This window comes from Roseococcus sp. SYP-B2431, assembly GCF_004336745.1.
In the GTDB taxonomy this organism is placed as follows: Bacteria; Pseudomonadota; Alphaproteobacteria; order Acetobacterales; family Acetobacteraceae; genus Roseococcus.
The window spans coordinates 502,345-555,696 of the sequence record NZ_SJXD01000022.1; the positions used below are offsets into that span (position 1 = coordinate 502,345).

At 70.5% G+C, this 53,352-nt stretch carries 58 protein-coding genes (2 of these 58 cut by a window edge); 28 read left to right on the forward strand and 30 right to left on the reverse strand.

What is annotated here, in order from left to right:
* On the reverse strand, positions 1-445 hold the 5' portion of the coding sequence (locus EJV46_RS10410) for an FkbM family methyltransferase (protein WP_165585464.1). The gene continues 329 nt to the left of window position 1, outside the view; the window shows 445 of its 774 coding nt (coding positions 1-445); the start codon lies at positions 443-445; its stop codon lies beyond the left edge, outside the window.
* A 16-nt stretch (positions 446-461) separates the two neighbouring features.
* Positions 462-1,679: a DUF563 domain-containing protein gene (locus EJV46_RS10415; RefSeq protein WP_165585465.1), complete on the reverse strand. Its 1,218-nt coding sequence runs from the start codon at positions 1,677-1,679 to the stop codon at positions 462-464.
* A 270-nt stretch (positions 1,680-1,949) separates the two neighbouring features.
* On the opposite strand from EJV46_RS10415, the gene EJV46_RS10420 reads away from it, so the two are divergent.
* The 6 genes from EJV46_RS10420 (at position 1,950) to EJV46_RS10445 (ending at position 5,357) form a co-directional block, all read left to right on the forward strand.
* Positions 1,950-2,474, forward strand: coding sequence for a prolyl-tRNA synthetase associated domain-containing protein (locus EJV46_RS10420; protein WP_131548557.1), 525 nt, complete (start codon positions 1,950-1,952; stop codon positions 2,472-2,474).
* A gap of 76 nt (positions 2,475-2,550) precedes the next feature.
* A complete protein-coding gene (locus EJV46_RS10425; RefSeq protein WP_131548558.1) occupies positions 2,551-3,498 on the forward strand; it encodes a tetratricopeptide repeat protein in 948 nt (315 codons plus the stop codon).
* A 94-nt stretch (positions 3,499-3,592) separates the two neighbouring features.
* Positions 3,593-4,258, forward strand: a complete 666-nt coding sequence (locus tag EJV46_RS10430; RefSeq protein WP_131548559.1) for an LON peptidase substrate-binding domain-containing protein — start codon at positions 3,593-3,595, stop codon at positions 4,256-4,258.
* Positions 4,259-4,267: 9 nt separating this feature from the next.
* The gene (locus EJV46_RS10435; RefSeq protein ID WP_131548560.1) at positions 4,268-4,462 is read left to right on the forward strand and encodes a Trm112 family protein; all 195 of its coding nucleotides are present in this window, start codon (positions 4,268-4,270) and stop codon (positions 4,460-4,462) included.
* Positions 4,463-4,504: 42 nt separating this feature from the next.
* Entirely contained in the window at positions 4,505-4,867 is a 363-nt protein-coding gene (locus tag EJV46_RS10440) for a gamma-butyrobetaine hydroxylase-like domain-containing protein (protein WP_131548561.1), read from the forward strand.
* A 127-nt stretch (positions 4,868-4,994) separates the two neighbouring features.
* Positions 4,995-5,357 carry a hypothetical protein gene (locus EJV46_RS10445; protein WP_131548562.1) on the forward strand — a complete coding sequence of 121 codons (363 nt, stop codon included), beginning with the start codon at positions 4,995-4,997 and terminating at the stop codon, positions 5,355-5,357.
* On the opposite strand, the gene EJV46_RS10450 is transcribed toward EJV46_RS10445, so the two are convergent.
* Positions 5,358-7,154, reverse strand: coding sequence for a glycosyltransferase (locus EJV46_RS10450; RefSeq protein ID WP_131548563.1), 1,797 nt, complete (start codon positions 7,152-7,154; stop codon positions 5,358-5,360).
* Positions 7,155-7,321: 167 nt separating this feature from the next.
* Positions 7,322-8,746, reverse strand: coding sequence for a mannose-1-phosphate guanylyltransferase/mannose-6-phosphate isomerase (locus EJV46_RS10455; protein ID WP_206020762.1), 1,425 nt, complete (start codon positions 8,744-8,746; stop codon positions 7,322-7,324).
* Between the two features lie 104 nt (positions 8,747-8,850).
* Here EJV46_RS10455 and EJV46_RS10460 point away from each other — a divergent pair, with 104 nt between their 5' ends.
* On the forward strand, positions 8,851-10,191 hold the full coding sequence (locus EJV46_RS10460; RefSeq protein ID WP_131548565.1) for a glycosyltransferase family 1 protein: 1,341 nt from the start codon (positions 8,851-8,853) through the stop codon (positions 10,189-10,191).
* On the forward strand, positions 10,188-10,739 hold the full coding sequence (locus tag EJV46_RS10465) for a hypothetical protein (protein WP_131548566.1): 552 nt from the start codon (positions 10,188-10,190) through the stop codon (positions 10,737-10,739). Before EJV46_RS10460 ends, EJV46_RS10465 begins: the two co-directional genes overlap by 4 nt.
* 28 nt (positions 10,740-10,767) lie before the next feature.
* Here the strand turns inward: EJV46_RS10465 and EJV46_RS10470 are convergent, their stop codons facing one another.
* Both EJV46_RS10470 and EJV46_RS10475 read right to left on the reverse strand, forming a co-directional pair.
* The gene (locus EJV46_RS10470) at positions 10,768-11,499 is read right to left on the reverse strand and encodes a 2OG-Fe dioxygenase family protein (RefSeq protein WP_131548567.1); all 732 of its coding nucleotides are present in this window, start codon (positions 11,497-11,499) and stop codon (positions 10,768-10,770) included.
* Complete coding sequence (locus EJV46_RS10475) at positions 11,496-12,260, reverse strand: (Fe-S)-binding protein (protein WP_131548568.1); 765 nt, start codon at positions 12,258-12,260, stop codon at positions 11,496-11,498. The genes EJV46_RS10470 and EJV46_RS10475 overlap by 4 nt, the downstream gene beginning before the upstream one ends.
* Positions 12,261-12,667: 407 nt before the next feature.
* Here EJV46_RS10475 and EJV46_RS10480 point away from each other — a divergent pair, with 407 nt between their 5' ends.
* Positions 12,668-13,327, forward strand: coding sequence for a hypothetical protein (locus EJV46_RS10480; protein ID WP_131548569.1), 660 nt, complete (start codon positions 12,668-12,670; stop codon positions 13,325-13,327).
* 2 nt (positions 13,328-13,329) lie between these two features.
* On the opposite strand, the gene EJV46_RS10485 is transcribed toward EJV46_RS10480, so the two are convergent.
* Positions 13,330-15,138, reverse strand: coding sequence for an ABC-F family ATP-binding cassette domain-containing protein (locus EJV46_RS10485; RefSeq protein WP_131548570.1), 1,809 nt, complete (start codon positions 15,136-15,138; stop codon positions 13,330-13,332).
* A 94-nt stretch (positions 15,139-15,232) separates the two neighbouring features.
* Here EJV46_RS10485 and EJV46_RS10490 point away from each other — a divergent pair, with 94 nt between their 5' ends.
* Together EJV46_RS10490 and EJV46_RS10495 are read left to right on the forward strand one after the other, a co-directional pair.
* A complete protein-coding gene (locus tag EJV46_RS10490) occupies positions 15,233-16,417 on the forward strand; it encodes a TMEM43 family protein (RefSeq protein WP_165585466.1) in 1,185 nt (394 codons plus the stop codon).
* On the forward strand, positions 16,414-17,151 hold the full coding sequence (locus tag EJV46_RS10495; protein ID WP_131548572.1) for an SDR family NAD(P)-dependent oxidoreductase: 738 nt from the start codon (positions 16,414-16,416) through the stop codon (positions 17,149-17,151). The genes EJV46_RS10490 and EJV46_RS10495 overlap by 4 nt, the downstream gene beginning before the upstream one ends.
* Before the next feature lie 129 nt (positions 17,152-17,280).
* On the opposite strand, the gene arfB is transcribed toward EJV46_RS10495, so the two are convergent.
* The 4 genes from arfB to EJV46_RS10515 form a co-directional block, all read right to left on the reverse strand.
* Positions 17,281-17,706 carry an alternative ribosome rescue aminoacyl-tRNA hydrolase ArfB gene (gene arfB / locus EJV46_RS10500; RefSeq protein ID WP_131548573.1) on the reverse strand — a complete coding sequence of 142 codons (426 nt, stop codon included), beginning with the start codon at positions 17,704-17,706 and terminating at the stop codon, positions 17,281-17,283.
* Between the two features lie 101 nt (positions 17,707-17,807).
* Positions 17,808-18,746, reverse strand: coding sequence for a tripartite tricarboxylate transporter substrate binding protein (locus tag EJV46_RS10505; RefSeq protein ID WP_131548574.1), 939 nt, complete (start codon positions 18,744-18,746; stop codon positions 17,808-17,810).
* Between the two features lie 41 nt (positions 18,747-18,787).
* Complete coding sequence (gene eutC / locus EJV46_RS10510; RefSeq protein WP_131548575.1) at positions 18,788-19,657, reverse strand: ethanolamine ammonia-lyase subunit EutC; 870 nt, start codon at positions 19,655-19,657, stop codon at positions 18,788-18,790.
* Positions 19,654-21,015, reverse strand: coding sequence for an ethanolamine ammonia-lyase subunit EutB (locus tag EJV46_RS10515; protein WP_131548576.1), 1,362 nt, complete (start codon positions 21,013-21,015; stop codon positions 19,654-19,656). The genes eutC and EJV46_RS10515 overlap by 4 nt, the downstream gene beginning before the upstream one ends.
* Before the next feature lie 128 nt (positions 21,016-21,143).
* On the opposite strand from EJV46_RS10515, the gene EJV46_RS10520 reads away from it, so the two are divergent.
* From EJV46_RS10520 to EJV46_RS10535, 4 genes are read left to right on the forward strand one after another with little or no spacing between them, the layout of a single operon-like run.
* Positions 21,144-21,695 (forward strand): thiamine pyrophosphate-binding protein, encoded by a 552-nt coding sequence (locus EJV46_RS10520; RefSeq protein ID WP_165585467.1) that lies wholly within the window; start codon positions 21,144-21,146, stop codon positions 21,693-21,695.
* A 4-nt stretch (positions 21,696-21,699) separates the two neighbouring features.
* Entirely contained in the window at positions 21,700-22,305 is a 606-nt protein-coding gene (locus tag EJV46_RS10525; protein WP_131548577.1) for a thiamine pyrophosphate-dependent enzyme, read from the forward strand.
* A gap of 60 nt (positions 22,306-22,365) precedes the next feature.
* Positions 22,366-23,340, forward strand: a complete 975-nt coding sequence (locus tag EJV46_RS10530; RefSeq protein ID WP_131548578.1) for a D-isomer specific 2-hydroxyacid dehydrogenase family protein — start codon at positions 22,366-22,368, stop codon at positions 23,338-23,340.
* Entirely contained in the window at positions 23,337-24,686 is a 1,350-nt protein-coding gene (locus EJV46_RS10535; protein ID WP_131548579.1) for an MmgE/PrpD family protein, read from the forward strand. Before EJV46_RS10530 ends, EJV46_RS10535 begins: the two co-directional genes overlap by 4 nt.
* On the opposite strand, the gene EJV46_RS10540 is transcribed toward EJV46_RS10535, so the two are convergent.
* The 7 genes from EJV46_RS10540 to phnC form a co-directional block, all read right to left on the reverse strand.
* Positions 24,673-25,659, reverse strand: coding sequence for a tripartite tricarboxylate transporter substrate binding protein (locus EJV46_RS10540; RefSeq protein WP_131548580.1), 987 nt, complete (start codon positions 25,657-25,659; stop codon positions 24,673-24,675). The two genes, EJV46_RS10535 and EJV46_RS10540, sit on opposite strands and share 14 nt — an antisense overlap.
* Before the next feature lie 90 nt (positions 25,660-25,749).
* Positions 25,750-26,028 carry a hypothetical protein gene (locus EJV46_RS10545; RefSeq protein WP_131548581.1) on the reverse strand — a complete coding sequence of 93 codons (279 nt, stop codon included), beginning with the start codon at positions 26,026-26,028 and terminating at the stop codon, positions 25,750-25,752.
* Positions 26,029-26,174: 146 nt separating this feature from the next.
* Entirely contained in the window at positions 26,175-27,353 is a 1,179-nt protein-coding gene (hemW, locus tag EJV46_RS10550) for a radical SAM family heme chaperone HemW (RefSeq protein WP_131548582.1), read from the reverse strand.
* Positions 27,354-27,371: 18 nt separating this feature from the next.
* Positions 27,372-28,214, reverse strand: coding sequence for a phosphonate ABC transporter, permease protein PhnE (phnE, locus tag EJV46_RS10555; RefSeq protein ID WP_240782502.1), 843 nt, complete (start codon positions 28,212-28,214; stop codon positions 27,372-27,374).
* Positions 28,215-28,269: 55 nt separating this feature from the next.
* Positions 28,270-29,154, reverse strand: a complete 885-nt coding sequence (gene phnE, locus EJV46_RS10560) for a phosphonate ABC transporter, permease protein PhnE (protein ID WP_131548583.1) — start codon at positions 29,152-29,154, stop codon at positions 28,270-28,272.
* Positions 29,155-29,204: 50 nt separating this feature from the next.
* Positions 29,205-30,212 (reverse strand): phosphate/phosphite/phosphonate ABC transporter substrate-binding protein, encoded by a 1,008-nt coding sequence (gene phnD / locus EJV46_RS10565; RefSeq protein ID WP_131548584.1) that lies wholly within the window; start codon positions 30,210-30,212, stop codon positions 29,205-29,207.
* Positions 30,213-30,232: 20 nt separating this feature from the next.
* Positions 30,233-31,057, reverse strand: coding sequence for a phosphonate ABC transporter ATP-binding protein (gene phnC, locus EJV46_RS10570; protein ID WP_131548585.1), 825 nt, complete (start codon positions 31,055-31,057; stop codon positions 30,233-30,235).
* 116 nt (positions 31,058-31,173) lie between these two features.
* Between phnC and EJV46_RS10575 the strand changes: the two genes are divergently transcribed.
* From EJV46_RS10575 to EJV46_RS10595, 6 genes are all read left to right on the forward strand, one after another.
* Positions 31,174-32,136, forward strand: coding sequence for a tripartite tricarboxylate transporter substrate binding protein (locus tag EJV46_RS10575; protein WP_131548586.1), 963 nt, complete (start codon positions 31,174-31,176; stop codon positions 32,134-32,136).
* Between the two features lie 6 nt (positions 32,137-32,142).
* Positions 32,143-32,322, forward strand: coding sequence for a hypothetical protein (locus EJV46_RS10580; protein WP_131548587.1), 180 nt, complete (start codon positions 32,143-32,145; stop codon positions 32,320-32,322).
* A 162-nt stretch (positions 32,323-32,484) separates the two neighbouring features.
* Entirely contained in the window at positions 32,485-34,110 is a 1,626-nt protein-coding gene (locus tag EJV46_RS10585; RefSeq protein ID WP_131548588.1) for a long-chain-fatty-acid--CoA ligase, read from the forward strand.
* A 23-nt stretch (positions 34,111-34,133) separates the two neighbouring features.
* Entirely contained in the window at positions 34,134-34,289 is a 156-nt protein-coding gene (locus EJV46_RS22790; protein WP_165585468.1) for a hypothetical protein, read from the forward strand.
* A gap of 182 nt (positions 34,290-34,471) precedes the next feature.
* Positions 34,472-36,088: an ABC transporter substrate-binding protein gene (locus tag EJV46_RS10590; protein ID WP_131548589.1), complete on the forward strand. Its 1,617-nt coding sequence runs from the start codon at positions 34,472-34,474 to the stop codon at positions 36,086-36,088.
* 56 nt (positions 36,089-36,144) lie between these two features.
* The gene (locus EJV46_RS10595) at positions 36,145-36,477 is read left to right on the forward strand and encodes an NIPSNAP family protein (RefSeq protein WP_131548590.1); all 333 of its coding nucleotides are present in this window, start codon (positions 36,145-36,147) and stop codon (positions 36,475-36,477) included.
* Positions 36,478-36,520: 43 nt separating this feature from the next.
* On the opposite strand, the gene EJV46_RS10600 is transcribed toward EJV46_RS10595, so the two are convergent.
* Complete coding sequence (locus tag EJV46_RS10600; protein WP_131548591.1) at positions 36,521-37,252, reverse strand: superoxide dismutase; 732 nt, start codon at positions 37,250-37,252, stop codon at positions 36,521-36,523.
* A 165-nt stretch (positions 37,253-37,417) separates the two neighbouring features.
* Here EJV46_RS10600 and EJV46_RS10605 point away from each other — a divergent pair, with 165 nt between their 5' ends.
* On the forward strand, positions 37,418-38,428 hold the full coding sequence (locus EJV46_RS10605; RefSeq protein ID WP_131548592.1) for an enoyl-CoA hydratase/isomerase family protein: 1,011 nt from the start codon (positions 37,418-37,420) through the stop codon (positions 38,426-38,428).
* A 21-nt stretch (positions 38,429-38,449) separates the two neighbouring features.
* Here EJV46_RS10605 and EJV46_RS10610 read toward each other — a convergent pair whose 3' ends face one another.
* The 3 genes from EJV46_RS10610 to EJV46_RS10620 are packed head-to-tail and all read right to left on the reverse strand — an operon-like array spanning position 38,450 to position 41,415.
* Entirely contained in the window at positions 38,450-39,361 is a 912-nt protein-coding gene (locus EJV46_RS10610; RefSeq protein ID WP_131548593.1) for a DMT family transporter, read from the reverse strand.
* A 30-nt stretch (positions 39,362-39,391) separates the two neighbouring features.
* A complete protein-coding gene (locus EJV46_RS10615) occupies positions 39,392-40,807 on the reverse strand; it encodes an amidohydrolase family protein (RefSeq protein WP_131548594.1) in 1,416 nt (471 codons plus the stop codon).
* Positions 40,804-41,415 (reverse strand): histidine phosphatase family protein, encoded by a 612-nt coding sequence (locus EJV46_RS10620; RefSeq protein WP_370323077.1) that lies wholly within the window; start codon positions 41,413-41,415, stop codon positions 40,804-40,806. The genes EJV46_RS10615 and EJV46_RS10620 overlap by 4 nt, the downstream gene beginning before the upstream one ends.
* Before the next feature lie 53 nt (positions 41,416-41,468).
* Between EJV46_RS10620 and EJV46_RS10625 the strand changes: the two genes are divergently transcribed.
* Positions 41,469-42,134, forward strand: a complete 666-nt coding sequence (locus tag EJV46_RS10625; RefSeq protein WP_131548595.1) for a Tim44/TimA family putative adaptor protein — start codon at positions 41,469-41,471, stop codon at positions 42,132-42,134.
* 28 nt (positions 42,135-42,162) lie between these two features.
* On the opposite strand, the gene EJV46_RS10630 is transcribed toward EJV46_RS10625, so the two are convergent.
* The 4 genes from EJV46_RS10630 to EJV46_RS23030 form a co-directional block, all read right to left on the reverse strand.
* Complete coding sequence (locus tag EJV46_RS10630) at positions 42,163-42,669, reverse strand: DUF1003 domain-containing protein (protein WP_131548596.1); 507 nt, start codon at positions 42,667-42,669, stop codon at positions 42,163-42,165.
* Between the two features lie 68 nt (positions 42,670-42,737).
* Entirely contained in the window at positions 42,738-43,625 is an 888-nt protein-coding gene (locus tag EJV46_RS10635) for a prephenate/arogenate dehydrogenase family protein (protein WP_131548597.1), read from the reverse strand.
* Positions 43,618-44,706 carry a histidinol-phosphate transaminase gene (gene hisC, locus EJV46_RS10640; RefSeq protein WP_206020781.1) on the reverse strand — a complete coding sequence of 363 codons (1,089 nt, stop codon included), beginning with the start codon at positions 44,704-44,706 and terminating at the stop codon, positions 43,618-43,620. The genes EJV46_RS10635 and hisC overlap by 8 nt, the downstream gene beginning before the upstream one ends.
* The gene (locus tag EJV46_RS23030) at positions 44,703-45,497 is read right to left on the reverse strand and encodes a chorismate mutase (protein ID WP_206020763.1); all 795 of its coding nucleotides are present in this window, start codon (positions 45,495-45,497) and stop codon (positions 44,703-44,705) included. The genes hisC and EJV46_RS23030 overlap by 4 nt, the downstream gene beginning before the upstream one ends.
* 146 nt (positions 45,498-45,643) lie before the next feature.
* Between EJV46_RS23030 and EJV46_RS10650 the strand changes: the two genes are divergently transcribed.
* The 4 genes from EJV46_RS10650 (at position 45,644) to phbB (ending at position 49,405) form a co-directional block, all read left to right on the forward strand.
* A complete protein-coding gene (locus EJV46_RS10650) occupies positions 45,644-46,792 on the forward strand; it encodes a homoserine O-acetyltransferase (RefSeq protein ID WP_131548599.1) in 1,149 nt (382 codons plus the stop codon).
* Positions 46,789-47,355: a DinB family protein gene (locus tag EJV46_RS10655; RefSeq protein WP_131548600.1), complete on the forward strand. Its 567-nt coding sequence runs from the start codon at positions 46,789-46,791 to the stop codon at positions 47,353-47,355. The genes EJV46_RS10650 and EJV46_RS10655 overlap by 4 nt, the downstream gene beginning before the upstream one ends.
* A gap of 473 nt (positions 47,356-47,828) precedes the next feature.
* Positions 47,829-48,425: a methionine biosynthesis protein MetW gene (gene metW / locus EJV46_RS10660; RefSeq protein ID WP_131548753.1), complete on the forward strand. Its 597-nt coding sequence runs from the start codon at positions 47,829-47,831 to the stop codon at positions 48,423-48,425.
* A 257-nt stretch (positions 48,426-48,682) separates the two neighbouring features.
* On the forward strand, positions 48,683-49,405 hold the full coding sequence (gene phbB / locus EJV46_RS10665; protein ID WP_131548601.1) for an acetoacetyl-CoA reductase: 723 nt from the start codon (positions 48,683-48,685) through the stop codon (positions 49,403-49,405).
* Between the two features lie 90 nt (positions 49,406-49,495).
* Here phbB and EJV46_RS10670 read toward each other — a convergent pair whose 3' ends face one another.
* From EJV46_RS10670 to EJV46_RS10680, 3 genes are all read right to left on the reverse strand, one after another.
* Positions 49,496-49,780 carry a hypothetical protein gene (locus tag EJV46_RS10670; protein WP_131548602.1) on the reverse strand — a complete coding sequence of 95 codons (285 nt, stop codon included), beginning with the start codon at positions 49,778-49,780 and terminating at the stop codon, positions 49,496-49,498.
* A gap of 101 nt (positions 49,781-49,881) precedes the next feature.
* On the reverse strand, positions 49,882-51,261 hold the full coding sequence (locus EJV46_RS10675) for an ammonium transporter (protein WP_131548603.1): 1,380 nt from the start codon (positions 51,259-51,261) through the stop codon (positions 49,882-49,884).
* Positions 51,262-51,335: 74 nt separating this feature from the next.
* Positions 51,336-51,674 (reverse strand): P-II family nitrogen regulator, encoded by a 339-nt coding sequence (locus tag EJV46_RS10680; protein ID WP_131548604.1) that lies wholly within the window; start codon positions 51,672-51,674, stop codon positions 51,336-51,338.
* Between the two features lie 253 nt (positions 51,675-51,927).
* Between EJV46_RS10680 and EJV46_RS10685 the strand changes: the two genes are divergently transcribed.
* On the forward strand, positions 51,928-53,172 hold the full coding sequence (locus tag EJV46_RS10685; RefSeq protein ID WP_131548605.1) for a UbiH/UbiF/VisC/COQ6 family ubiquinone biosynthesis hydroxylase: 1,245 nt from the start codon (positions 51,928-51,930) through the stop codon (positions 53,170-53,172).
* Between the two features lie 43 nt (positions 53,173-53,215).
* Here EJV46_RS10685 and EJV46_RS10690 read toward each other — a convergent pair whose 3' ends face one another.
* Positions 53,216-53,352: the 3' portion of a DUF2939 domain-containing protein gene (locus EJV46_RS10690; protein ID WP_131548606.1), read on the reverse strand. 469 nt of this gene lie beyond the right edge of the window; 137 of the gene's 606 nt are visible here — the last part of the coding sequence; its start codon lies off the right edge, out of view — the gene reads right to left on this strand; the stop codon is at positions 53,216-53,218.

Sequence of the window (53,352 nt, forward strand, 5' to 3'; positions counted from 1 at the left end):
CGGCGACGACCTCCACACCCTGCCGCCGCTCCCTGCGCGGCGCCTCCGGCTCGGGCGGCGGGCCTCCCGGCATCCGGCCCAGCGCCTGTGCCAGGCTGGGCCGCTGCGCAGGGGCCGGCAGGATGAGCCGGTTCGTGACCGAGGTTCCGCCGGCCGTCATGGCCGCGCTCTCCGTCCGGGCGCCGAGGGCGAGGTTCAGCGGCTCGACATTGGGGTGGACCGCGACGGCGGCCTGGAGCCTGGCGAAGCTGCGGGCCGCCGGCTCGAAGGCATAGATCCGTGCCCGCGGCAGCGCCTCGGCCAGAGGCAGGCAGGACTGGCCCAGATTGGCGCCGACATCCAGGATGGTCCGGACGTCGTAGCCGGGCACGCGCGCCGAGATGTCGCGGATCACGCGCGGCGCCCCGGCGAGGTCCGGCGCCGGATGCAGGACGGTCCGCTCCATCAGCTTGGCTCCCCGCTCATGCGGCGATCGCCCCGATGGTCCGCACCAGCTCCCCGACATCGACCTCGATGTCGGAGTTGCAGCGGTTGCCCTTGCGGTCCGGCTTCGCCTCCCGGGCGAAGAGCTGCGCATAGGGCAGGCCGAAGAGGTCCGCGAGGCTGCGGTAGGAGGTCACCCCCTGGTCGTAGCCCTCGGGCACCAGCTCCACCACCGGCGTCCCGGCGTCGCAATAGGCGATGTTGGACAGGCCCGCGCCATGCGGCGAGACGACCATCGCGGCGTCGCGGAAGGCGCGGATCTGCTCCCGCACCGAATGCTCGGCATTGTCGAAGACCTCGAAGCCCAGCTGGCCCAGCGCCTCCTCCACCGCCGCCTCGTTGACCACGCGCCGCATGCGGACGTTGCGGCGCGGGACATAGATCCGGCGCTTCGGGCGCCGCCAGAGTTCCTGCACGCGCGGGTGGCCGCGCAGCGTGTCGGCGATCTGCGGCGAGATCTCGTAGCGGCCGAAGGCCATGGGCGAGACCAGAACCAGCCGGTCGAAGATCATCGGCGCCTCGATGTGGATGACCTCGTGCTGCGGCACGCCGAGGAATTCCAGCGTCTGGGGGACGTAGCTGCGGCGCGGCATCGGCACCGCGAGCTGCACGACATCCGGCATGGCCTGGTACTGGGCCACGCGCGAGGCGTAGCGCAGCGTCCAGTTGAAGTAGTTGTCCGCGAGCCCGTAGCCGAGCAGGAAGCTCCGGCCCGGCACGCGATAGGCGGGCGGGACGGCGCCCCCCTCGACCGGCGTGGTCGAGGAGCCCATGGCCGCCCAGAACCGCTCCTCCTGCCCTTCGGGAAAGACCGACTTCAGCATCTTCGGGTTGCGGACCGTGTCCCGGACGATCCGGTCCCCCACGGCCACGATGCCGAAGGGCGGGAAGACGGTGGCCTGTTCCAGCTCGACGACCCAGAAGCGGGAGAGGCGCGCCTCGTTGCGGTATTGCGCGTCATAGCCCTGCCAGCGCTCGGCCAGCCCCGGCTCGGTGACGCTCGGCCCGATGGGCGGCACGAATTCCCGGCGGAGGTCCGGGACATCGAGCACGGAACGGCCGCCGAAGAAGGCCTGGTGCGGGTCGATGATCTGCCGGGAGAACCGGCTGGTCGGCACCGGGGCGCCCACCACGTCGCTGATGCCGGTGATCCGGTAGGTGCCGCTCATCCGGGCGGCGGTGTCGTCGCGGCGCATTGGCGGGATGGCAGCAAGAAGTCTCTCCGAATGGCTCTGCCGGCGAGATGCCGGCTTTGCCGGCGATGGCGGGCGCGGCATGATACGCGGCAAACCTGCCACGGGAAACTCCATGAAACGCCGCGCTATCCTGGCCCTCCCCGCGGCCGGCCATGCGTCTGCCGCGACGGCCGCCCTCCCGACGACCCCTGGGGGCGGGTGGTGCGGGCCGACGGAGCCAGGCCCGGCCAGGGAATGACGGCTTCGGGCGGATCGCCGGACTCCTTCATCATGCGCTCACATCCAGAGGCTCCAGTGGAGACACCCGAGGGGCTGCTCGCCCGGCTGGCCGCCGCCGGCATCGAGGTCCGCAACGTCGGGCACAAGGCGGTCTTCACCGTGGCGGAAGCCGAATCCGTGCGCGGCGGGATGCCGGGCGCGCATTCGAAGAACCTGTTCCTCGCGCCGGCGAAGGGCGACGGCCCCTATGCCCTTGCCGTGCTGGAGGCGGAACGCAAGGTCTCGGTCAACGCGCTCGCCCGCGCGGCCGGCTGGGGCAAGGTGACCATGGGCTCGGCGGAGGCGCTGGCGGCCACGCTGGGCGTCACGCCGGGCAGCGTCACGCCCTTCGGCCTGGTGAACGCCCCGCCGGGATCGGTCCGGGTCGCGCTCGACGCCGCCCTGGCCGAGGCGCCGGGCCTCGCCTGGTTCCATCCGCTGGTGAACACCGCTTCCACCGGGATCCGCCCGGCCGATCTCCTGCGCTTCCTCGAGGGCCTCGGCCATGAGGTGGCGATTCTGAAGCTGGAGCCCTGACGCCCGAGACAAGCCGCATGGGTTGTCTTATGCCCGCTCCCACAACATCTCTCTGCTTTCGCCAGGACCGAGCCCGATGGACGTGATCTTCGACCCCAACAAGCCCAATCCCTCGCCCCGGGCTGCCGCCGGCGCGGATCCCGTGATCGACGGCGACCAGAAGACCTTCATGCAGGACGTGGTCGAGGCCTCGCGAGAGGTTCCCGTCCTGGTGGACTTCTGGGCGACGTGGTGCGGCCCCTGCAAGACGCTGACGCCCGCGCTGGAGAAGGTCGTCCGCGCCTCGGGCGGCCGGGTGCGCCTCGTGAAGATCGACATCGACAAGAACCGCCAGCTCGTCCAGCAGCTGACGCAGATGGGCCTGCCGCTGCAGTCGGTGCCGACCGTCGCCGCCTTCTGGCAGGGCCAGATCGCCGACCTCTTCCAGGGCGCCCTGCCCGAGAGCGAGGTGAAGAAGTTCATCGAGAACCTGCTCAAGGTCGCCGGCGGCCAGATGCCCTCCGCCGACCTGATCGCCGAGGCCAAGGAGCTGTTCGAGGCGCAGGACTTCTCCGGCGCGCTGGAGATCTACGCGGCCCTCGCGCAGCAGGAGCCGGAGAATGCCGAGGCCCTCGCCGGCCTCGCGCGCTGCCTCGTCGCGCTGGACGAGGAGGGCCAGGCCAAGGAGATGCTCGACAACCTGGACGCCAAGCTGCAGGCCCATCCGGAGATCTCCGCCGTCCGCGCGCAGATCGAGCTGGCCGAGGCCGGCCGTGTCGCGCAGTCCAGCTTCGGCCTCTTCGAGGAGCGGCTGGCCCGCGACCCCGACGACCACGAGGCCCGCATCGAGCTCGCCGTCGCGCTCAACGCCGCCGAGAAGCGCGCCGAGGCCGCGCAGGCCCTGCTGGAGGCCATCAAGCGCGATCGCTCCTGGAACGACGAGGCGGCGCGCAAGCAGCTCCTCAAGTTCTTCGAGGCCTGGGGCTTCGACGATCCCGCGACGCTGAAGGCGCGGCGCGGGCTTTCGGCGCTGCTGTTCCGCTGAGGGCGATCGCGGGCGGCGCCTGCGGCCGCCCGTCCGCTTTCGACACGGTCGAGGACTTCGAAGTGAGCTCTCGCGAACCGAAAAGGCTCTGACGATGAACCCCTTTCAGCCTGCGCCTGAGCAGCTGCCGGCCGAGATCGCGGTGTTTCCGCTCTCGGGCGCACTGCTCCTGCCGGGCGGGAAGCTGCCGCTGAACATCTTCGAGCCCCGCTATCTGGCGATGGTGCTGGACAGCCTCGCCGAGGGCCGGATGTTCGGCATGGTCCAGGGCAATCCCCGGGGGCCGCGAACGGCGCAGGGCGACGGCCTCTATCACGTCGGCTGCCTCGGCCGCCTGACCTCCTTCGCCGAGACCGAGGACGGGCGCCTGCTGATCACGCTGACCGGCTTGCTGCGCTTCCGCATCGCGGAGGAGCTGGCCCCGCGCCGCGGCTACCGGCGCGTGCGGGCCGACTACACGCCCTATCTCGAGGATCTCGATCCGCCCGAGCCCGCCGAGCTGCCGCGCGAGGCCATCCTGGCCGCGCTGAAGCCCTATTTCGTGGCCAAGGGAATCGACGCCAACTGGTCCGCCATCGAGCAGATGAGCTGCCCGACGCTGGTCACCACCCTCTCCATGGTCTGCCCCTTCGCCGTGGCCGAGAAGCAGGCGTTGCTGGAGGCGGCCACCCCGGCCGAGCGCGCCAACGACCTCGTCGCCCTGCTGCGGATGGCCGCGCTCGGGGGTGGGGAGCTTCCGCCGGGCGGGCGGCCGAGCTAGGACTTCGTCATGACCGACACGCCCAAGCCCGCCGGCGCCGTGGACCCGCAGCTCCTGGAAATTCTCGTCTGCCCGGTGACCAAGCAGCCGCTTCGCTACGACCGCGAGGCCGGCGAGCTGGTGAGCGAGGCGGCCGGGCTCGCCTATCCCGTGCGCGACGGCATCCCCATCATGCTGCCGGACCAGGCCCGCAAGCTGGATTGACGGGCATGATCGTCGCAGGCGGAATCGCCGGAGACGTGAATCATGCCCGCAGATAGTCCGGTCACCGTCACCGAGCTGCGCTACCGCTCGGCCGAGAAGACCCTCGACGTTGCCTTCGACGACGGCAGCCGCTTTTCGCTGCCGGCCGAGTACCTGCGCGTGGAAAGCCCCTCGGCCGAGGTGCAGGGGCATGGGCCGGGGCAGCGGAAGCTCGTCACCGGGCGGCGGCATGTCGGCATCATGAAGATCGAGCCGGTGGGGAACTACGCCGTCCGGATCTTCTTCGACGACCTGCACGACACCGGGCTCTACACCTGGGAGACGCTCCACCGGCTGGGGCGGGAGCAGGCCCTGCGCTGGGCGGAATACGAGCGGGCGCTCGCCGAGAAGGGACTGACGCGATAGGCAGGCCCGGCGTCTGTCGCATCCGTCACGCCCGCCCGGTTTCGCGTTTCGCGGCGCCCCGGTCCTGTGGGAAGCCTCCGCCATCCCTGGACCGGCATCATGTCGGCCATGGACGAGGAAAAATCCCATGCCCCAGATCACCCGCCGCACCGCGGCCCTGGCCGCCCTCGCGGCCGGCTCGCTCGGCACGGCCGCCGCCCAGGCGCCGGCCGTGCGGCTCTTCAAGGTCATCGGCCCGCGCGACGAGGTCACGATCGGCCTGACCGAGGCCGAGCTGACCGCCCTCGGCTCCGGCCCGGAGGTCGAGCGCATCGCCCGCGCCTTGGTCGCCAACGGGCAGCTCACGGCCTGGCAGTACATCGTCGGCCGCGCGCCGGACGGATCGACGCGCCTGGCCGCGACGCGCCGCATCGCGGTGCTACGCAGCGAGAGCCTGCGGATCGAGCCCTACACGGCCGCGCTGCCCGTGGCCCCGCCGCCGGCGAACTGATCAGCTCAGCGCGCGCACCCCGAGGCGGCCCGCCATGTAGCTGAGCTGAAGCTCCGTCTCGGTCTCGGCGCAGATCATCAGCCCGCTCAGCAGCAGGGTCAGCGCCCGCTCATCTCCGGGTGGCCGCACCGCGCCCGAGGTGTCGATCTCGATCAGCAGGTCGCCCGCCTCGCAGGGCGGGATGGCCAGCCTCAGGTGCCGCGCCTCGCCGGCACCGAGCGCGGCGCTCATCCAGGGATCGGGCTCCGCGCCCGGACGGAGGGAGCGCAGGCGCGCCGTCGTGGCGAGTTCCGGCACGCCGGTCACCTCCAGCGTCAGCGCCAGCGCGCCGTGGGGCGGCGCCGTCAGCGGGATGCGCAGCCGGGCCGGGCCGGAGGTGGCCCAGATTCCCCAGCGCTCCTGCTCGCCCCAACCCTCGCCCTCGCAGAGCAGCTGGTGCAGCAGCGCGGAGGGATGGGGCAGGCCGGGCAGGTCGGGAACCTCCGGTCGGTCGAAGCCGATGCGTCCGCCGATCGGGAAAGGAAGCCGCGCCAGCGGGTCCGGTAGCGGATCGGCCGGCGCCAGCAGGGTGGCGACCAGCCCCTCGGCCACCTCGCGCCAGCTCCGCAGCGCGACACGGCGGGGAATCGCCGCCTCCAGCGCATGGCGGCGCGCGGGGTCGCGGATGAGGGACCAGGCGGCCTCGGCCAGTTCGGGCTCGCTCTGGGGCGTGAAGTAGATGGCGGCGGCGCCGCCGGCCTCGCGCAGGCTGGTGTGGTCGGGGGCGAGCGCCAGTCGGCCATGGGCCAGCGCCTCGGTGACCGGCAGGCCCCAGCCCTCGTAGAAGCTGTTGAAGACGGTGAAGAGGCAGCGCTCGTAGAGGCGGCCGAGCAGGGCGTCGCCGACATGGCTCAGATGCGTCACCCGCCGCCGCAGCTCCGGCGCGGCCGCCATGAGCTGCAGGACCGGCGCGGCGTTGAAGCCTGGGCGGCCCACCAGCACCAGGTCCGGGATCACGGCATCGCCATGCCGGCGCAGCAGGGTCAGCCAGGCATGCAGCAGCAGCAGGTGATTCTTCCGCGACTCCAGCGTCGCGACGCAGAGCACGAAGGGACGCCCCTCGCGCAGGATCGCGGGCAGTTCCTCCTCCCCGATCGGCGCGGGATCGGCCAGCGCCGGGAAGCGCGCGTCGAGCGGCATGACGCCGCAGGGAATGTCGAGCTGCGGCAGCAACCTGCGCTGCCACTCGCGGAAATCATGGGCGGACCGGGCGCTGATGGCCACCGCGCGGTCGATCTGCAGGCAGGTGGCCAGCAGATGCTCGGCGAAGCTGCGCGACAGCTTCGCCTCGCAATGCTCCGGCGCGGCGAGCGGGATGGCGTCGTAGAAGAGGGTGCAGATCACCGCGCCATGCGCGTGCCGCAGCTCGCGCAGCCGGCGGAGCTGCTGCGGGAAGGCGCCGGTGAGGCCGAGCGCGACCACGCGGTCGCCGGGTGCGAAGGCGAAGGGGGCGGCCGCCTCGCGAGCGGCGCGCATCTCCAGCCGGAGGGCCTTCCAGTCCTCCGCCTCCGGGGAGCCGCCCTGGCGCGCGCCGCGGATCAAGGCGGCCAGCACGGGCTGCGGGAAGGCGACGAAGGCACCCTGCTCGACCGAGAAGGTCGCAAGGCCGAAGAGCGCCGGCCCGCCGGGCTCGAAGCCGGCCTCCAGCAGCGCCATCTGCACCCGCGCGACACCCATGGGCGCGCGGTTGCCCTCGAAGAATTCGAGGAGGTCCGTCAGGTCGACGATGATGCGGGGCGATGCGGCGCCTTCAGCCATCGCATCCAGCCGGACCGCGTGCCCAGATCAGGGGCGGCCCCCCGGCCATCCGGCCGCAAAGCGGCCGGCGCCGCCCACCCGACCTCCCGGCCGGGCGCCCCCGTGGCGCGGCGAAGCCAAGGCCGCGGAGCGGCCGCCCGGCGTCTGAGGGCAAAAAAGAAGCTCCTTCAGCTTCTTCCATAGTTATCCTCGATGCGCACGATGTCGTCCTCGCCGAGATAGGAGCCCACCTGCACCTCGATGAGCGCCAGCGGGATCATGCCCGGATTCTCCAGCCGGTGCGTGCAGCCCAGCGGCAGGTAGACGCTCTGGTTCTCGGTCAGCAGGATGCTCTCCGCGTCGCGCCGCACCCGGGCCGTGCCGCTCACCACGACCCAGTGCTCGGCCCGGTGATGATGCTTCTGCAGCGAGAGCTGGCCGCCCGGGCGGACGACGATCTGCTTCACCTGGAAGCGGTCGCCCATGATCAGCCCCTCGTAATGGCCCCAGGGGCGGTACATCCGGCGATGCTCGGTGGCCAGCTTGTTGCCCTTGCCGCGCAGCCGCTCGACGATCTGCTTCACGTCCTGCGCGCGGTCCCGCGGGAGGGCGAGGACGGCGTCGTCCGTCACGACCAGCACCACGTCCTTCAGGCCGAGCACCGCGGTCATGATCCCCTCGGAGCGGATCAGGCAGCCCTCGGCGTCCAGGGCCTCCACCGGGCCGTGCAGCACGTTCCCCTTTCCGTCCTGGGGCGAGGCCTCCCACAGCGCGTCCCAGCTGCCCACGTCGCTCCAGCCCAGATCGGCCGGCACCACGGCGGCGTGGCGGGTGTGCTCCATCACCGCATAGTCGATCGAGACGGAGGGCGCGTGGCGGAATTCCTCCGCGCCGAGGCGAATGAAGTCCAGGTCGCGCGCGGAGGCCGCCAGCGCCGCCCGGGCCGCCGCCAGCACCGCCGGGGCGTGCTGCGCCAGCTCCTGCAGCAGGGTCGCGGCGGTGGCGACGAACATGCCGCTGTTCCAGACATGCTTCCCGTCGGTGGAGAGGCGCTTCGCGGTCTCCAGGTCCGGCTTCTCCTTGAAGCTGGCCACGACATGGACGCCGGCGACCTCCGCCAGGCCCTCGCCCATCTCGATGTAGCCGAAGCCGGTATGCGGCTGGTCGGGGCGCATGCCGAAGGTGACGATCCGACCGGTCCGCGCGGCCGCGGCCGCCTTCGCCAGGGCGGCATGCAGCGCCGGCACGTCGTTGATCGCGGCGTCGGCCGCCATGATCCAGAGCACCGAATCGGCGTTGTGCTCGGCCACCAGCAGGGCGGCGGTGGCGATGGCCGGGGCGGAGTTGCGCCCCTCCGGCTCCAGGATGATCTGCGGGTCGCGGATCCCGGCGTCGCGCAGCTGCTCGGCGACCAGGAAGCGGTGCCCCTCGCCCACCACGGCGATCGGCGGCGCGAAGCCCGGGCCGGAAGCCCGGAAGGCGGTGTCCTGCACCATCGTGCGCTCGGTGAGCAACGGCCAGAACTGCTTGGGGTTCGACTCGCGGGACAGCGGCCAGAGCCGGCTGCCCGTTCCGCCAGAAAGGATGACGGGAACGATGTCGGTGGGACTCATGGGGCGGAGCATTCCTGTGTCTCAGTGCGACGGGATGTGCCGGCAGATGCGGGTGATTTCATGGCAGCCTTGTCGCCTTGTCGCCGCGAAGGCAAGGTGGGTCCATGCCCGGTGACACTCCTCGTATCTGGATGGACGGCTTCTCGCTCACCCATTCCCATGGCACCGGCATCACCACCTATTCCCGTGGGCATGCGGCCACGCTGCGCGCGCTCGGCGCGAATCTCGGCATCCTCTACGGGCGGCCCATGCCGCGACTCAAGGACGCGACCGAGCGCGAGGTCCGCTTCTTCGACGCCCGTGCCCGGCCCAACCGCTCGTTGCGGCAACGGCTGATCGACATCGCCCTGGAACCGCGCGGCCCGCTGGCCCAGCCGGTGCAGATCTCGCGCATGGTGGACAGCACCGCGGTCTCCGCCATCACCCACAAAGGCTTCAGCACCGCGAGCCTGCCCCCCGTGGACGAGCTGTGGAACGCCAACGACGCCTTCGGCCGCGCGCTGGTGAACTTCACGGTCTCCAAGCGGCTGCTGCCCGTCCGCGTCCAGGGCCGGCCGCCGGAGCTCATGCACTGGACCTACAGCCATGCGATGCGGCTGGTGGGCGCGCGCAACATCTACACCATCCACGACCTGATCCCGCTACGGCTGCCCTGGGCGACGCTCGACATCAAGTCGCGCTGGCTGAACACGCTGCGGATCCTGGTGCGCGACGCCGAGCACATCGTCACGGTGTCGGAGCATGCGCGGCAGGACATCATCGACCAGTTCGGCATCGCCGGGGACCGCATCACCAACACCTACCAGCCCGTCTTCCCGCCGGAGCAGGAGATGGACGAGGCGATGTCGGTGGCCCGCCTGCGCGCCGCCCATGGGCTGGAGCCGCGCGGCTACTTCCTCTTCGTCTCCACCATCGAGCCGCGGAAGAACCTGGCGCGGATGCTGGACGCCTATCTCGCCTCGGGCATCACGACGCCCTTCATCATCGTCGGCAACGTGGCCGAGCACGGCAAGGACGAGATGCGGCTGCTGACGGAGGCGAACGGCACCCGCACCGCCGACGGGCGGATCCGCCATCTCGGCTATGTCCCCCGCCTGGACGTGGACATCCTGCTGCGCCACGCCCGGGCGCTGTGCTTCCCCTCCCTCTACGAGGGCTTCGGCCTGCCCGCCATCGAGGCCATGCAGCTCGGAACCGCGGTGCTGACCTCCAACACCTCCAGCCTGCCCGAAGTGGTGGGCGACGCCGCCCTGGCGGTGACGCCCACCGACACGCGCGAACTGGCCGAAGCCCTGCGCGCCCTGGACGGGGACGAGGGGCTGCGCGGAAGGCTGGAGGAGGCCGGCCCGCGCCGCGCCGCGGCATTCAGCCCGGAGCGCTATGCGGAACGGCTCGGCGCGCTGTACGGGCGGCTCGGCATCCACCTGCCGGGAGCGCGCGGATGATCACGGCCGGCGAGCTGCTGCATGGGTCCGACGCGGATTTCGTGGTGAATGCCTATCTCGCCGCCCTGGGCCGCTGGCCGGAGGAGGGCGGATTCGAGCACCACCTGGCCTCCATCGCCGGCCGGCCCGACCTCAGGCTCGAGACGCTCGGGCGGATCCTCCGCTCCGAGGAAGGCAAGCTGAAGGCGCTCCCCCTCTCGCTCGACGCCACGCCGGTGCCGCCGGATCAAGCCCTGGCCGCGCAGCTCCGCCTCCGCACGGAGGCGCTGCGGGCCGAGATGGCGGCGCTGCGCGAGACGGCGGGCACCACCTCGGCCGCGCCGGCGCTGGCGGGCGAGGTCGCGGCCCTGGGCGCGGACCTGGCGGCCCTCCGCTCCGAGATGCGCGAGCGCCTCGCGGCGCTGGAGGCGCTGATCGCCGGGCGCATCCCGCCGGCGCCGAGCCTCTCGCCCGCGATCTCGGTGGATTACGTGAACGATCTGATCGAGGCCGCGCAGGCGCAGCTCGGGCATCGGCTGCGCGCGATCGAGAAGAAGCTGCTGGATTAGAGCGCGATCCTGTTCGGCGGATCCCGCTTCAGGCGGCCCGCTTCCAGGTCAGGACCAGCACATCCCGGCTGGAGGGGAGCGCATTATTGGCCGGCTGCACCGGCGTCACGCCATGCATCACGCGGCGGTCGTCCAGGATGGTGAGGTCCAGCATCCCCTCCAGCGTGAAGCGCGCGAGCTCCCGGCCATCGTCGTCCGTCACGCGGGTCTCGCCGCCCTTCAGGTTGGTGCGCGCCAGCATGGCGATGAGGACCACGTCCACGCCGTCGTGATGCACGCCCTCGGGCGTCGGATGGCCCGGCGAATTGGGCTGCGCCTGGACGCGGAACTGGTGCATCTCGACGAACCAGCGCGTGGCCGGGTGCAGCCGGTCCGCCACGTCCCGGCCGAGGGCGAGCAGTCCCTGGCAAAAGGGATTGGCGACCGCCGCGTCCTCCACCGGCGCGAACCAGCGGTCCACGCCGCCGTTCAGGGTGTTGTGCACCGTCGCCTGGAAATGCGCGCGATGCAGGCCGCGGCGGTGGCCGGCCTCGCCGGGGATCGCCAGGAAGTTGGCCAGCCGGCGCAGGCGATAGCGACCGCCGTCGCGCATGAAGCCGTCCGTCTCCAGCCGCTGCCAGCTTCCGGCGAAGTCGCGCAGCTCCGCATCCGAGCCGCGGAGCGTCGCGCGGACCTCGGCGGGGCTGCGCCGGGCGTAGCCCCGCTCCGCGACCTCGTCGGCGATGCTGTCCAGGGTCAGGCTCCCCAGGGTCGAGCTCATGGCGCCTCTCCGATCGGCGGGGCCTCGCGCGTCATATCCGCCAGAACTTCGGCGACGTGGCGCACATGCACGTCGCTGCCCTCGCGCCGCAGCCGGCCCGCGAGATTCAGCAGGCAGCCCATATCGCCCGCGAGGAGCGTGCCGGCCCCCGTCGCGGCCACGTCCTTGACCTTGTCGGCGACCATGCGGGTGGAGATCTCGGGGTACTTCACGCAGAAGGTGCCGCCGAAGCCGCAGCAGATCTCGGGCTCCGCGAGCTCGGCGATGTCGAGCCCCTCGACCGTGCCGAGCAGCCGGCGCGGCTGCGCCTTGACGCCGAGCTCGCGCAGGCCGGCACAGCTGTCGTGATAGGTGACGGTGCCGTCGTATTGCGCCTTCACCCGGTCCATCTTCATCACGTCGGTGAGGAAGGAGACGAGCTCGTGGGTCCTGGCCGCCATGGCCTCGGCCTTGCCGCGATACTGCGGATCGGTGTCGCCGAAGAGGCCCGGATAGTGGTGCGCCATCATCCCGCCGCAGGAGCCTGAGGGCGCCACGACATAGTCGTAGGCCGAAAAATGATCGATCACCTGCCGGGCGATCGCCTGGGCCGACGCCCGGTCGCCGCCGTTGAAGGCGGGTTGGCCACAGCAGGTCTGTGCCTCGGGAACGATGACCTCGCAGCCGGCCTCCTCGAGAAGCCGGATCGCCGCGAAGCCGACCGTGGGCCGGTAGAGGTCCACGAGGCAGGTGACGAAGAGGGCAACGCGGGGCTTGGCCATGCGAGGGAGGCTATCGCCCTTTTGCCATCTCCCGAAAGGGAGGAGGCGTTGCATGGTGCGGTCCGCAGGGGTGCGGACGGCGCAGGGGACCGGACCAATTCGACGCCGCACCTCCGGGAGATTGGTCCGCCATGCGCTTCGGATCGTGACACCCACGCGACAAAATGGGGGATGGAATTCCAGGCATAGATCAAAGAGATTCCGCATCGAGAGCAATCACTCTGTCACGACCTGAATACTTCAAGTCGGCAGATCAGGGCATTCTCAATATCGATGGTTCTATCGACCTTATTCCATGCGGATAGGGCCGGTCGGTCCATGCACTCGTCGTGGGGGAGTTCATGTACGACATTTTGGGTATGGCCAAGATTGCCGACGACATTTATTCGGATGCCAGCAACTCTACGATGTTGAAGGATTGGTCCACCGGACAGATCCAGGACCTCTACGAGAACGACAACTTCCGCGCCCGCGTCTATTGGAGGACCGGCCGGGCCCGCATCGCCTGCGTCTGCTTCCGGGGGACCGCCAATTGGAAGGACACCGTCTACGCCGATATCGGCGGGATCGGCCTCGGGCTGAATGCCCTCGCCATGAAGATCAACGACGCCGTCACCTTCACCTCCATGATCGCCCGGAAGGCCGATATCGTCTGGTTGACGGGCCATTCGCTCGGGGGCGCCTTCGTCCAGATCGTGGGCGCCATCTGCCAGCTTCCGGGCGTGACCTGGAACGCGCCGGGCTGCCTCGCCCTGATGAACCAGATGTCGTCCAATCCCGTGCGTGCCTTGGTGGGCGGCGCCGGGTCAGCGGGGGTGAGCATGCTGTCCAGCCTGATCACGGCCGGGATCGGCGGCCAGGTCGTGACCCTGCTCAACAAGGCTGCGGCGGCAGGGGGCGATGACGCCTTCGCGCCCATCGTCAATTTCCGGGGGAACATGGACCCGGTGAGCCTGGTCGGCGCCCATGTCGGCCTGCCGCTCCAGACCATCCAGCTCGCCAGCCAGAGCCCGCACCCGCACAGCATGGTGCCGCTGATCCAGGCGCTGGAGAACCGGACGCGCTGAGTTCAGGCCCCCAGCTCCTCGCGCAGCAGCTCCAGCCTGAGCCACTCCTCCTCGGCCGCCTCCAGCGCGGCCTGGCGCTCGGCCAGGGCCGCGGTGCGCTGCTGGAAGCCCTTCGGATCGCGCGCATACAGGCCGGGATCGGCCAGCCAGTTCTGCAGCACGCCGATCTCCTTCTGCAGCTTCTCCATCGTCGCCGGCAGCGTCGTCAGCGCGTGCTGGTCCTTGAAGCTCAGCCGCTTCGCGGAAGCCGCGGGCTGCGCGCGCGGGACCGCGGCCTCGCGCGCCGGAGCCGCCTTGGCCACGCTCCGCGCCTGCACCCCTTCCCCGCGCTGGCCGAGCATATCGGAATAGCCGCCGGCATAATCCTGCCAGCGGCCGTTCCCCTCCGCCATGATGATCCCGGTGCAGACGCGGTCGAGGAAGTCGCGGTCATGGCTGACCAGCAGCACCGTGCCGGCATAGTCGGCCAGCATGTCCTCCAGCAGGTCGAGCGTCTCGAGGTCGAGGTCGTTGGTCGGCTCGTCGAGCACCAGCAGGTTGGAGGGGGCGGCCAGCGCCTTGGCCAGCAGCACCCGGCCCCGCTCGCCGCCGGAGAGCTTCCCGACGGGCGTCCGCGCCTGCTCGGGGCTGAACAGGAAGTCCTGCATATAGCCGATGACGTGGCGCGGCTTGCCGTCGACCCAGACCTGGTCGCCATTGCCGTCCGTCAGCGTGTCGGCCAGGCTCCGTGCGGGGTCGAGCGTGGCGCGCAGCTGGTCCAGCGCCCGCATGGCGATGTTGGTGCCGAGCTTCACCGTCCCCGCATCCGGCGGCAGCTTGCCGATGAGGATGTTGAGCAGCGTCGTCTTGCCCGCGCCATTGGCGCCGACGATGCCGATCCGGTCGCCCTTGATGATGCGGGTCGAGAAGTTCCGCAGGATCGGCGTCTCGCCCCAGGCCTTCTCCACGCCCTCGGCGGTGATGACCAGCTGGCCCGACGAGGACGCCTCGGCCGCCTGCATGTTCACCGTCCCGGTCGGCTTGATCCGCTCGCGCCGCGCCGCCCGCAGCGCCTGCAGCTCGCCCACGCGGCGCATGTTGCGCTTGCGGCGGCCGGAGACGCCGTGCCGCAGCCAATGCTCCTCGCGCAGGATCTGCCGGCCGAGCTTGTGGGCCGCCTGCTCCTCCAGCTCGAGCTGCTCCTCCCGCCAGGCCTCGAACTCGCCGAAGCCGCGGTCCAGCCGCCGCGTGACGCCGCGGTCAAGCCAGAGCGTGGCGCGCGAGAGGCGGGACAGGAAGCGCCGGTCGTGGCTGATCAGCACCAGCGCCCCGCGCAGCGAGGCCAGCTCGCTTTCCAGCCATTCGATGGCCGGAAGGTCGAGATGGTTGGTCGGCTCGTCCAGCAGCAGGATGTCGGGCTGCGGCGCCAGGGCGCGGGCCAGCGCCGCCCGCCGCGCCTCGCCGCCGGAGAGGCGCGAGGGGTCCTCCTCGCCGGTCAGGCCCAGCCCCTCGAACAGGGCCCGCGCGCGGTGCGGATCGTCCGAGGGGCCGAGCCCCGCCATCACGTAGTCCTCGACGGTGCGATGGCCGGACAGGTCGGGCTCCTGCGGCAGGTAGCGCAGCGTGGCGCCGGGCTGGAGGAAGCGCGTGCCGCCCTCGGGCTCCAGCTCGCCGGCGGCGATGCGCAGCAGGGTGGACTTGCCGCTGCCGTTGCGCCCCACCAGCGCCAGCCGCTCGCCGGGCGAGACGGACAGCCCCGCCCCATGCAGGAGCGGCGAATTGCCGAGGGTGAAGCGGATATTGTCGAGCAGCAGAAGGGGGGGTGCGGCCATGCCCGGGGCGATGGCCCGCCCGTCACGGCGCGTCAAGCTCTGGACAATCCTCACGGCGCCGACTTCCATGGCGCCGAAGGCGGCGGAGGCAAGCATGTCCGACAGCGGAGGCAGTGAGTCTGGCAGCCCCTGGACCAATCCCGGCGGCGCCCCCGGCGGGGCGGACACCTTCACCTCCACCAGCTCGCAATCCTGGTTCTCCCGCATCGGCTCGGCGCTGGTCGGCCTGCTCATTGGGCTGGTCCTGATCCCCGGCTCGGGGTTTCTCCTGTTCTGGAACGAGGGGCGGGCCGTGCAGACGGCGCGCTCGCTCACCGAAGGCGCCGGCCTCGTGCGCGACGTCCCCGCCGACCGGCCGGATGGGGCGAATGAAGGCCGGCTGGTGCATGTCTCCGGCCCGGTGCGGGTCGGCCAGGTGCCGCTCGACGCCGAGCTGGACGCGAGGCCGCCCGACGGCACGCTGCGGCTGGTGCGCAACGTCGAGATGTTCCAGTGGCTCGAGGAGAACCGCAGCGAGACCCGCACGCGGCTCGGTGGCGGGACCGAGACGGTCACCACCAGCACCTATCGCCGCGGCTGGCATGACGGGCGCGTGGATTCCAGCCGCTTCCGCCAGCCGGACGGACACCAGAATCCCGCGCTCCGGTATCAGCCGCGCAGCTTCAACGCCCAGGGCGTAACGCTGGGCGGCTTCCGCCTCTCCGACCAGCAGATCGGCGGCCTGCCGGCGGACCAGACGCTGAGCCTCCCTTCCGGCGACAGCACCCGCTACATCGGCGGGGACCCGAACAACCCGCGCGTCGGCGACCTTCGCATCACCTGGCGCTATGCCCAGCCCAGCGACGTTTCCGTCATCGCCGCGCAGGCCGGCGACGCCTTCGGCCCCTATGCGACCAATGCCGGCGACCGGCTGATGCTCATCCGCGCCGGCACCGTGCCGGCGCCGGCGATGTTCCAGCAGGCGCAGGACGACAATGCGCTGCTGACCTGGATCCTGCGCCTCGTGGGCGTGGTGCTGATGTTCGTCGGCTGGGCGCTGCTCTTCAATCCGCTGAAGGTGCTGGCCGACGTGATCCCGCCGCTGGGCGCCGTCGTCGGCTTCGGGACCGGCGCGCTGGCGGCCGTGCTCACGGCGCTGGTCGCGCCGGTCGTCATCGCGATCGCCTGGCTGTTCTACCGGCCGCTGGTCGGCATCGCGATCCTCGCCGCCGGTCTCGCCCTCGCCTATGGATTCACGCGGCTGCGCCGACGCAGGCCGCAACAGGAGAAATTGGCATGAGCTTCGACTTCACCGGCAAGCGCGTCATCGTCTGCGGCGGCAGCAAGGGCATCGGGCGCAGCGTGGCGCTGGGCTTCGCCAGGGCCGGCGCCGCCGTCTCGATCTGCGCGCGCGGCGCCGAGGCGCTGGCGGCCACCAAGGCGGAGATGGGCGCCAAGGCCCATGCCGCGAGCTGCGACCTGGGCGACAAGGATTCGGTGAACGGCTACATCGCCGGGGCGATCGGCGCGCTCGGCGGCCTCGACATCCTGGTGAACAACGCCAGCGGCTTCGGCATGGTCGACACCGAGGAGGGCTGGAACTCCGCGCTGAACGTGGACGTGCTCGCCACCTTCCGCGCCAGCCGCGCCGGGCTGGACGCGCTGAAGGCCAGCAAGGGCAGCATCGTCAACGTCTCGTCGATCTCCGGCTACCGCGCCTCGACGCGCAGCCCGGTCTACAACGCGGTGAAGGCGCTGCTCATCAACTACACCATGAGCCAGGCCTCGCTCTTCGCGGCGGACGGCATCCGGGTGAACGCGGTGGCGCCGGGCTCCATCGAGTTCCCGGGCGGCAGCTGGGAGAAGCGGAAGACCGAGGCGCCGGCCCTCTACAACGCCACGCTGGGCAGCATCCCCTTCGGCCGCATGGGCACGCCGGAGGAGGTGGCCAATGTGGTGCTGTTCCTGGCCTCGCCGCTGGCGAGCTGGGTCACCGGCCACACGGTGGTGGTGGATGGCGGCCAGCTGCTTTAAGAGCCTTCTTCGTTCGCAAGGGCTCACTGCAAAGTCTCTAGCCGTTTTTTTTCGAGCATCTTTATCCGACCGGACGATTCCGTCTGGTCGGATGATGCTCTAGCCGGCCATCCCGGCCCGAGCGGCGCCTCAGTCGCTGATCGGGCCGGAGCGCAGCTTCTTGGTGGCGCCGTGCTTCGTCTTGCTGTCCATCCGCCGCGTCTGCGAGCCCTTGGTGGGCCTGGTCTTGCGGCGGACGGGCGGCGGCGGGGCGGCCGCCTCGCGGAGGAGCTCGGCCAGCCGCTCCAGCGCATCCTCCCGGTTCCGCAACTGGGACCGGTGCTGCTGGGCGAAGATGACGATCTCGCCGCTGTCGGTCATCCGCTGGCCGGCGATGGCGCGCAGCCGCATCTTGATCCGGTCGGACAGGACGGGCGAGGCGAAGGCGTCGAAGCGCAGCTGAACGGCCGTGGACGCCTTCTGGACATGCTGCCCGCCCGCGCCGCTCGCGCGGACGAAGGTCTCCGAGATCTCCTCGTCCGGGATCGAGAGCTTGGGGGAGATGCGTAGGGGCATGGTCCGGCTTTTGGCGCGGAAAGCCGCGCCGGGGCCAGCCCTAAGATCGGACCGCAGCAGGGCGAAGGCCCCGAAGGCGCGAATCCGATCGCCGGACAATGCTATTGCCGGCTGATGCCCAGCTCCTGCAGCAGCGCCCGGTTGGCCACGCTCTCCGCCACGAAGCGCTCGCGGAAGGTGGCGCCCGGCTGGAAGCTCGGCACGGCGTTCAGGCGCTCGGCGATGGTCCTGAAGCCCTCGCTCGTCACCGCGGTCTGGCAGGCGCGCTCGATGGTCTGGGCCATGGCGTCCGGCAGGTCGGCCGGGGCGATGAGGCCGCCATAGGTGGTGCCGGCCATGGGGTAGCCGAGCTCGGCGGTGCTCGGTACGTTCGGCAGGGCCGCCATCCGCTGCGAGCCGAGCACGGCCAGCACGCCGAGGCCCGTGGAGGCCGGGATCGAGGCGGCCTCGACGAAGACATGCACCTGCCCCGCCAATGCCGCCTGCGAGAGCGGCCCGGCGCCGGTGAAGGGCACGTAGAGCCCGTCCACGCCGGCCGCGCGCAGCAGCTGCACGGTGAGGATGTGCTGCGTGCTGCCCACGCCGGGCGCCCCGTAGATCAGCGCCTCACGCCCGCTGCGCGCATGCGCGATCATGCCCCGGAAGTCGGAGAAGGGCGCGTTGCGGCCGAGGATCAGCACCTGCGGGTTGTCGTAGACCAGGCAGAGATAGCGAAAGCCCTCGGCCGTGTAGTTCACGTTCTGCAGGTAGGGCTGCGTGGTGATGGCGTTGTTGGGCGAGATGCCGATGGTGTAGCCGTCGCCGCGGGTCCGGTGGAGCTCGGCATTGCCGATGGCGCCGGCCGCGCCGCCGCGGTTCACGCCGACCACCGGCTGGCCCAGCGCCTTGGAGAGCTCGGCCTGCAGCGCGCGGGCCATGAGGTCCGTGTTGCCGCCGGGCGGGAAGGGGATGATCATCTGCACGGGGCGATTGGGATAGGCCTCCTGCGCCGCGGCGGGCAGGGACAGCAGCAGGGCGGCCAGGGTCAGGAACCAGCGCATCTTCTTGTGTCTCCTCGTTGGTCCGCAGGCTAGGCAAAGCCTCAGGGGAGCGCCAGCCCGGTTGAGGTCATGTCGTCCTTCAGCCGGACGCCCGTGGCGCCGATCGCCTTCGCGCCCCGCAGCAGCCAGCGGATCTTGGCGGCGGCCTCGGCCGCGCTCAGCCCGCCCGGGCGGATGTTGCTGATGCAGTTGCGCTCGGCATCCGTGCGGCCGCGGCGGGGCGCCCAGGTGAGGTAGGCGCCCATGCTGTCCTGCGCGGAAAGCCCGGGCCGCTCGCCGATGAGGACGACCACGGCCTCGGCGCCCATCGCCTCGCCCACCTCGTCGCCGATGGCGACGCGCCCCTGCTCGACGATGACGATGTGCCAGCGCGCCTCCGGCGCGACCGGGGGTTCGGCGCTCAAGGCGCGGATCAGCGGCACGGCCTGGCGCTGAACGCCGCTGGCGCAGAGGCCGTCGGCGACGACGATCACCGTGCCACCGGTCCGCGGCAGGCCCGCGCGGTCGGCGGCGCGCAGGCGGCGGCCGAGATCCGGGCGCAGGAGATAGGACCGGCGATCCTCCACCTCGCTGCGCAGCACGGGGACGGGTCCCAGCTCCGCGCGCAACGCCTCGACATCGAGCGCCGACCAGACGGCGTCGCGCGCCGCCGCATGCGCCTCCTGGAAGTCGAGATGCGCGGCGGTGGGAACCGCGTTGCCGGCCCGGCCGAGGCCGACGCGGGCCTCGGTGAAGCGGCGCAGGTCGTGCCAGAGGGTCGGCGAGTCGCCTCGTGCCGGATTCAGACCTCCGGTGCTCGGCGCCCGAGGCGCCTCCGCCCTGCGGTCATCCGCTTCGCCTCGCGCCGGATTCAGACCTCCGGTGCTCGGCGCCCGAGGCGCCTCCGCCCTGCGGTCATCCGGCGCGGTCATTCCAGCCCGATCAGCGCCGGCGACATCGCGGCCGGAATCGCCTCGCCTTTTCCGATGCCCATGCGTTCCAGCCACTCGGCAAATTCCGGCGCGGGCGTCTTGCCCAGCGCCGCGCGCGCGTAGAGCCCGTCATGGAAGGAGGTGGACTGATAGGCCAGCATCACGTCGTCCGCCCCGGGTACGCCCATGATGTAGGTAACCCCGGCGACCGCGAGGCAGGTCAGCAGCGTGTCCATGTCGTCCTGGTCCGCCTCGGCGTGGTTCGTGTAGCAGATGTCCACGCCCATCGGGAGGCCGAGCAGCTTGCCGCAGAAATGGTCCTCGAGGCCGGCGCGGAGGATCTGCTTGCCGTCGAAGAGATATTCCGGCCCGATGAAGCCCACCACGCTGTTCACCAGCAGCGGCGAATAGGCGCGCGCGACGCCATAGGCCCGCGCCTCGAGGGTCTGCTGGTCCACGCCGCGATGCGCCTCCGCGGAGAGCGCGCTGCCCTGGCCGGTCTCGAAATACATCACGTCCTGGCCGATCGTGCCGCGCTTCAGCGCCAAAGCGGCGTCCTCCGCCTCGCGCAGCAGCCCCAGCGTGACGCCGAAGCTGTCGTTCACGCCCTGCGTGCCGCCGATGGACTGGAAGACGAGATCCACCGGCGCCCCGCGCTCCATGGCCAGCATTGCGGTGGTGACGTGGCACAGCACGCAGCTCTGCGTCGGGATGTCGAAGCGCGTGCGGACCTCGTCGAGCATGCCGAGCAGGCGCAGCACCGCCTCGATATTGTCGGTGGCCGGGTTGATGCCGATCACCGCATCGCCCGCGCCCAGCAGCAGCCCGTCCAGCACCGAGGCCGCGACGCCGCGCGCATCGTCGGTCGGATGATTGGGCTGGAGGCGGATGGAGAGCGTGCCCGGCAGGCCGATCGTGTTGCGGAAGCGCGTGACCACGCGGCACTTCTGCGCCACCGCGATCAGGTCCGAGACGCGCATGATCTTGGAGACCGCGGCGGCCATCTCAGGTGTCAGGCCGCGCGCCAGTGGCGCGATCTCCTCCGGTGGGGCGGCCAGCAGCCAGTCGCGGAAGCCGCCGACGGTGAGGTGCGCGACCGGCGCGAAACCCGCGCCGTCGTGGCTGTCCAGGATCAGCCGCGTGACGTCGTCGTCCTCATAGGGAATCACGGCTTCGGCCAGAAAGTGCTTCAGCGGCAGGTCGGCCAGGGCCTTCTGGGCCGCCACGCGCTCGGCCGCGCTCGTCGCCGCCACGCCCGCCAGCGCGTCGCCGGAGCGGAAGGGCGTGGCCCGCGCCAGCAGCGCGCGCAGGTCTCCGAACACGTAGGAGGTGCCGCCGATCACATGCCGGAACGCCATGCCGTCCTGCCCCGCTTCAGGCCGGCAGGATCATCCGCGGCGCCGGAAATCGCAATCGGGTCCTGCGTCCGCCCGGCTTGTCAGATCGCTGGCCGGAGCGGAAACTCCGGCCCGACGGAGGGATATCCATGGATCGCAATATGATCGAGAGCGCGCCGAATGCGGCGGCCGACTGGCCGGATCGCATCTACGACCTGCTCAAGCAGTACAATGTCCGCCAGGTGGCCCTGGTGCCCGATGCGGGCCATTCGCGCCTCATCAAGCGCTGCCTCGCCGACAACACGCTCCGCGTCGTGACGCTGACCACCGAGGAGGAGGGCGTCGCCCTCATGCAGGGCGCCTGGCTGGGCGGCGATCGCTCGGTGCTGCTCATGCAGTCCTCCGGCGTGGGCAATTGCATCAACATGCTCTCGCTCTCGAGCATCCATCGCACGCCGATGCCGATGATCATCACGATGCGCGGCGATTTCGGCGAGTTCAACCCGGCGCAGGTGGCCATGGGCCAGGCGACGCAGAGCGTGCTGGAGGCCATGGGCACCCTCGTCCACCGCGCCGACCGCGCCGAGGACGTGGCCGAGACCGTCGAGGCCTCGCTCAAGCTCGCCTACAACACCTTCCGCCCCACCGCGACGCTGATCGGCCAACGGGTGCTGGGCGCCAAGACCTTCGGGAAGGACTGACGCCATGGTGAAGCTCGGAGCCTCCGGCAAGCTCGACCGGCGCGACCTGACGCGCGTCCTTCTCTCCGACCGCGGCGACCTGCTCGTCGTGGCCGGCCTCGGCGCGCCCGCCTGGGACATCTCGGCCGTGGATGACGGCCCGCAGAACCTGCCGCTCTGGGGTGGCATGGGCGGGGCGGCGATGATCGGCCTCGGCCTCGCGCTCGCGCAGCCGGACAAGGACGTGCTGGTGCTGACCGGCGACGGCGAGATGCTGATGGGCATCGGCAGCCTCGCCACCATCGCGCATCAGGCGCCGAAGAACCTCTCGATCGTGGTGCAGGACAACGAGCATTACGGCGAGACGGGCATGCAGGAGACGGCGACGCGCCACGGCACGGACCTCGTGAAGATGGCGGAGGGCGCGGGCATCAAGACCACGATGCTCGTCACGGAGCCGGGGCAGGTGCCGGCGCTGAAGGCGGCGCTCCACGCGAAGAAGGGGCCGTTCTTTGCCGTGGCGAAGATCGATCCGGCCTCGCTGCCGCTGGCCTTGCCGCCGCGCGAGGGCGCCATCCTGCAGGCCCGGATGCGCGAGCATCTGATGGGCCCCGCGGCGCATCTCGCCTAGCTCGGGCCGAGGCTTTCATTGAGGGGGCGAGGCCCCCTCAGGGCAATACAAGGAAGAATGATGCCTCACATCGTCCTGCTGCGCTCGGTCCATCCCGACACGATCGCCGCCATCGAGGCCGCGCCCGGCTTCACCCATGAGCTCGTCGAGGATACGAGCCGCGACAACCTCGCCCGCGCCATGGAGAAGGGCGAGGCCATCATCGTGCGCGGCACGCCGATCGATGCGGACTTCCTCTCCTTCTCGCCGAAGCTGCAGATCGTCGCCCGCCATGGCGTGGGCTACGACGCGGTGAACGTGCCGGAGCTGACCAGGCGCGGCATCCCGCTCACCGTCACGGCCGACGCCAATGCGCTCAGCGTGGCCGAGCATGCGCTGATGCTCATGCTCAACATCGCACGCGGCACCAAGGCCTATGACGCCAATACCCGCGCGCTGAAGTGGAGCACGACCGAGGCTCCCGTCACCTGGGATCTCTCGGGCATGACGGTGCTGGTGGTGGGCTTCGGCCGCATCGGCGGCCGCGTCGCGCGACTCTGCGACGCCTTCGGCATGGACGTGCTGGTCTGCGACCCGAACGTGCCGATGAACACGGTGAAGGGCGCGGGCTTCCGCTATGCCAAGACCCTGCAGGAAGGCCTGGCCCAGGCCGACTGGGTCACGGTGCATTGCCCTTCGAACGCCGAGAATCGTGGCATGGTGAATGCCGAGTTCCTCGCCGCCATGAAGCCGGGCGCGCGCTTCATCAACACGGCGCGCGGCACGCTGGTTCAGGAGGAGGCCCTGGCCGGCGCGCTCAAGAGCGGCCATGTCGCCGCCGCCGGCGTGGACGTCTTCTGGGACGAGCCGACGCGGCAGGACAACCCGCTGCTCTCGGCGCCCAACGTCATCATGACGCCGCACTCCGCCGCCGCGACGGAGCAGAGCATGCGTCGCATGGGCCTCTCCTGCGTCGATTCCATCGTCCGGCATTTCCGCGGTGACATCGACATGGACATGGTGATCAACAAGGAAGTGATCCGGAGCAACCGATGAACCCTCTCCTCGTCCTGGCGGAGCACGCCGCCTCCTGGCGCCATGCGCCGCTGACGGGGGAGGTGGAGCATCACGCCCGCCGCGCGCTGATCGACTGGTTCGCCTCGCTGCTGCCCGGCTGCCATCTGCCGCCGGCGACCCTGATGGCCAGGGCGCTGGTGGAAGGACGCGGCGTGGGCCATGCCGTCTCCTATGTGGACGGCGCGCGGGTCGCGCTGCGGCATGCGGCGCTGATGAACGGCACGGCGAGCCACACGGTCGAGTTCGACGACATCTGGCGCTGGGGCGTCTACCACCCCGGCTGCCCGACCGTCGCCGCCGCGCTCGCGGCCGCGCAGGCGAAGCAGCTCGACATGGCCGCGCTGCTGCGCTCGATGATCGCGGGCTACGAGGTGTCGTGCCGGATCGCGCAGGCGGTGCAGCCCTCGCATTACGATTTCTGGCACACCACCGGCACGGTCGGCACCTTCGGCGCCGCCGCCGCCGTCGCGGTCCTCTACGACTGCGATGCGATGCAGACGGCGCATGCCATCGCGACCTCGGCCACCATGGCCGGCGGCCTCCAGCAGGCCTTCCGCGGGGACGGCATGAGCAAGCCGCTGCACCCCGGCCATGCCGCCGAGGCGGGCGCGCTCGCCGCGATGTCGGCCAGGGAGGGCATGACCGGCGCGCTCGACGTGCTGCACGGCCCGGCCGGCTTCGCGGCGGCGACCAGCGAGGACACGGGCAAGTGGGAGAAGGCCATCGCCGCCATCGGCCAGCCGCTCGCCATTACGCAGATGACGGTGAAGAACCACGGCTGCTGCGGGCATATCTTCGCCGCCCTGGACGCCACGCGCGAGCTCCAGCGCGAGCACGCCTTCGCGGCGGATGACGTGGCGTCGCTGCATGTCGCCGGCTATGCCGCGACCAAGAATGTCTGCGACCGCCCGAACGCCCAGACGGAGCAGGAGGCGCGCTTCTCCACGCAGTTCACCATCGCCTCGCTGATGGAGTATGGCGGCGTGCGCCTGGATGCCTTCGCCCCGGAACGGCTGGCCGACCCCAAGATCCGGGCCGTCATGCCGCGCATCCGCGTGAGCCTGGACGAGGAATGCGAGGCAGGCTTCCCCGGCCGCCGCAGCGCCAAGGTCTCCATCACGCTGAAGGACGGCCGCGAGCTCTTCCGCTACCAGCCGACCCGCAAGGGCGACCCCGACGCGCCGCTTACCGATACCGACCTCGACGAGAAGTTTCTCGAGCTCGTCGGGCCCGTGCTGGGCGCCCAGCCGGCCAGGGATTTTCTCCGCACCCTCTGGACCGGCAGCGCCCTTCCCGGCGAACTCGACCTGCTCACTCGACGGTGATGTTCGCCGTCCGGATCACATTGCCCCAGCGCTCGACCTCCTGACCGAGGAAGGCGCCGGTGGCCGCCGGCGTGAGCCCCTCGGCCACGAAGCCCAGATCCCGGAGCCGCGCCGCCATGGCCGGTTCCCGCACGATCTTGCCGACCTCCGCCGACACGCGGTCCACAATCGGCTGCGGCGTGCGCGCGGGGGCCAGCAGCATGCACCAGGTGCTGGCGGCGAAGGGCGCGATGCCGGCCGCCTCGCCCACCGTCGGCATCTCCGGCACGAAGGGAGAGCGCTGCGCCGAGGCGACGGCCAGCGGCCGGATGGTGCCCGCCTCGAACTGCGGTTTGAACGAGGACAGCGTGTCGAACATGATGCTGATGTTCCCCGCCATCAGGTCCTGCAGCGCGGGCTGCGTGCCGCGATAGGGGATGTGCGTCATGCGGACGCCGGTGAGGATGGCCAGCTGCTCCATCGCCAGATGCGCCGTCGCGCCGATGCCGCTCGATCCGAAATTGACCTGTCCCGGCCGCGCCTTCGCATGGTCCAGATATTCGCGCAGCGTCGTGGCCGGAAGGCGCTTCGTGCCGGCCGCGATCAGCGGCGAGGTCACGACCAGGGAGACCGGCGAGAAGCTGTTCATGACATCGAAGGGCAGCTTGCCGGCTTGCAGCGTGGCATTGGCGGCATGCGCCGGCAGCACCATGACCAGCGTGTAGCCATCGGCCGGGCTCGTGGCCGCGGCGCCCGCGCCGACGATGCTGTTGGCGCCCGGCCGGTTCTCGACGACGACGGGCTGGCCCAGCACCCGGCCCAGCGGCTCGGCGACCAGGCGGGTCGCGATGTCCGTCGTGCCGCCCGGCGTATAGGGCACGATGATGCGCATCGATTTCGACGGAAAATCCTGCGCGCGGGCAAGGGCCGGAGCCGCGAGGCCTGCCATGGCCAGCACGGATCGCCGCGCGAACGGCGCGTTGAAGACAGTCATTCTCGTTTCCCCAATTCTGGTTGACGCGAAGTCTAAGCGCGCCGGCCGCCTCCGCAAGGCGGCGGCCCGGGGATTCGACGCGAAAACCAGTCAGGCCGCGACGCGCAGCCCGGTCCCGCCGCGCGTCTCGCGATGCTCGGTAACGCGATGCACGCCCACCAACTGCCCGAGATTGCCGGCGACGAGATGCACCATCCCGGCCGGCATCTGCTCCATGCCGAGCTCGACGCGCATCCGGCCGCGATGCTGCTGGGACACCATATGGTCGGGCGTCAGGTCGCGCTTGGCGAAGGGCTGGAGCAATCGGGGGAGCAGGCAGGGCGAAGCCTCGGCCTCGACCGTGAAGAGCACGGAAACGGTATGGGACATGGTGGAAAATTCCTGGGAGCGGGTTGCGGCTGCGAGGCCCGGCGCGGTGGCGCGCCACGGCATCGCGGCGCGGGTCAACCGGCCGGGCGCGTAATTCGCAGCGTGGTGCTCTTCAGGAACATGGGCTTGATACTAGGCACGGAGGCTCAGCGAAGCAAGGCCGGCAACAGCGCGTCGAGCCGGACGCGGCCTTCCGCGGTCGCGACCAGGCGCGGGCCCTGCCATTCCAGGTAGCCCTCGTCCAGGCAGGCGCCGAGCATCGCGGGATCGATGGTTTCCAGGAATTTCAGGCCGCTGCGGGCCTCGATGCGCGCCGGTTCCACGCCCTCGGCCAGGCGCAGTCCCATGAGCAGCGCCTCGCGGCCGCGGTCGCGTGGCGAAAGGGTCTCCTCTTCCACGATGGCATGGCCGCTGGCCTGGACGCGCGAGAGCCATTCCTCGGGCGCGCGATGCCGGCGCGTCGCGATCATCGCCCCCCCGAGAAGCAGGCGCTGATGGGCGCCGGCGCCAATGCCGAGATAGTCGCCGTAGCGCCAATAGGCGAGGTTGTGGCGGCTCTCGGCGCCCGGCTTCGCATAGTTGCTGACCTCGTAGGGCGCGAGGCCGAAGCGCGCCGCCTCCTCCGCCGTGGCCTCGTACATCCGGGCCGCGTCCTCCTCCTCCGGGAGCGCGAAGGCGCCGCGCGCATGCTCGGTGAAGAAGCGCGTCCCGGGCTCGATGGTGAGCTGGTAGAGGCTGAGATGATCGGCCGCCAGCGCCAGGGCCTGGCGCAGCTCGGCGCGCCAGGACTCCTCCGATTGGCCGGGGCGCGCATAGATCAGGTCGAAGGACAGCCGCGGAAAGGTGCCGCGCGCCGCTTCCAGCGCGGCGATGGCCTGCCCCGCATCGTGCCGGCGGCCCAGGAAGCGCAGCGCCTCCGCGTCCAGCGACTGCACGCCGAGCGAGGCGCGGTTCACGCCGGCGGCGGCGAATTCGCGCAGCTTGCCGGTCTCCACGCTGGTGGGATTGGCCTCCAGCGTGATCTCGATGTCCTCCGCCGCGTCGAAGAGCTTGCGCGCATCGGCGATGAGGGCCGCGACGGTCTCGGGCTCCATCAGGCTCGGCGTGCCGCCGCCGAAGAAGATGCTGGCCAGCGGGCGCTTCGAGTTCCGGCCGGGCTCTTCCGCCGCGATCCGCTGCGCTTCATGGACGAGCTCCCGCCGCAGCGCCTCGCGGTGCCGCGCATGATCCACGCCGCCTTCGCGCACATGCGAGTTGAAGTCGCAATACGGGCACTTGGAGGCGCAGAAGGGCCAGTGGATGTAGAGGGCGAGGGGCTCGGGCACGGCGCTTATATAGGCGCTTTATCGCGCCCCGATCAGCCTCCGCCGCACCCGGCCCGAGATCCAGTCGATGGCCGCCACGGTGATCACCATCAGGATGATGATGAAGGCCACCTCGTCCCAGTAACGGACGCGGATGCGTTCGGCGATCTGCAGCCCGATGCCGCCCGCGCCCACGACGCCCAGGATGGTCGCGCTGCGCGTGTTGCTCTCGAAGAAGTAGAGCACATGGCCCAGCATGACCGGTGCCACCTGCGGCAGCAAGCCGAAGCGCATCACCATCAGCGAGGAGCCGCCCGAGGCCGCGATGCCCTCAGCCTGCTTCTTCTCGGCATTCTCGGTTGCCTCGGCGAAGAGCTTGGCCAGCACCGCGATATCCGCCGTGGCGATGGCCAGCACGCCGGCCAGCGGGCCGAGGCCCACCGCGCGCACATAGGCCAGCGCCCAGATCAGCGAATCCACGCCGCGCATGCCGTCGAAGAAGCGGCGCAGCGAGAAGCGGAACAGCGTGTTCGTCACCACGTTGCGCGCGCCGAGAAAGCCCAGCGGCAGGGCGATGACCGCGGCGATGCAGGTGCCGAGGAAGGCCATGGCGAGGCTCTCGCCGATGCCGCGCAGGATATCCAGCCAGAGCTCGCCGGGCGAGGGCGGGATCATCAGGCGGACGATCACCATCAGCCCGTTCAGCCCGTTCCAGATCCGCTGCGGCGTGACCTCGAACATCCAGAGCGTGCCGATGAGCCAGGCGAGGAAGGCGACGCCACCCAGCATGCGAAGCGCCTTGCCGCGCGGGCTCGGACCGAAAGCGCGCGGCATGCGCGCGCGCCAGGCGTCGATCTCGGCGGGAATCATATGCGGGCTCACGGCTGGAGCCTCCGATTCAGCTCTCCGCGGCTCGCGCCGCTGCGACCATCGGGGCTCACGTCACCACCTCGATCACGCGGCGCCGCAGCCGCTCGGAGGTCATGTCGATGAGCATCACCGCGAAGATGATCAGCAGGATGATCGCGCTGATCTCCTCGTAGTAGTTGAAGGAGATGACCTTGTAGAGCTCCTCGCCGATGCCGCCCGCGCCCACGAAGCCGATCACGCTGGCCGAGCGCAGGTTCACCTCGAAGCGCAGCATCGCATAGCTCAGCAGATCCGGCAGCGCGGCCGGCAGCACGGCAAAGCGACAGGCCTCGAACCAGGTGCCGCCGGAGGCGCGCACGCCATCCCAGGGGCGTAGCTCCACATTCTCCATCGCATCCGCGAAGAGCTTGCCGAGGGCGCCCGTCGTGTGCAGCGCGATGGCGAGAATGCCGGCCAGCGCCCCCACGCCGAAGGCCCAGACGAAGATGAGCGCGAAGACGATCTCGGGCACGGTGCGCGTGGCTTCGAGCAGGCGCCGCGTCAGTTGGAAGACCCAATTCGGCGCGCCGAGAGTCTTCGCCGCCGGGAAGGCCAGGAGCATCGCCACGGCCGCGCCCATGAGGGTCGCGATGGCGGCCATCTGCGCCGTCTCGAAGAGCAGCAGCAGCCAGGCGTCGAGCCGGTAGAACCAGAAGGCGAGGCTGCCCTCGGTCTCCGGGCCGGCGAGGAGGTTCGCCCATTCGAGCGAGGGCAGGACCTTCGACAGATATTCGCCGATGCGTGGGAAGCCGGCGACGACCGAGGCGGGATGGAACTCGCTCATCCAGGCCGCGGCGGCGAGGAGAACGGCAAGCACGGCGACGCCGACCAGCGTGGTCGCGCGGCGTTGCCGGCGCAGGTCGCGGAAGGCCGCCTCCTGCGCCGAAATGGCGGTCGAGCCGGGTGCATGCATCAGGAGATGGAACTCACAAATTCATCCGTGCTGAAGACGAGGGCACAGGATCAGCTTCTGCGGCGACGCGCGGCCGCTTCCTCGCGGCGAAGGTCGACGATGATCTGGAAGATGTCATGCGTCGCCTCGCGGTAGCCCTGGCCGCCGCCGCGCTCGATCTGCTCGTAGATCGCCGGATGGGTCTTCGGCAGCGCCAGATGGAACAGCTTCATGTCCTCCTGGAAGGAGGCGGGCAGCTCGCTGCGCGAGGCGAGCGGGCCGTTCGGGATCGGATCCGAGGTCCAGAGCACGCGGAGATCGGCCATGTTCACCATGCCCTTCTCGACCATGGCGCGGAGGTTGCCGCGGCTGTAGCCCTGCGCCGGATCGCCCTGGCCCGACACCCAGGTCACGGCGCCGTCGTACTGGCGCTGCAGCACGGCCACGACCGCCTGCTCATGGCCGCCGCCGAAGCCCGTGCGGGAGAAGTACTGGCCCGGCTCGACGCCGATGCCCTGACGGCGCAGCGCGAAGCGGGGGATCAGGTAGCCCGAGGTGGAGTTCGGATCGGCCCAGGCCAAGCTCTTGCCGCGCATCTGCTCGAGGTTCTGGATGCCGCTGTCGGAACGGACGATCAGCACGGAGTGGTAGGCGATGGAGCCGTCATTTTCCTCCGGCACCACCAGCGGCGTGATGCCGCCATGGGTGTCGAGCCAGGCGCCGGCATAGCCGGAGGAGCCGAGCATGGACATCTCGATCTGCTTCGCGCTGAAGGCCTGCAGCACGCCCGCATAGTCGCTGGCCGGGAAGAGCCGGACCGGAACCTTGAAGGTCTCCTGCAGCAGGTTCTGATAGGCGCCGAAGCGACCGAGGCGGTCCGCCTCGTTCTCGCCGCCCAGCAGGCCGATGCGCAGGGTGGGAACCTGGTCGGCCCAGGCCTTGCGGCCGGCGGCCGGCATGGCGACGCCGGCATCGGCCGTGCGGCGCATGACGGGGGCGGCGGCCTGGCCACGCGCGATCTGCGGGAGCAGCGCGGAGGCCCCGAGGGCCAGCGCGCCGAGGCGACGGCGGTTGATCATGTTCCTACTCCGTGCGGTGTTCAGGCCAGCGCCGTCTGGCGCGGCATGTCGAAAGCGGGGGAGGCCTTCACGGCGAGGGCAGCCTCGGCCTGGAACTCGGCCTCGGTGATGCCGTAGATCTGCGTGATGCGGGCCGGGCTGAGCTCGGACGGCGCGCCGTCGAAGACCACGCGGCCCTGCTGCATGGCGACGACGCGGCCGCAATATTCGCGCGCGGTGTCGAGGTGGTGGAGGTTCACCAGCACGGTGATTCCGTCGCGGTTCACCTGGGCCAGCGCGTCCATCACCGTGCGCGCGTTGCGCGGATCGAGGCTCGCGATCGGCTCGTCGGCGAGAATGAGACGCGGCTGCTGCATCAGCGCGCGGCAGATGGCAACGCGCTGCTGCTGCCCGCCCGAGAGCGTGTCGGAGCGCTGGAGCGCCGTCGGCAACAGGTCGAAACGGTCGAGCGCGGCCAGCGCCATCGCGCGCTCCTCGGGCGAGAACTGGCAGAGCAACGAGCCGAGCCTCGCCAGGAACCCGTGGCGGTGGTTCAGCCGGCCGATCAGCACGTTGGTCAGCACGTCGAGGCGCTGCACGAGGTTGAATTGCTGGAAGATCATGGCGCATTCCGTCCGCCAGTCGCGCAAAGCGCGCCCGCGCAGCGCGGTGACATCACGCCCCTCGAAGCGGATCTGGCCCTCGCTGGGCTCGGCCAGCCGGTTCACCAGACGCAGCAGCGTGGACTTGCCCGCGCCGGAACGGCCGATGACGCCCACCATCTGCCCCGCCGGAATCCGCAGGCTCACGCGGTCCACCGCGGCCTTCGCGCCGAAGCGCCGGCTCAGTCCTTCGATCTCGAGCATCACCACCCTCGTTCAACGAGGCGCGGCATAGGCGGCTTGCGTGACAGCCGCGTGACGGTTGCGCGGAGAGCTGATGACAGACAGGTTGTCCCCAAGAACACCTTCGGAGGACTGCCATGAATTCACGTCGCACGCTGCTGGCCGCACCCGCGGTGCTAGCCCTGCCAGCCTCAGCACAGGAGAACTATCCGAGCCGCGCCATCACCGGCGTCACGGGCTATGCGCCGGGCGGCGTCACTGATGTGAGCGGACGCGCGATCGCCGAGCGAATGTCGCGCGAGCTCGGCGTGCCGGTGGTGATCGAGAATCGCGTCGGCGCGGCCACCGCCGTCGCGAACACCCACGTCGCCCAGGCGCGGCCCGACGGCTACACGCTGCTGATGGGCACCTCGACGCTTGCCATCAATCCGGGCCTGCAGCCCAACCTTACCCCGCGCGATCCGATGCGCGAGCTGGTGCCCGTGGGCATGATGTACCGCACCGCCTTCGCGCTGCACGTCCATCCGAGCCTGCCGGTGCGCAGCACGGCCGAGTTCATCGCCTATTGCCGGGCCAATCCCGGCCGCGTGAATTTCGGCAGCTCGGGCACCGGCGCGGTGAACCATCTCGCCCAGGCGCTGCTCGCCCACCGGACCGGGATCGACGTGGTGCACGTTCCTTTCCGCGGCGGCGCACCGGCCCTGATGGAGCTGCGCACCGGCCGCATCCACGCGATGTTCCAGGCCCTGCTGGAGGCGATCCCGACCTTGCGCGAGGGCAGCACGCGCGGCCTGGGCATCTCCTCGGCCGAGCGCAACGCCCTGCTGCCCGACCTGCCGCCCGTGGCCGAGGCCGTGCCGGGCTTCGAGGCGGTGTTCTGGCAGGGCGTCTTCGCGCCCGCCGGGACGCCGGAGGCGGTGGTGCGCAAGCTCGGCGCGGCGCTCGCCGCCGCAACGTCGGACGCCGCGCTGCGTTCCAGGATGGCGGAGCAGGGTGTAGAGCTCATCACCGGCGACGCGGCCTATCTGCGCGACCTGCTCGCGCGCGAAACCGCGATGTGGGGCGAGCTGATTCGCGGCGCCCAGATCCGTGCGGAGTAGATGGCGATGATTCGTGTGCTTTCCCTCACGCTGGCCCTGGCGCTCGGCGCCTGCGGCCAGCTCGACACCTCGCCCGGCGCCTCCGGCGTGCCGGACACGCCCATCGGCCCGATGAACTTCACGCGTGGCCAGATCACCACCGGCGGCCAGGTGATCCTCGACCGCGAGCTGGTTCCGCGGCGCTAGAGCCTTCTCCGTTCGCAAGGGCTCACGGCAAAGCCTCTAGCCGCTTCTTTTTCGAGCATCTTTATCCGGCCAGACGATTCCGTCTGGTCGGATGATGCTCTGGCCTTTGGCCCCTCAGGCCGCCATGATGCTCCCAACAAAGGATTTTCCAGGGAGGTTCTCATGCGCGGCCTGATGCAGGAGTACCAGCTCCTCGTCTCGTCCATCCTGCGGCACGCGGCGAAGCACCACCGGGGTGCGAAGATCGTCTCGGTCGATCCGGAGGGCGTGGCCGGCCGGGCCGGCTGGCCGGAGGTGGCGCAAGGCGCCGCGAAGCTGGCGCAGGCGCTGGCGCGGCTCGGCGTGAAGCCCGGCGATCGGGTCGCGACGCTCGGCTGGAACTCGCGGCAGCACCTGGAGCTCTACTACGCGGTCTCGGGCATGGGCGCGGTGCTGCACACGGTGAACCCTCGCCTCTTCGCCGACCAGATCGCCTATATCCTCGAGGATGCGCAGGACGTCCTGATCTTCGTCGATCCCGTGGTGCTGCCGGCGCTGGCCGCGATCGCCGATCGCCTGCCGGCATCGGTCCGCGCGGTCGTGCTGATGCGTCCCGCGCCGCGACCCGACCTCGCCGTCGAGGTGCTGGAGCAGGGCGCGCTCTGCGCGGCGGAGTCGGACGACTACGCCTGGCCCGTCCTGGACGAGCGCTCCGCCTCCTCGCTCTGCTACACCTCGGGCACGACCGGCATGCCGAAGGGGGTGCTCTACTCGCACCGCTCGACGGTGCTGCACGCCATGGCCGCCATCCAGCCCGACGCCTTCGGGCTCGCCGCGGTGGATGTCGCGATGCCCGTCGTGCCGATGTTCCATGTGAACGCCTGGGGCATCCCCTATGCCGCGCCGATGTCCGGCGCTTCGCTGGTGCTGCCTGGGCCGAAGCTCGATCCCGCGAGCCTGTTCCACCTGTTCGAGACCGAAGGCGTCACCTTCTCGGCCGGCGTGCCGACGATCTGGACGCTGATGCTGCAATGGCTGCGTGAGGATCCGTCGCGCCGCTTCGCGAAGCCGCCGCGGCTGGTGGTGGGCGGCACGGCGCTGCCCGTCGCGATCACCGCGGGCTTCCTGAAGGAATACGGCGTGCCGATCCTGCATGCCTGGGGCATGTCGGAGATGAGTCCGCTGGGCAGCCTCAACGCGCCGAAGCCCGAGAATGCGGATTGGGATCAGGACCGGCTGCTCGACTACGGCCGCAAGCAGGGCCGCGCCCTCTTCGGCGTGGATTTCCGCGTGCTGGACGGCGACGGAAAGCCCATCGCCGAGGACGGCGTCGCCTTCGGCGAGCTGGAGGTGCAGGGCCCCTGGGTGGCCGGCGGCTATTTCAATCGCGAGAGCGATCCCGCCGTCACGCCGGACGGATGGTTCCGCACCGGCGATGTCGTGACGATCGACGCGCTGGGGCAGATCGAGATCGTCGATCGCGCGAAGGACGTCATCAAGTCGGGCGGCGAGTGGATCAGCTCCATCACGCTGGAGAACCTGGCCATGGCGCATCCCGACGTCGCGCTGGCGGCGGCGATCCCGGTGCACCATCCGAAATGGGATGAACGGCCGCTGCTGCTGGTCGTGCCGCGACAGGGCACGGAGCCGACGCCGGAGAGCATCCTCGCGGTGCTGGAGGGGAAGGTCGCGAAGTGGTGGATGCCCGACCGCGTGGAGTTCCTGGAGACGCTGCCGCTCACGGCGACGGGCAAGCTGTGGAAGGCGGAGCTGAAGCGGCGGTTCAAGGACTACTCGCTGCCCGGCTGACCTGGCCTGGGCTACGAGAGCGGATGGCTGACACGGATCAGCACCCGATCTGCGCGCACCGTGTGCTGGAGAGCACCTTCGGTCCGGTCTCGGTCTGGATGGAAGCTCCCGCCCCCGAGGGCGACGACGACGACGACTGCTGCCGCCACCACATCAAAGGCCCGCGCACGGACGCGTGAGCTGTGCCATTCGGTCGCTGGCGAAGGGACGTGATCCGTCCTCCTCTGCCCAGGCCCGAGGCGCGGCTGCGCGCGGATGAGGCAGAACGGTCGGCGCGACATCCGCGCGGGCCATTTGGCTGCTTGCGCGCGTCCTGGCCGGAGCCCTCCAATTCCCTGTCTCGTCAGGGAGAGGCCCACCCATGAAATCCATCCTCCGCCAGCTCGGCCTCGCCGCCGCGCTGCTGGCCGTTCCGCTCGCGGCGATGTCTCCCGCCGGGGCCCAGCAGCCGCGGACCTTGCGCATCGCCATGACCGCCGCGGACGTGCCGACCACCACCGGCATGCCCAACAACGGCTTCGAGGGCATGCGCTTCCTCGGCTATCCGATCTTCGAGGGGCTGGTGCTGTGGGATCTTTCGCGCACCGACCAGCTTGCCCCGCTGCGTCCCGGCCTGGCCGAATCCTGGCGGCAGGATCCCGCCGATCCGCAGACCTGGCTGTTCACCCTGCGCCAGGGCGTGAAGTTCCATGACGGCTCGGACTTCAACGCCGATGCGGTGATCTGGAACCTCGACCGCTACTTCAACAACCAGAGCCCGCAATACGATGCGGCGGGCGCCGGCATCACCCGGGCACGCGCTCCGCTCGTCGAAAGCTTCCGCAAGGTGGACGAGCGCACCGTCGCGATCCGCACCACGCGCGTGGCCAGCTACTTCCCCTATATGGCCGTCTACATGCTCTTCACCTCGCCCCGGAGCTTCGAGGCGGCCGGGCGCGACTGGGGCCGCGTCGCCACGCTCCCCGCCGCCGGCACCGGACCCTTCCGCATCACGCGCTTCGTGCCGCGCACCTCGGTCGAGCTCGGCAAGAACGAGAACTACTGGGACCGCGGCCGCATCCCGCGGCTCGACCGCGTGCTGCTGCTGCCCATGCCCGAGGCAACGACGCGCCTCGCCGCGCTCCGCTCGGGCCAGGTGGACTGGATCGAGGTGCCGCCGCCGGACGCCATCGCCTCGCTGCGCGGCGCCAACTTCGCCATCACCACCGGCTCCTATCCGCATGTCTGGCCCTATATGCTCCAGACGGGCGGCGACGGCCCGCTGCGCGACCCGCGCGTGCGCCAGGCGCTGAACTACTGCGTGGACCGCGCCGGCATGGTCGAGATGCTGAACGGCACGGCGGAGCCCAGCGTCGGCTGGCTCAAATCCTCCGACCCGAACTTCGGCACGCCGGAGAACCGCTACACCTTCGATCCCGCGCGCGGCCGGCGCCTGCTGGCCGAGGCCGGCTACAACGCGCAGCGCCCGCTCGCCTTCAAGGCCATGATCTCGACCTCCGGCTCGGGCCAGATGCTGCCCCTGCCGATGAACGAGTTCCTCCAGCAGAACCTGCGCGAGGCCTGCGGCGTGAACCTCTCCTTCGAGGTGACGGAGTGGAACACGCTGCTGACCGCGACGCGCGCCGCGCCCGGCTCGCCCCAGCTCGCGGGCTCGGTGGCGCTGAACGTCTCCTCGCCTTCGAGCGACCCCGCGGTGGCGGCGCGCTATTTCCTCCAGGCCTTCGTGCCGCCGAACGGCTTCAACTGGCCGCAATGGAACGACCCGGAGTTCGAGGCGGCCTTCGCGCGGCTGGAGCGCGCGACGAGCGAGGCCGAGTTCAACGCGGCCTATGCGGCGGCGCATGCCCGCCTCGTGGACAACCCGCCCTGGCTCTACATCGTGCACGACCTGAACCCGCGCGCGATGACGCGGCGCGTGCGGAACTTCGTCAGCCCGCAATCCTGGTTCGTGGATCTCGTGCCGATCGACCTCCAGTAGATTTACATGCGCGGCAGTCCGGCGATGATGGGGCATTCCACCAAGGGAAGCGCCCCATGATCGTCGACGTCCGCATCTACACCTGCCTGCCGAACCGCATGAACGAGTTCGTGAACCTCTACGAGGAGAAGGCCTGGCCGCTGCAGCTCAAATATCTGGAGAACTGCCTGGGCTGGTACACGACCGTGGAGGGCGAGCTGAACACCGTCGTCCATCTCTGGGCCTACAAGGACCAGGGCGACCGCGAGCAGCGCCGCGCGGCCATGGCCGCCGACCCCGCCTGGGGCGAGTTCCTGGCCGCCGTGGGCAAGGCCGGCTGCCTCGTGAAGATGGAGAACCGCATCACGAAGGAAGCGCCGCACTTCGCGAAGTGGAAGGCGAAGGCCTGATCCCGCCGCCCGGCCGGGGAAGCCCGGCCGGGCGATCGCGACCTCAGACCTTCAGCGTGCCGGCCATCGCCGCCTGGTAGCGCGTGCCGATCTTCGCCCAGTCCAGCACGTCCCACCACTTGCCGACATACTCGGCGCGGCGGTTCTGGTAGCGCAGGTAATAGGCGTGCTCCCACACGTCGTTGCCCATCAGCATGCGATGCCCGTCCATCAGGGGACTGTCCTGGTTGGGCTTGGTCACGATCGCCAGCCGCCCCTCGCGCGTCACCGTCACGAAAGCCCAGCCCGAGCCGAAGACGCTCATCGCCGCCGCGTTGAAGCGGTTCTTGAACTCGCCGAAGCCGCCGAGGTCGCGGTCGATCGCCGCCTTCACAGGGCCCGCGGCCTCGCCGCCCGCGCCGCCCATGATCTCCCAGAACATGGTGTGGTTGGCATGCCCGCCGCCGAAGTTGCGCAGCCGCGTGCGCAGCGCCTCGGGCGCCTGGTTCACCTGCATCACCAGCTCGTCCAGCGGCAGGCGCGCCAGCGCATCCTGCCCGGCCACGGCCGCGTTGAGCCCGGTCACATAGGCCTGGTGGTGGAAGCGCCAGTGGAGCTCCATGGTGCGCGCGTCGATCGCGGCCTCGTTCTTGTCGAAGCCGTAGCCGAGCTGGGGCAGGGTGAAGGGGCCGGTCGGGGCTGCCGCGGGCGCCTGGGCCGCGGCGGGACGCAAGAAGCCGGCGAGACCGAGGCCGGCGGCGCCGAGCACCAGGCCGCGGCGTTGGATGAAGGCCATATGTGGTTCCTCCCTGGGGGCCGTCCGGAGATGGGGCCCCGCCCGGGGAACGTCTATAGCCGCATCCCGGCCGGCCCCGCCCGGAAAATTCGGCGACCGGCCCGCCTGCTTGCCAGCCCCCTCCCCCCGCGCTACCGCCGGGGGAACACGTTCCGAGGACCCGAGATGAGCGAAGCCAGCCTGATCCTGAACCGCGAAGGCGCCGCCGGTACCCTGCTGATGAACCGGCCCAAGGCGCTGAACGCGCTCGACATCGGGATGATCCGGGATTTCGCCGCCGCCATCGCGCAGTGGAAGGACGACGCTTCGGTCAAGCTCGTGATCCTCGAGGGCGCCGGCGGCCGCGCCTTCTGCGCCGGCGGCGACGTGCGCGCCGTCCGCGAGGCGGCCGTCGCCGGCGACCGCGCGCCCGTCGCCGCCTTCTTCACCGAGGAATACGCGGTGAACGAGGGCATCGCGCTCTTCCCCAAGCCCTGGGTCTCGCTGATCGACGGCGTCTGCATGGGCGGCGGCATCGGGCTCGCCATCCACAACGGCCCGCGCGTCGTCAGCGAGCATGCGCTGCTGGCCATGCCCGAGACGGCCATCGCGCTCTTCCCCGATGTCGGCACCAGCTATGTGCTGCCGCGCCTGCCCAATTCGATCGGCACCTGGCTCGCGCTCACCGGCGCGCGGCTGAACGGCGCGGATGCCGTGCATGCCGGCCTCGCCACGCATTTCGTCCCGCGCGAGAAGTTTTCCGCAATGCGCGCCGCGCTGGTCGGAAGCGGCGACGCGCAGGTCGTCGGGGACTTCGCCGTCCCGCCGCCGGAAGCCAGCTTCGCCCCGCATATGGAGGCCATCGGTCGCTGCTTCTCGATGGACAGCATGCTCGGCATCCTCGATGCGCTGGAGGCCGAGGACACCGAATGGTCCGCCGCCCAGATCAAGACGCTGCGCCGGATGTCGCCGACCAGCCTCAGCGTCTCGCTGGAGCTGCTGCGCCGCGGCGCGAAGCTGGACCTGCGCGGCTGCCTGGACGAGGAGCTGAAGCTCACCCGCAGCGTCGTGCACGACCATCCGGATTTCCGCGAGGGCGTGCGCAGCGTGCTCGTGGACAAGGACGGCGCCCCGAACTGGACGCCGAAGACGCTGGAAGAGGTCGAGCCGGCGAAGATCCTGGCGCTGTTCCAGTAGTTCAGCGCAAGGCGCGCTGCCTCAGCGCAGCGCGCCGAGAAGCACGAGGACGACGCCCCCGACCAGCGTCAGCGCGCCCACCACGTCCTTGGTCTTCAGACGCTCGCCCAGGAAGAAGCGGCTGAAGAGCAGGGTGAAGACGATCTCCACCTGCCCCACCGCGCGCACCAGCGCGACCGGCGCCAGCGAGAAGCCGACGAACCAGCAGCTCGACCCGAAGGCCGAGAGCGCGCCCACCTGCATGGAGCTGCGCCAGCTGCGGAAGACGGCGACGAGCTGCTTCGGCTCGGCCAGCAACAGCCAGCCGCCTTGCAGGGCGGTCTGGATCATGTTGGTGACCACGACCGAGAAGAGCGCCTTCAGGATCGCATCCTCGCCCGGCAGTTCGAGATTCGCCTTGCGCACGAAGATCGAGGTGAAGGCGAAGAAGGCCCCGGCGCCGATGCCGCAGAGCGCCGCCGGCTGGAAGGTGGCGCGCCAGATGTCCCGCCCGCTCAGCCCGCGCCCCGCCAGCGTCAGGTACATCACGCCGAAGACGCTGATCGCGATGCCGAGCCAGGAGAGCGCCGGCAGCACCTCGCCGAGCAGGATGATCGACAGCAGGGAGGCCTGCACGGCCTCGGTCTTGGAATAGGCCGTGCCCACGGCGAAGCCGCGCGGCCCGAAGGAGGAGATGAGCAGGTTGGTGCCGAAGATCTGCCCGAGGCCTGCCATCGCGCAAAGCGCGATGAACCACCAGCTCACCGGCCCGAAGCTCCCCCCGAAGATCAGCCAGTAGACCAGCAGGATCATCGCGCCCACGGGCACGCCGTAGAGGTAGCGCACCACCGCGGCGGCATTGAGCGAGAGCTGTCCCCGGAGCCGCTGCTGGAGGGCGGTGCGCCAGCACTGGAACAGCGCGGCGGAGAGGGTGATGAAGACCCAGAGCGGCACTCGGAAAACCCCTTGATCGGGGCAGCTTACCTAACGCCTCGTGCGCCGCCAGCCGGGGTCCTCGACGGCCAGCCATGCCAGGCCGGACCGGCGCAGCATGGTCGCCGCCTCGGCCTCGGCGGCCGCCACGATCTCCGCCTCGTCCAGATGCGGGGTCCGGCGGTCCTCCATCAGCAGCTCGCCGCCGATGACCACGTCGCGCACATCGGCGCCGGTCGCGAAGCACACCACCCGCCAGACCGGCATATTGGCCGGGACCATGTGCGGCGCGGTGAGATCCACCGTGATGAGGTCGGCGCGCTTGCCCGCTTCCAGGCTGCCGATCTCGCGCTCCAGGCCGATGGCGCGCGCCGCGTCGATCGTGATCATCTCCAGCGCGCGGCCGGGCGGGATCAGCGAGGCGTCGCGCTCCGCGCGCTGGGCGTAGCGCATGGCCTCGAAGGCATGGCGGAAGAGGTCGCCGCTGCGGTCGGGCGCCGTGCCGTCGCTGCCCACGGCGACATTCACCCCGGCATCCAGCAGCTTCGCCACCGGGCAGAAGCCGGTGACGGCGGCGATGGCCGTCGGGTTGTGCACCACATGCGCCGCCGATTTCACCAGGGCCGCGATGTCGGCCTCCGTGAGGTCGGTGCAATGGGACAGGAAGGCGTCCGGCCCCAGCAGGCCGAACATGTCCTGCGCCATGGCGATGCTGCCGGCGCGGTGCCCGTCCTGGTGGAAGATCGTGTTGAAGGTCGCTCCCAGCTCGCGGACCTTGCGGCCCTGCGCCTTGATCTCGGCCACGAGGGCCGGGTCGTGCGCGCTCTCGCGGTAGACCGGCATCATGGTGCAGAGGCGCATCCGCCCCTTCCCGTGCAGCCGCTCGAAGAGCAGGCCCATGGTCTCCAACTGGTCCTCGAAGGAGATGGCGCGGGTGCCGCCGTCCTCCATCACGTAGTCGTGCGGGAAGGGCGGGCGCCGGGGGCCCACGGCCATGACCTCGCGGAGGCCAATCTCGGCGATCGCGCGGGCGCGGGCCTCGCCGGCGGCCGGCGTGTCCACCCGCATGATGCAGTCGCCCCCGCCCAGCACGGAGACGCCGGTGGTGACGCCCGCCTTCAGCCGCTCCAGCCCCGCAAGCCGGGCCTCGGCGTACCAGAAGGCGGCGGGCGAGGCGGAGGAGTAGATGACCCGGCAGGCGGCGCTCCACTGCTGGAAATCGCCGTTGCCCAGCGTTTTCACGAGCCCGTGGCCGGCATGGGCATGGGCGTCCACCAGCCCCGGCAGCACGGCCTTGCCGCGCGCGTCCAACACATGTTCCGGCGCGGGGAAGGCTTTCGCGACCTCGTCGCGCGTCCCCACCGCCAGGATCCGGCCGCCCCGCATCGCGATGGCGCCGTCCGGAATGACGCGGCGCTCCTCGTCGAGGGTGATGACGGTTCCGCCGGTGACGAGCAGCTCGCTCATGCGTGCCGCCACGCGAACTCCTGCGGCGGTCCGGCGGTCGGGTCCGCCTCGATCATCTCGCCATTCGTCACCGACTTGCCGGTGAAGGCCAGGATGAACCCCCAATGCGAGACCACGACCGTGTGCGCCCAGTCGTCCAGCGCCGCCATCTCCGCGCGGAACAGGGCCGCGCGGTCCATCACCTGGTCGTGCGGCTCCTCGATGGCGGGCCACCAGACCTCCTCCATCGCGTGGAAGCCCACCTCGGGGAAGCTGGCGCGCAGATGGCTGATGGGCGAGCCGACGTCGCAAACAAAGGCGTAACGTTCCCGCACCGTCGGCGTTACCGTGAGCGGCAGGCCGAGCGCCCGGGCCACCGGCGTCGCGGTCTCGATCGCGCGGGTATAGGGCGAGACGATGATCCGGCGGATGTCGCGCCGGGCCAGCACTCCGGCCGCCTTGGCCGCCTGCTCATGCCCCAGCGGGGTGAGCTTCGGATCGACGATCCCGGGATCGACCCGGGTGGCCGAGAAGTGGAGGTTGAACTCGCTCTGTCCGTGCCGGAGGAAGATCATGCCCGAGGCGTAGCCGGAGGTCTCCGGTGCGGCAAGCGGGCGATTCAGGAACAAGACATTGCGGCGAGGCCATGCCTTGCCTAAGTAGATGAGGCTTGGAGGTCCCAATGTCGGGCGGTTTTCCCATCGATCTGATTCTGTTCGCCATGGTTGCGGCCTTCCTGGTGCTGCGCCTGCGCAGCGTGCTGGGCAAGCGCCAGGGCTTCGAACGGCCGCCGGCCACGCCCGGCTTGCCCGAGGCCCGCACGGCCCGCGTCGAGGCCGTGACGGAGGACATCGCCGCCGCCCGCGCGGACGGTGCGCGGCGGACCCTGCCGCCTTCCTCCAGCGCGGCCGGCCAGGGCCTGGCCCGCATCGCGGCCGTGGACCCCAGCTTCGAGCCCAATGCCTTCCTGGACGGGGCGGAGGGCGCTTTCCGCATGATCGTCGCCGCCTTCGCCCAGGGCGACCGGCAGACGCTGCGCGGCCTGCTCTCCGACGACACCTATGCCGGCTTCGAGCAGGCGGTGACGGCGCGCGAGAATGCCGGCGAGAGCCAGCGTACCGAGATCCGCGCCATGCAGGAGATCGCGGTCGAGGGCGCCGCGCTGAACGGCAACCTGGCCGAGGTGACGGTGCGCTTCGTCTCCGACCAGGTGAACATCACCACGCGGAACCAGGAGATCGTCGCCGGCGCCGATGCGGTGACCGAGGTGGTCGACATCTGGACCTTCCAGCGCGACGTGTCGCAGAAGGACCCGACCTGGAAGCTGACGGCCACGCGCAGCGGCTGAAGGCGTTCCGTCGGAGGCGCGGCCTTAGTTAGCCAGGCGCCTCCTTTCCTGTCTCCGCCATCCGATGCTCCGCCAGATGCGCGGAGAGCTGCTCGATCACATGGATCATCTTGATGATCTCCTGCTCCCGCAGCGAGTCCAGCTTGGCGTGCAGCGCCTCGATCTCCAGCTCCGCCTTCACGTTCACGCGATAGTCGAACTCCGCGTGCCTCCGGTCGATCTCCGACTGCCGGTTCTGGCTCATCATGATGATGGGCGCCGTGTAGGCCGCCTGGAAGGAGAGCGCGAGGTTCAGCAGGATGAACGGGTAGGGGTCCCACCGCAGGACGTAGCCGGTGACGTTCAGCGCGATCCAGATCGCGAGCAGGGCGCTCTGGATGATGATGAAGCGCCAGGAGCCGACGGTCGCCGCCACGAAGTCTGCGACGCGCTGGCCGGTATCCGTGTGGAGCGGCCTCTTGCTGCGCGCCGGCTTCTCCGCCCGCAGACTGAGGAGCTGGGCCTTCTCCTCGGCGGTGAGATGGGTGTGGGGCATGCGGCCTGATCCCGTTCGTTCCGGGTCCAGGCTACGCCTTCGCGGTCTCGGCCGGCCAGGACGCTGGCTCAGGCCTGCTTGTGCTCGATCAGCTCCTTGCGGATCTTCCGGCCGCGCTGGATGCGGTCGACGATGAACTCCTCCTGGCCCCAGCGGATGGCCCGGCCGAAGGCCTGGGCGTCCTCGGTGAAGCGGGCCAGCATCTCCAGCACCGCGGGGCGGTTGTTCAGGAAGACGTCGCGCCACATGGCCACGTCGCTGCCGGCGATCCGCGTGAAGTCGCGGAAGCCGGAGGCGGCGAATTTCAGCACGCTCTCGCGCGTCTCTTCCGAGAGGTCGTCCGCCGTGCCGCAGATGGTGAAGGCGATGAGATGCGGCAGATGCGAGACGATCGCCACGACCTTGTCATGCGTCGCCGCGTCCATGCACTCGATCATGGCCCCGCAGCGCAGCCACATCTCCCGAAGCGCGGCGATGGCGGCCGGATCCGTCCCCTCGGGCGGGGTGAGGATGGTGTACCGGCCCTCGAAGAGGCTGGAAAATCCGGAATCGGGGCCGGAGAACTCCGTGCCCGCCATGGGATGCGCGGGGACCAGATGCACGCCGGCCGGCAGCAGCGGCTGAAGGTCGCGCAGCACGGAGCCCTTGGTGGAGCCCACGTCGCTGAGGATGGCGCCCGGCTTCAGATGGGGCGCGATCCGCGCCATCACCTCGGCATAGGCGCCGACGGGCACGCAGAGGATGACGCAGTCCGCGCCCTCGACGGCCCTGGCCGGATCCTCCTCCACACGATCCGCGAAGCCGAGCTCGCGCACGCGGTCCAGGGTCTTGCCGCTGCGGGCGCTGACCACGACCTCGCGCGCGATGCCGCCGGTCTCCCGGGCCCGGCGGGCGATGGAGCCGCCGATGAGCCCCGCGCCGATCAGGCAGAGCCGGCCGAAAAGCGGCTCAACCATCCTTCATGAAGGCCGCCAGCGCCTCCGCGACCAAGGTGCATTCCTCGCTTGTGCCGATGGTGATGCGCAGGCAGTGGCCGAGGCCATAGGCGCCCATGGCGCGCACGATCAGTCCGCGCGCGCGCAGATAAGCGTCGGCGGCCTTCGCCGTCTCGCCGGTCGCGAAGTCGGCGAGGATGAAGTTGCCGTGGCTCGGCCAGACCTTGATGCCCACGGCCTCCAGCGCCGCCGTCAGCTTGCCGCGCCATTCCGCGTTGTGGGCGATGGACTTCTCCACCCAGCCCGGCTCGGACAAAGCGGCGATGCCAGCCGCCTGGGCGCCCGCATTCACGTTGAAGGGCCCACGGATGCGGGCCAGGATGTCCATGACCTCGGCCGGCAGATAGGCCCAGCCCAGGCGCAGCCCGCCGAGGCCGAAGATCTTGCTGAAGGTGCGCGTCATCACCGTGTTGCCCGACGCGTCCACCAAGGCCTGGCCCGGATCGAAATCCGGGTCGGTGACGTATTCGGCATAGGCCGCGTCGATCACCAGCAGGATATCGCCCCGCAGCCCCGCGCGCAGGCGGCGCACCTCGGAGCTCGGCAGCAGCGTGCCGGTCGGGTTGTTCGGATTGGCCAGGCAGACGATGCGCGTGCGCGGGCCGACCGCGGCCAGGATCGCATCCACATCCGCCGTGAGGTTCTTCTCCGGCACCTTGATGACGTGGCAGCCGGCATAGCGCCCGGTCAGGTCGTACATCACGAAGCCGTGTGCCGACATGACGAGCTCGGTGCCCTCGCCGCCATAGGCAAGGATCAGATAGGCCAGCAGCTCGTCCGAGCCGTTGCCGCAGAGGATGCGCGCGGGATCCAGCCCGAAGCGCCCGCCGATCGCCTCGCGCAGCCCGCTCGAACTGGGGTCGGGATAGCGGTGCAGGTCCTTCGCGATGGCCGCATAGGCCTCCATCGCCGCCGGCGGCGGCCCGAAGGCGCCCTCGTTGCTGGAGAGCTTCACGATCCGGTTCACGCCGGGGATCTTCGACTCGCCGCCCACATAGGGCTCGATCGAGAGGATGGAGGGGCGGGGTGTCAGGACGCTCAAGGCTTCGCTCCGCGCTCGGGGATCGCATAACGGCCGAGGACGACCGCGTCGGCCGGCGGTTCGCCCAGGGTCTCGATCAGCGCGCGGGTGAAGCCCTCCTCGCGGCGCATGGCCACGACGCGGCCGGGGCCGGAGAGCGTGGCCAGCGCGGCGCGGCTCGGCTCGCCCGAGACCTCGAGCCGCAGCAGCGTCGCGTCCTTGCCCGAGGAATCGGCCGGGTGCAGACCGATGACCGCCGCTTCCAGCGGCGGCTCGCGGTCGCTGTAGAAGGGCAGCCGGGCGATCACGGAGAGGTGGTGCGGGTCGAAATGCGCCCACCATTCCTCGGCGTTCTTGTCGCTCTCGCGCGGCCAGGGGAGGATGGCGATGCTGGCGTCCCGCCCGCCGAGGGCGGCGAGCGCCGCGTGCAGCGAGGGATGCTGGCGCTGCGGCGTGCTCGCGCCGAAATGCTCGGCCGCCAGCCGCGCCAGGGCCGGGTCCGGCGGCAGGGCGATGGAGAAGTTGCCCTGCTGGGCGACGGAGCTGGCGAAGAGCTCCCGCCAAAGACGCACCAGGGCGACACGCGGCAGGGGACCGGCATGGCGTCCGAGCAGGCGGCGCAGGATGGCGGCCTCGCGTCCGGGGCGAAGCACCGTGCCGGCCGGCTTCGCGCCGCCGGCGGCCAGGCGCTGCACCACCTGGGCGCGGCGGACGAGAAGATCCTGCAGGGCGTCGTCGAGCGTGTCGATCTCGGCGCGCAGGGCGCCCAGGGTTTCGCTGTCGGTCTCGCTGGCGGTCGGGGCGTCGGGCATGGGTGGATGACGCATAGCCGCGCCATCGCGCCACGCCAAGGCGCCCCTTCGCAGCGAAGCCATGCGCGCCGGGGCCATGCGCCGGGGCGGGCGGCGGCCGGCGCCACGTTGCGGGGCATCCGGGCAGGCCTTATCTCTGGCGCGGCATGGACCAGATCGCCCCTTTTCCGGTGATGGAACACCAACGCGCCGTGCTGCCCGAGGGGCTGGTGCTCGACTGCGGCGCGGTGATCCGCCCCCTGGCCGTCGCCTACCGCACCTACGGGGCCCTGAACGCCGCGCGCAGCAACGCCGTCCTGGTCTGCCACGCCCTGACCGGCGACCAATACGTCGCCGAGCGCCAGCCCCTGACCGGCAAGGCCGGCTGGTGGGAGGCGATCATCGGCCCCGGCAAGGCGGTGGACACGAACCGCTTCTTCGTCGTCTGCGCCAATGTGCTGGGCGGCTGCATGGGCTCGACCGGCCCGCGCGAGGAGATGACGGACGAGAACGGCATCCCGCAGGGCCGCCCCTGGGGCACGGGCTTCCCGAGCGTCACCATCCGCGACATGGTCCGCGCGCAGAAGAAGCTGGTCGAGCATCTGGGCATCGAGCGGCTGCTGGCGGTGATCGGCGGCTCGATGGGCGGCATGCAGGTGCTGGAATGGGCCGCGACCTATCCCGAGGCCGTCTTCGCCGCGGCGCCGATCGCCGCGGCCACGCATCATTCGGCCCAGAACATCGCCTTTCACGAGGTCGGCCGCGCGGCCATCCATTCCGATCCGGACTGGCGGAACGGACGCTACTGGGAGGATGGGCGCATCCCCGCCCAGGGCCTCTCGGTCGCGCGCATGGTGGCCCACATCACCTATCTCTCGGAGGCCGCGCTCACCCGGAAATTCGGGCGGAAGCTGCAGGGCGCCTCGGCCGTGACCTTCCTCGAGGACGTGTTCCAGGTGCAGAGCTACCTGCGCCACCAGGGCAGCACCTTCGTGCGCCGCTTCGACGCGAACTCCTACCTCACCATCACCCGCGCCATGGACTATTTCGACCTTGCCACCGAGCACGGCAGCGTGGCCGCGGCCTTCGCCGGAACGCCGACGCGCTTCTTCGTGGCCAGCTTCTCCTCCGACTGGCTCTTCCCCACCAGCGAGAGCCGCGCCCTGGTGCGCGCGCTGAACGCGGCGGCGGCGCCGGTCAGCTTCATCGAGGTCCCGACCGACAAGGGCCATGACGCCTTCCTGCTCGACGAGCCGGAATTCCACCGGGCGCTCGGCGGCTTCCTGGCGGGCGCCGCTAGGACGCTGGACGCATGAGCGCGTATCCCGCCGCGCTCTACTTCGCCGCCCAGGCGCGCCACAACGCCTGGGCGAACCACCGCCTGCTCACGGCCTGCGCGCAGCTCTCCCAGGCGGAGTTCGAGGCCACGCGCATCAGCTTCTTCCCCTCGGTCAAGGCCACGCTGAACCACATCCTGATCATCGACCGGTTCTACGTGGACGCGATGGAGGGCGGCACGCTGGGCCACGCCGCCTTCGCCGATCATGAGCCCTGCGCCACCCTCGCCGAGCTGCGGCGCGAGCAGGCCGCCCTGGACAGCCGCCTCATCGCCTGGTGCGAGGCCCTGGACGACCTCGGCCATATCGTCGAGGTGCATCGCGGCCCCCGTATCCAGCGCGAGCGCGCCGACCGGCTGCTGCTGCATCTCTTCGGGCACGACATCCACCATCGCGGACAGGTCCACGCCATGCTCTCCGGAACCAGCGTCAAGCCGCCGCAGCTCGACGAGTTCTTCTCCGTCGGCGAGGCGCCGCTGCGCGCGGCGGAGTTCGCCGAGCTGGGCTGGACGGAACGCGACATCTGGCCGGACCAGGCGTGAGCCGCCTTCTCTTCACCCTCGGCGGCTATTCCGAGCTGCCGGACGGCGATTCCTCCTGGCGCGTGATCCGCCGGCGCCGGGACTTCTCCAGCGCGGAGAAGGTGCTGGAGATCTTCGACCGGGAGGCCGAAGGGCTGCGGCCGGGCCTGTGCCTGATCCTGGTCGACCCCGAGCGACGGCTGATCCTGCGCTGGGCCGGAACGGCCGATCCCGTCGGCGCGCTGCGGAGCCAGGCGGGGCTGGACGGGCTCGCGATGGCCGGACCGGAACCGCCCGCAAGCCCGCTCGTGCCGACCGCGCCAGAACCGGAGCCGGAGCCGGAACGGGAGCCGCGGCCTCCGGCCGCGCCGCCTCGGCCCGTCCTCGCGGCCACCGCCCCGCCGCCACCCGCCGCGACGAACACCTACAGGCCCCAGGATCCGCCCCTCCGCACCCGGGCCGCCGACGGCTCCGTCCAATACGTCGCGAAGAACATGCGGCTGGACCTCAGGCTCATCGCCGGGATGATCCCGCCCGATGTGCGCGTGCTCGACATCGGCTGCGGGGACGGCGCGCTGATGGCGGAGCTCGCCACCAGGGGCGTGGACGCCCGCGGCATCGAGATCGACATGCAGGCCGCGACCGAGGCCGTGTCCCAGGGCCTCGCCGTCATCCATGGCGATGCCGACAACGACCTCGCCTTCTACCCCGACGAGGCCTTCGACTATGTGGTGCTGAGCCGCACGCTGCAGGCGGTGGAGAAGCCGCGCGAGGTGCTGCGCCAGATGCTGCGCATCGGCCGCCACGCCATCGTGAGCTTTCCCAATTTCGGCCATTGGGAGATGCGGCTGAAGCTGCTCTTCGGCGGGCGCATGCCCGACACCGAGACCTGGACGCGCCCCTGGTACGAGACGCCCAACATCCACCCCTGCACCATCCTCGACTTCTTCGCGCTGGCGGAGATGGAGGGCTACGTCATCGAGCAGTGGCTGGCGGTGGACGAGAAGGGGCTGAAGGCGCCGTGGCGCCGCTCCGTGCGGCTCGCCAACATCTTCGGGCAGCAGGCGCTGTTCCAGCTCCGGCGCCGCTAGACCATGATGCGCTCGCATTCGCTCAGGCATCATGGTCCAGCTTATTGTCCGAGCGCGTGATTCAGACCTCCGGCGCCTTCGCGCCTTCGGTCATCGCGCTCTAACCGGCACCTCTGTGCACGGTCCCGGGCTTCGCTGCACCGCACGGGCGGCGTCTGGTTTCGGGCTTCGGCACTCGCTAGGTTTTGTCACCGATCTTCGGTGGCGCGGCCGCGGGCGAAAGTGGTTGGGCAGAACAGCTTCAGGGAGAGCCCGAAATGGCGCGTCTGGCATTGGTGACGGGTGGGCAGCGCGGAATCGGCGCGGCGATCAGCGAGGGGCTTCTGGCGGCGGGGCGCAAGGTCGTCGCGAACTACGCGGGCAACGATGCCGCGGCGAAGGAATTCACCGAGCGCACGGGCATTCCCTGCGTCAAGTTCGACGTCTCGGACTTCGAGCAATGCATCGAAGCGGTCAGGAAGATCGAGGCCGAGCACGGGCCCATCGAGATCCTGGTGAACAATGCCGGCATCACGCGCGACAGCGTGATGAAGCGCCTGGACCGCAAGATGTGGGACGAGGTGATCGATACCAACCTCGGCTCCTGCTACAACCTGTGCAAGGCGGTGTGGGACGGGATGAGCGCGCGGAAGTTCGGGCGCATCGTGAACATCGGCTCGATCAACGGGCAGGCGGGGCAGTACGGCCAGGTGAACTACGCCGCCGCGAAATCCGGCATCCATGGCTTCACCAAGGCGCTGGCCCAGGAGGGCGCGCGGGCGCAGATCACGGTGAACGCGATCGCACCGGGCTATGTGGACACCGAGATGGTGCGCGCGGTGCCGCCGGAGGTGCTGGAGAAGATCATCGCGCGGATTCCGCGCGGGCGGCTGGGCACGGCGCAGGATATCGCGCGGGGCGTGGTGTTCCTCACGGCCGACGATGCTGATTTCGTGACGGGGTCCACGCTGTCGATCAATGGCGGACAGCATATGTATTGAGGAATTGAGGGGGCTTTGCCCCCTCAAACTCCCCCACCAAGAAACTCAGTTTCTTGGATCTTCGATCTGTGGAGGGGCAGAGCCCCCCTTTCAGATGAACTTGCCCCTCAAAAACCCCAGCGCCGGCAAAGGCGTCCACTTCCTCGGCAGGTCCGACCTGCGGATCGGCGCCACCGAGTAATGCGGCACCGGTTGCTGAGAACGCACCAGGAAATCCGCGTAGGCCCGGACCTGCTGCGCCCGCCAGGCCCGGTCCTCCAGGGCGGCGGTGCGGCTGCGAAATATCTCCGCCACGCGGTTGGCGCGCCCCACGGTCGCCACCACGGCCCATAAGGTATCTTCGTCGCCCCTCGGGAGGGCCGCGATGTCCCGCATGGGACGAGATCAAAGGCGCCTGCCCGGGCCGGGTCAAGCACATATGAAAAGGGCGCCGGAGGTCTCCCCCCGGCGCCCGAACACGATCGTTGCGGGAGAACCTACCCCAGGCGCTCGCCGTGCTGCGTGACGTCGAGGCCCTCGCGCTCCTCCTCCTCGCTGACGCGCAGGCCGACGATGGCATCCACGATCTTCAGCAGGATGGCCGTGGCCACCGCCGTGAAGACGAAGACCGCCACGACCGCCTGAACCTGGATGATCAGCTGCGCCATGGAGCCCGAGATGCCCTCCGGCGCCGCCGTCGTGGCCGAGAGCGGGCCATAGGCCAGGATGCCCGTCAGCAGCGCGCCGACGATGCCGCAGATGCCGTGCACGCCGAAGGCGTCCAGGCTGTCGTCGTAGCCGAGCCAATGCTTGAGGGCCGTCGCGCCCCAGAAGCCGGCCAGGCCCGCCGCCACGCCGATGATGAGCGACGCGCCCGGCAGGACGAAGCCCGCCGCCGGGGTGATGGCGACGAGGCCCGCCACCGCGCCCGAGATCACGCCCAGCACCGAGGGCTTACCCTTGATCGCCCATTCGGCGACCATCCAGCTCAGCGCCGCGGCCGCGGCCGCCGTGTTGGTCACCAGGAAGGCCATGCCCGCGCGGCCGCTGGCCCCGCCGGCGGAGCCCGCGTTGAAGCCGAACCAGCCGACCCACAGCATCGAGGCGCCGATGACGGCGAAGGCCAGGTTGTAGGGGGACATGTTCTCGGTCCCGTAGCCGATGCGCTTGCCCAGGATCAGCGCGCCCACGAGGCCCGCGACACCGGCGTTGATGTGGACCACCGTGCCGCCTGCGAAGTCGAGCGCGCCGAGGCCGAAGATCCAGCCGTTCGGATGCCAGACCCAATGCGCGATGGGCGAATAGACCAGCAGCGTCCACAGCAGCACGAAGACCATCAGGCCGGAGAACTTGATTCGGTCGGCCAGCGCGCCCGTGATCAGCGCGGCGGTGATGACGGCGAAGGTGCACTGGAAGGCGACGAAGACGGTCTCCGGGATGGTGAAGGCCACCGCGGCGTCGCCCGTGCCCAGGGTGAAGGGCTTGTCCCAGTTCTCGGCGATGCCGCCGAGCATGAACTTGGACAGGTCGCCGATATAGGCGCCCCCTTCGCCGAAGGCGAGGCTGTAGCCGATCACGACCCAGGCCACCGAGACGAGCGCGGTGATCGCGAAGGACTGCGCGAGCGTGGAGAGCACGTTCTTCTTGCGGACCATGCCGCCGTAGAAGAGCGCAAGGCCGGGCACGGTCATCATCAGCACGATGGCGGTGGAGATGAGCATCCAGGCCGTGTCGCCCGTGTCCACCTTCGCGTCCTGCGCGAAGGCCGGCATCGAGAGGGCCAGCAGCGGGACCGCCCCCAGCATCCCGCCCAGAGGGCCGCGCAAGGGGCCGCGCAAGGGGCCGCCCAGGGGGCCACGCAGAGGGGCGCCGCGCATCCAGGATTTCATATGTGGTATTCTCCCATGGCTGGCGGCCGCCGGGGCACGCCGATGTTGTGCGAGGCGCTGGCTCACAGCGCCGATCCGTCCGTCTCGCCCGTGCGGATGCGCAGCGCGCGGTCCAGGTCCAGGACGAAGATCTTGCCGTCGCCGATCTTGCCGGTGCGGGCGGAGGCGGCGATGGCCTCGACCACCGCATCCGCCATCTCCGAGGCCACGGCGACCTCGATCTTGAGCTTGGGCAGGAAGCTCACCTGGTACTCGGCCCCCCGGTAGATTTCGGTCTGGCCCTTCTGGCGACCGAATCCCTTCACCTCCGTCACCGTCAGCCCCTGCACGCCGAGCGGGGTGAGCGCGTCGCGCACCTCGTCGAGCTTGAAGGGCTTGATGATCGCCATCACGAGCTTCATCCGCCTGCTCTCTCCCAATCTTCCCGCCAACGGGAACCCGCCGGCCAGTTCAGCGGCGATCCAAGAGTCGTGCCAGACGACAATCCAAGGCTTTGCGAGGCTTGCGCACCGATCTGCCTGGTTTTGAGGCAGCGTCGGGAGCGCCTGGGCAGCAAGAATGCCCTCGCAAGATGACCGGAGCGACAGACCGCCGGCGCAGCCTGAACGGCGAGGCTCTGCGCGACGCCGAAAATGGCGTAAGGCTGAGCGCATCATGCAGCCTCTTCCCTCTGCCGATCTCGAGGTCTCCGTCGCGGTCATCGGCGCCGGGCCGGTGGGTGCGACGCTAGCTGCCGCGCTGGCGGCGCGCGGCGTGCCGGTGGCGGTGATCGACGCCGCGCCGCTCCCCCCCATGGAGCTCGCGGGCTTCGACGGCCGCGCCTATGCGATCGCGCTGGCCTCGCGCCGGCTGCTGGACGCGGCCGGGGTCTGGGAGCGCCTGCCCACGACCCCCTGCCCCATCGAGGGCATCAAGGTCGCCGACGGGCGCGTGGGCGAGGCGCCCTCGCGGCTCGACCTCGACTTCGACTCGACCGAGGTCGGCGGCGAGCCCTTCGGCTGGATGGTCGAGGCGCGCGCGCTGCGCGTGGCGCTGAACGCGCGACTGCCCGGGATGCCGAACCTGCACGCCTTCGCCCCCATGACCGCGAAGGTCGCGCGCGACCCGGAGGGCGCCACCGTCACCTTGGCCGATGGCCGCATCCTCCGCGCGCGGCTGGTGGTCGGCGCCGAGGGCCGCAACAGCCCGCTGCGGCAGGCCGCCGGCATCGGCACGGCGCGGCATGACTACGGCCAGATCGGCATGGTCGGCGCCTTCGCGCATGAGCAGCCGCACCACAACCGCGCGCTGGAGCTCTTTCTGCCGGCCGGGCCCTTCGCGCAGTTGCCGCTCGCCGATCTCGGCAGCTTCGGGACAAGTGCGCTGCCGCACGCCTCCTCCTTCGTCTGGTCCGAGCGGCGCGCCACGGCCGAGCGGATGCTGGCCTTGCCCGACGAGGCCTTCGCCCGCGAGCTGCGCCGCCGGATCGGCGGGCATCTCGGCGCCATCGAGCCGATCGGCCGGCGCTGGCACTATCCGCTGAGCGCGATGCACGCGACGCGCTATGTGGCCGAGCGCCTGGCGCTGGTCGGCGACGCCGCCCATGGCATGCATCCGATCGCCGGGCAGGGGCTGAACATCGGCTTCCGCGACGTGACGGCGCTCGTCGAGCTGGTGGCCGAGGCGCATGCGGCCGGCGCGGATGTGGGCAGCGCGGCGCTCCTGGCCCGCTACCAGGCGCGGCGGCGGCCGGATGCGCTGATGATGATCGGCGCGACGCATGCGCTGGAGAAGCTCTTCGGCAACGATGTCGGGCCCTTGCGGCTGGCGCGGCGCCTCGGGATCGCGGCGGTCAACCGGATCCCGGCGCTGAAGCGGGGCTTCGCACGGCAGGCGATGGGGCTGCCGCTGCGGGGCTGAACGGGCCGATCCGATCTCCGGGACGCCTCGCGCCATAGTCGTGTCATGGCAGATCGATCGCCCGCACCTCCCAGCGCAGCCGCCAGGGATCCGTCAGCCCCAGGGTCAGTCGCGCGGAGCGCCGGGGGAATCGCGGCGCCGAAAGCTCGACCTCCCAGGCATCCAGGCCGACGATCCTCA

Coding starts and splice junctions, on each gene's coding strand:
- EJV46_RS10445 (WP_131548562.1), top strand. CDS start 4,995: ATGCCCCAGATCACCCGCCGCACCGCGGCCCTGGCCGCCCTCGCGGCC.
- phnD (WP_131548584.1), bottom strand. CDS start 30,212: ATGATCAACCGCCGTCGCCTCGGCGCGCTGGCCCTCGGGGCCTCCGCG.
- EJV46_RS10605 (WP_131548592.1), top strand. CDS start 37,418: ATGAGCGAAGCCAGCCTGATCCTGAACCGCGAAGGCGCCGCCGGTACC.
- EJV46_RS10455 (WP_206020762.1), bottom strand. CDS start 8,746: ATGAGTCCCACCGACATCGTTCCCGTCATCCTTTCTGGCGGAACGGGC.
- EJV46_RS10655 (WP_131548600.1), top strand. CDS start 46,789: ATGAGCGCGTATCCCGCCGCGCTCTACTTCGCCGCCCAGGCGCGCCAC.
- EJV46_RS10595 (WP_131548590.1), top strand. CDS start 36,145: ATGATCGTCGACGTCCGCATCTACACCTGCCTGCCGAACCGCATGAAC.
- EJV46_RS10420 (WP_131548557.1), top strand. CDS start 1,950: ATGCGCTCACATCCAGAGGCTCCAGTGGAGACACCCGAGGGGCTGCTC.
- EJV46_RS10495 (WP_131548572.1), top strand. CDS start 16,414: ATGAGCTTCGACTTCACCGGCAAGCGCGTCATCGTCTGCGGCGGCAGC.
- EJV46_RS10460 (WP_131548565.1), top strand. CDS start 8,851: ATGCCCGGTGACACTCCTCGTATCTGGATGGACGGCTTCTCGCTCACC.
- EJV46_RS10450 (WP_131548563.1), bottom strand. CDS start 7,154: ATGGCTGAAGGCGCCGCATCGCCCCGCATCATCGTCGACCTGACGGAC.
- EJV46_RS10520 (WP_165585467.1), top strand. CDS start 21,144: ATGGATCGCAATATGATCGAGAGCGCGCCGAATGCGGCGGCCGACTGG.
- phbB (WP_131548601.1), top strand. CDS start 48,683: ATGGCGCGTCTGGCATTGGTGACGGGTGGGCAGCGCGGAATCGGCGCG.
- EJV46_RS10680 (WP_131548604.1), bottom strand. CDS start 51,674: ATGAAGCTCGTGATGGCGATCATCAAGCCCTTCAAGCTCGACGAGGTG.
- EJV46_RS23030 (WP_206020763.1), bottom strand. CDS start 45,497: ATGCCCGACGCCCCGACCGCCAGCGAGACCGACAGCGAAACCCTGGGC.
- EJV46_RS10635 (WP_131548597.1), bottom strand. CDS start 43,625: ATGGTTGAGCCGCTTTTCGGCCGGCTCTGCCTGATCGGCGCGGGGCTC.
- phnC (WP_131548585.1), bottom strand. CDS start 31,057: ATGCTCGAGATCGAAGGACTGAGCCGGCGCTTCGGCGCGAAGGCCGCG.
- EJV46_RS10430 (WP_131548559.1), top strand. CDS start 3,593: ATGAACCCCTTTCAGCCTGCGCCTGAGCAGCTGCCGGCCGAGATCGCG.
- EJV46_RS10475 (WP_131548568.1), bottom strand. CDS start 12,260: ATGGCCAAGCCCCGCGTTGCCCTCTTCGTCACCTGCCTCGTGGACCTC.
- EJV46_RS10650 (WP_131548599.1), top strand. CDS start 45,644: ATGGACCAGATCGCCCCTTTTCCGGTGATGGAACACCAACGCGCCGTG.
- metW (WP_131548753.1), top strand. CDS start 47,829: ATGCGGCTGGACCTCAGGCTCATCGCCGGGATGATCCCGCCCGATGTG.
- EJV46_RS10580 (WP_131548587.1), top strand. CDS start 32,143: ATGATTCGTGTGCTTTCCCTCACGCTGGCCCTGGCGCTCGGCGCCTGC.
- EJV46_RS10425 (WP_131548558.1), top strand. CDS start 2,551: ATGGACGTGATCTTCGACCCCAACAAGCCCAATCCCTCGCCCCGGGCT.
- EJV46_RS10525 (WP_131548577.1), top strand. CDS start 21,700: ATGGTGAAGCTCGGAGCCTCCGGCAAGCTCGACCGGCGCGACCTGACG.
- EJV46_RS10470 (WP_131548567.1), bottom strand. CDS start 11,499: ATGAGCTCGACCCTGGGGAGCCTGACCCTGGACAGCATCGCCGACGAG.
- EJV46_RS10630 (WP_131548596.1), bottom strand. CDS start 42,669: ATGCCCCACACCCATCTCACCGCCGAGGAGAAGGCCCAGCTCCTCAGT.
- EJV46_RS10505 (WP_131548574.1), bottom strand. CDS start 18,746: ATGCGCTGGTTCCTGACCCTGGCCGCCCTGCTGCTGTCCCTGCCCGCC.
- EJV46_RS10485 (WP_131548570.1), bottom strand. CDS start 15,138: ATGGCCGCACCCCCCCTTCTGCTGCTCGACAATATCCGCTTCACCCTC.
- EJV46_RS10465 (WP_131548566.1), top strand. CDS start 10,188: ATGATCACGGCCGGCGAGCTGCTGCATGGGTCCGACGCGGATTTCGTG.
- EJV46_RS10540 (WP_131548580.1), bottom strand. CDS start 25,659: ATGACTGTCTTCAACGCGCCGTTCGCGCGGCGATCCGTGCTGGCCATG.
- EJV46_RS10415 (WP_165585465.1), bottom strand. CDS start 1,679: ATGCGCCGCGACGACACCGCCGCCCGGATGAGCGGCACCTACCGGATC.
- EJV46_RS10480 (WP_131548569.1), top strand. CDS start 12,668: ATGTTGAAGGATTGGTCCACCGGACAGATCCAGGACCTCTACGAGAAC.
- EJV46_RS10435 (WP_131548560.1), top strand. CDS start 4,268: ATGACCGACACGCCCAAGCCCGCCGGCGCCGTGGACCCGCAGCTCCTG.
- EJV46_RS22790 (WP_165585468.1), top strand. CDS start 34,134: ATGGCTGACACGGATCAGCACCCGATCTGCGCGCACCGTGTGCTGGAG.
- EJV46_RS10530 (WP_131548578.1), top strand. CDS start 22,366: ATGCCTCACATCGTCCTGCTGCGCTCGGTCCATCCCGACACGATCGCC.
- EJV46_RS10600 (WP_131548591.1), bottom strand. CDS start 37,252: ATGGCCTTCATCCAACGCCGCGGCCTGGTGCTCGGCGCCGCCGGCCTC.
- EJV46_RS10535 (WP_131548579.1), top strand. CDS start 23,337: ATGAACCCTCTCCTCGTCCTGGCGGAGCACGCCGCCTCCTGGCGCCAT.
- EJV46_RS10590 (WP_131548589.1), top strand. CDS start 34,472: ATGAAATCCATCCTCCGCCAGCTCGGCCTCGCCGCCGCGCTGCTGGCC.
- EJV46_RS10625 (WP_131548595.1), top strand. CDS start 41,469: ATGTCGGGCGGTTTTCCCATCGATCTGATTCTGTTCGCCATGGTTGCG.
- EJV46_RS10490 (WP_165585466.1), top strand. CDS start 15,233: ATGTCCGACAGCGGAGGCAGTGAGTCTGGCAGCCCCTGGACCAATCCC.
- EJV46_RS10440 (WP_131548561.1), top strand. CDS start 4,505: ATGCCCGCAGATAGTCCGGTCACCGTCACCGAGCTGCGCTACCGCTCG.
- arfB (WP_131548573.1), bottom strand. CDS start 17,706: ATGCCCCTACGCATCTCCCCCAAGCTCTCGATCCCGGACGAGGAGATC.
- EJV46_RS10575 (WP_131548586.1), top strand. CDS start 31,174: ATGAATTCACGTCGCACGCTGCTGGCCGCACCCGCGGTGCTAGCCCTG.
- EJV46_RS10545 (WP_131548581.1), bottom strand. CDS start 26,028: ATGTCCCATACCGTTTCCGTGCTCTTCACGGTCGAGGCCGAGGCTTCG.
- EJV46_RS10670 (WP_131548602.1), bottom strand. CDS start 49,780: ATGCGGGACATCGCGGCCCTCCCGAGGGGCGACGAAGATACCTTATGG.
- phnE (WP_131548583.1), bottom strand. CDS start 29,154: ATGCATGCACCCGGCTCGACCGCCATTTCGGCGCAGGAGGCGGCCTTC.
- EJV46_RS10585 (WP_131548588.1), top strand. CDS start 32,485: ATGCGCGGCCTGATGCAGGAGTACCAGCTCCTCGTCTCGTCCATCCTG.
- EJV46_RS10515 (WP_131548576.1), bottom strand. CDS start 21,015: ATGGCGTTCCGGCATGTGATCGGCGGCACCTCCTACGTGTTCGGAGAC.
- eutC (WP_131548575.1), bottom strand. CDS start 19,657: ATGACCGCGCCGGATGACCGCAGGGCGGAGGCGCCTCGGGCGCCGAGC.
- EJV46_RS10675 (WP_131548603.1), bottom strand. CDS start 51,261: ATGCGCGGCGCCCCTCTGCGTGGCCCCCTGGGCGGCCCCTTGCGCGGC.
- EJV46_RS10685 (WP_131548605.1), top strand. CDS start 51,928: ATGCAGCCTCTTCCCTCTGCCGATCTCGAGGTCTCCGTCGCGGTCATC.
- EJV46_RS10615 (WP_131548594.1), bottom strand. CDS start 40,807: ATGAGCGAGCTGCTCGTCACCGGCGGAACCGTCATCACCCTCGACGAG.